The following is a 57,671-nucleotide window of genomic DNA, read 5'->3' as shown; positions in this document are numbered from 1 at the left end:
AAATACAAAGGTGGTTAAAAAGGCGTTGTCGTTAATTAACGGTAGGGCAAGTACAAAGCTATCTGGCGAATAGCCGCTGCCAATTTCAGGATGAATAGCCGCAGTCGCAATAGGTAAAATCATTGCGGCAGTTAATAATAAATACAGCGGAAAAGCCCAGCGAGCGGTAAGTAAGTGGCGTTTGTTTTGGTTGTCGACCACGGTTACATGAAACTGGCGTGGTAAACATATAATAGCCGCCGCAGCCATTAAAGACTGGCCAATAAAGTTAAAGCTAAAAAAGTTAAAGTCGCTCCAATGGGCCCAAATCGACTCGGTTACTTTATTTGAAGTAGGCTCTGGCATATTAAATAAGGTGTAAACAGCAAGGCCTGCTACAGCAATAAGTGCAATAAGTTTAATCATCGATTCAAACGCGACAGCAAGCATTAACCCAGAGCGATACTCTGTTACGTCCACTTTGCGGGTACCAAAAAATATTGCAAATAAGGCCATAATTAATGTGGCAGAAAGCGCGAGCATATCGCCTGATATTTTATTACTGTTTTGCAAAAGTAAAAAGCTGGTACTAAGCGCTTTTAATTGCAGTGCAATATAGGGAATAGTCGCGAGTAAGGCGATTACAGTAACCATAATCGCGGTAGTTTGGCGTTTGCCGTAACGAGCTGAAATAAAGTCAGCAATAGTGGTTATGTTTTGTTTTTTGCTTACCAGTACCAGCTTACGTAAAAACCCTTGGCCGAATAAAAACAGCAGCGCAGGGCCCAATAATATTGGCAAATAACTCCAACTGCTGGTGGCGGCTGTACCCACTGAGCCGTAGTAAGTCCAAGAGGTACAGTAAATCCCAAGTGAGAGTGAATACACAAAAGGGTGATGGCTAATACGCTTTGCCAAAGGGGTTGTTTTATCGCCCCAATTAGCGAGCCAAAACAGCACACCTATATAACTTAAAGCAACAATAATGAGTACGGCAGTCATGTTGTTATTAAACCTTATTATTTTAAATAGTCCCTCAACCCTATGAGGGATTAACACAATACCAGAACTGAGGTTAAGTGTGAGGCTTGAATTTAAAATAAAACTTTCATTTTATTTCTATCTTATTGAATATTAATAACAAAAATAAAATCATCTCAAGCATTAGACTAATGTCGCATTAATAACCAACTTACCAATTTAATAGTAAAGCCAATTCAAAAAATTAAGCTAACCAATTGAAATAAAATGAAAATGTATAAAGTACGTTTGAATGATAAATACAGTTTACGTAAACGTTAACAAGCTGTTACGACTATGGTCTCAATTCAATATGTAACCAGCGTTGCTAAATTGGTAAGCGAAGATAAAAAACCACTCATCGCGATATTGCGGTGCTTAAAGGGGAAAACAAAAATGGCTTTTAAAGATGAAGAACAAGCAAAAGCTTATTGGGCAGAAAACATTTCGCTGTTATTTAAACTATTAGCAGTGTGGTTTATCGTGTCTTTCGGCTTTGGCATATTACTGGTTGATGTACTTAATGAAGTGCGTTTTTTTGGGTTTAAACTTGGCTTCTGGTTCGCCCAGCAAGGCGCGATTTATACCTTTGTTGCTTTGATTTTTGTGTACGTTTTCAAAATGAATACGTTAGATAAAAAATACGGCGTAGACGAATAGGAGCTAAGCAATGGATGTTCAAACACTCACGTTTATAATTGTTGGTTTAAGCTTTGCGCTTTATATCGGCATAGCAATTTGGGCCCGTGCGGGTTCAACTAAAGAGTTTTATGTAGCAGGTGGCGGCGTACCTCCTCTTGCTAATGGTATGGCAACGGCTGCCGATTGGATGAGCGCCGCGTCGTTTATTTCAATGGCGGGTATTATTTCGTTTGCAGGTTACGATGGCAGCGTTTACTTAATGGGGTGGACAGGTGGTTATGTACTATTAGCCATGTGTTTAGCGCCTTACTTACGTAAATTCGGCAAGTTTACTGTTCCTGACTTTATTGGCGACCGTTACTATTCACGCACCGCGCGTTTAGTAGCAATTGTATGTGCCATATTCATTTGTTTTACTTACATTGCAGGGCAAATGCGTGGTGTAGGCGTCGTATTTTCACGCTTTTTAGAAGTAGAAATTGAAACCGGTGTTTACATTGGTATGGTGATTGTATTCTTTTATGCGGTACTTGGCGGCATGAAAGGCATTACCTACACACAAGTAGCGCAGTATTGTGTACTTGTATTTGCCTACCTTGTACCAGCCATTTTTATCTCGATGATGATGACGGGTCACTTCTTCCCACAAACCGGTTTTGGTGCCACATTAATTGGCAGCGATGGCGTGTATGTACTTGATAAACTAGACGGCTTAAGCGCTGAACTTGGTTTTGCGCAATATACCGAAGGCTCTAAGAGCATGATTGACGTGTTCGCTATTACTGGCGCGTTAATGGTAGGTACTGCTGGTTTACCACACGTAATTGTTCGCTTTTTCACTGTACCTCGTGTAAAAGACACGCGTATTTCTGCAGCATGGACACTTGTGTTCATCGCGATTGTTTATACTACAGCCCCTGCGGTTGCAGCCTTTGCTCGCGTAAACATGGTTGATACTATTAATGGTAAAGACGGTAGCGGTACAGCTTACGCAGAAGCACCAGGATGGATTAAAAACTGGGAACGCACAGGTTTAATTACATTTGATGATAAAAACGGCGATGGCAAAATGTTCTACACGGCGGGTAAAATCACCGATCCGAACAGTGCTAACGAAGTAAATGTAGACCGCGACATTATGGTATTAGCAAATCCAGAAATTGCTAATTTACCAGCATGGGTAATCGCACTTGTAGCTGCCGGTGGTATTGCCGCTGCATTGTCTACAACAGCAGGTTTACTATTGGTTATTTCGACCTCCGTTTCGCACGATTTACTCAAGCGAACTCTCAAGCCCGATATTACCGACAAGCAAGAGTTACTTGCAGCGAGGTTGGCAGCCATGGTCGCTATTGTTATCTCCGCGTACTTTGGTATTAACCCGCCTGGATTTGTGGCATCGGTAGTGGCATTTGCATTCGGCTTGGCGGCAGCGAGTTTCTTCCCAGCAATTATTATGGGTATATTCTCTAAAACAATGAACCGAGAGGGCGCAATTGCAGGCATGGTAACGGGTATTGGCTTTACCGCTGCGTATATAATCTTCTTCAAGTTTGTAAGCCCAGAGCTAAACAGTCCTGAACATTGGTTTTTAGGTATTTCGCCTGAAGGTATTGGCTTAATTGGTATGATTATTAACTTTGCAGTTGCTGCAGTTGTTCTTAAATTTACTCAACCAACACCTGTTGAAATTCAAGAAATGGTAGAAGGTATTCGTAACCCTAAAGGGTCTGCAGAAGCGCACGACCACTAGGCTACAATTTATAGATATAGTTTAGAAAACATAAAGCACCAAAAGCCCGACTTTAGTCGGGCTTTTTATTTGTGTAATAAATAAGTACATTAGATTGGTACATCACCATTTAAGAGCGAATACAATGAGTGTAGAACAACAAGAAATAGCCCAATACGTTTGTTTGCAAGCGCCTTTTACACTGCTTGATAGCAGCGCATACGAATACTTTGTAAATCATCTTGATATTATTTACCTCACCCGCGAAAACCAAACTCAGTGGTTACAAAGTGAAAACCCTAAACTGTTTTTAATTCGCTCTGGTTTGTATGACCTAGTTGATGGTAAGGGCGATGTTGTTACACGCTTGGCGCAAGGTGACTACTTTGGTTTTCCGTCGCTGTTAACCGGTGAGGCAATTCAAAATAGGTTGGAAGTACAAAAAGAGGGCATAGTGTATATGCTCTCTCAAACGCACTTTGATTTTTTACGCAGAGAATATAAATCGTTTGAGCAATACTTTGTACGCGCTCATGCTAACCGGTTGTTGTCATCGCATTATAAAAGTAAAAACGATAGTTGGTCTGAACGTAAAATATCAGAGCTGATGACCCGCACCGCCATTACGCTTTCGCCCGATGCAAGTATTAGGCAAAGCGCTAAAAAAATGAAAGAGCATGGTGTGTCGTCAATAATGATAACGCAGCACGCGCACTTAGTAGGGGTGGTAACCGACCGCGATTTACGTAATCGAGTACTTGCCGACGAGGTAGATCCACAAGACGCAGTAAGCAGTATTATGACCGCCAAACCTAAGTTTATATTTGAAAATAACCGGGTGTTTTCGGCGCTGCACTTAATGCTTAAATACAATATTCATCATTTGCCCGTGCTTGACGAAAACCATAACCCTATAGGGATGATAACCAGCACCGATTTACTGCGCCAACAAAAAAGCGACCCCGTACAGCTTATTGGGCGCATATATAAAGCGCATACTGTTACTGATTTAAAACGCTACGCTAAAGAAATTCCCGAACTTTTGCGTGGTTTTTCGTACAACATTGACGACATATCGCTCATTGGTAAATTACTCAGTGGTTTAACCGATGCGCTTACATCGCGCCTTATTCACTTATTTCAAGAAGAGCATGGCGCAGCGCCAACCAGCTTTAGTTTTATTTGCTTTGGCTCGCAAGCACGCGAAGAACAAACCCTGCATTCTGATCAAGATAACGGCTTATTACTCCCTAACGACTTAACCCCCGAACAACACGCTTACTTTAAAAGCATGGGAGAGTTTGTATGTGAAAACTTAGTTGAGTGCGGCATTAGGCGTTGCCCAGGTAATATTATGGCAAGCAGCGATGAGTGCCGAATGAGCGTAAACGACTGGAGCGAGCGCTTTTTTAAATGGATAAAAAGCCCCACACCTGATGCAATGCTTAACTGTAAAATATTTTTTGACCTGCGATTTATTGAAGGTTCAAATGCTTTATATACCGCTTTTTGCGAGCAATTAATTCGTATATCGCGTAACGACTTATTTTATGCCGCAATGGCAACCGACATAAGTAGCAACAGCGTGCCAATTGGTTTATTTAATAAATTTAAAACCGAAAAAACAGATCAAAATAATAAATACATAGATTTAAAAAAACGCGGTGTCGTAATTATAAATGACATAGTGCGGTTATACGCTTTAAAAGCGGGTATTAGGCGCGCCAACACGCAAGAGCGGTTGGACGCACTACTAAAACATAACCTGATCAGCAAAGAAGATATATACAACCTAAAAGACTGCTGGCGGTTCTTAACGCAGCTTCGCTTGAGTACACAAATAAACGAAGAAGGCTTACCGAGTAATTGTATTAATCCTAATAAATTAAACTCACTAGAACGCCATCAACTAAAAGAAGCGTTTTACCTTGTTAAACAAGCGCAGCAAGCCGCCGCGTTTAAGTTTGCTCGCGGCAGTTTATAACGATGGATTACTAACATGGTAAAAAAGCTGCTCACTCGGTATTTAAAGCGCCGTAAATTACTAGGTAAAAATGCCTTACAACAACGTTATTTGGTGATTGATTTAGAGCTCACTGGGCTTGATGCAAAACAGCACGAAATTGTATCGGTAGCGTGGGTGATAATAGATAACCAATGTATAAAAATGAGCGAGTCGCAGCACCTTATAAATAAAGACGTAAAAAGCCTTGAGCAAAGTCCTGTTTTTCATGGAATTAGCGACGATGCTATAACAAAAGGACAGAGCTTGTGCAGTATATTAACGCAATTGAGCTGCCATTTTAGCGACTGTATTTTAGTGTTTCATAATGCCATGCTCGATTGGGGGTTTTTAAAAATAGCGCTTAAAAATGCCAATATAACTATACGCCCTAAACTCATAATCGACACACTCCATATTGAACAAAAGCGCTTACTTCATCATTCAACTGAAATAAAACAAGATGATTTAACCCTAAATGCCTGTCGCACACGTTATGAGTTACCGAGCTATCATTGCCATCATGCCCTTACTGACGCACAAGCGACCGCCGAGTTACTGCTAGCCCAGTGCCATCAAATAAGCCGTGGCAAAGAGTTGCAGTTGAGGTCAATAATTTAACAAAACTACAGCATTTACTAATTACTTTGTTAAGATAAGAATTTTAAAAGGATTTATTATGGTAATTGAAGCCGCCAGTAAGTATTACAACCAGTTAAACAATGACCTTAAAGCAGTTAAAAAATACATTCATAATAATTTTGGTGTGTTTCTTACTATTCTTTACTTACTGGGTAGTTTGTCAGGTGTCGTGTATCTTTACGTTTTACTTAATAACTTCTCGATTGATGTATTCAACTTTATTGAAATAAGTGACTTTTTACTGGCACTGATTTCAAATCCTTTACTTATTACTCTTTATACTACGCTCATCGTTATAACTGCTATTTATTTCAATTGGCGCTCAGGACACACACCAGACCCTAGTAAAAAAAACATTTTAAAAAGACTTTATTATGGCTTTTGTTACCCGTACTATTTATTAAAACCTAGTTATACAGCGGTATTATTTTTAGCACTTATAATACCTACATACCCTACTATATTGGCGCATTTTCATAGTAAAGATATAGTAAACGAAAAAACAATGAGTTATCACTTATCATTAAATTATCCAATTGCTCAGAGTAAAGTAACTCAACTTAAAAATGTTCAAATAGTAGCCTCAACAATTGGGAATTTATTTGTTTATGATAATAAACAAGATAAGTTACTTATTATTTCACAAGAAAATATTTCAGCATTAATACCTAACCTACACCAAGAAAAAACGATTAAGCCAAAGTCAAAAGCTGCATCAAGCACACAGTAATTAAACATTCGCAGAAATACTATTGACTGTTATTTATTAACGCATAACTCAGCATGGCACTTTATTCAGGGCAAATTATGAAACTCATTACCACTATTTTTCTAACCTTATTTCCTCTTATCACTTTTGCCAATTCAAGCTTACCTACAAGCCGTCAAATTTCGGTTCAAGGTACTGCAGAGGTGCTTGCCAATCCTGATATCGCTAAAATACTATTTCAAATTATAAGTATTAAAAACGAACCTTTAGCAGCTAAGAACGATCTTGATAATAAAGTTAATTTACTAATTGACGGACTAAATCAATTTGAAATAACTGCCGATGATGTAGTTGCCTCAAGTGTTAAAGTTGAAAAAACGGGTATGGATTACATTGAAACAGGGCATCAAGCTCCCGCTGAATACGCAGCTATAAGGACCTTTGAAGTAACACTAAAAAACATTGAAAGAGTGAATGACTTAAGTGATTTTTTATTGAATTTAAAAGTAAATGCGATTCAAAATACTGAGTTTTTATCTTCAAAAGCTGAGCTGTTACAGGCACAAGCCACACAACAAGCACTTAATAACGCAAAAGAAAAAGCAAATGTACTTGCTAAGTCCTTTGGTACAAAAGTGGGTGAAGTACGCACTATTAGCTCAACTCAAAAAAGCGTTTACAGTGGCTTTGGTGCAGCGGTTAAAAAAATAGATAGAGTAAATCCAATGAGCGATTCATTTCCTAAAGCTCGCAAAAATTATTTACAACAAACGATAAGCTTTAAATCATCAATAAACGTGGTGTTTGATTTAGAAGTAAATGATTAAGTTAGGGCGTGTTTTTCTTTCGATGTTGAATTTACAGCGGTATGTTTGGTATTAAAGCAAGGCAGAGCCTATGGTGTGTGGTTATTCCACATAAGTAGGCGATAACACAGCATAAATACTAAACATGCGCTGCCCTTTGGGTTCGTCCTAGGGACAATTCACTCTTTGTTGCTCGGTTTTTACTTAGCCCACTAGGTTTCAAACCTCGCGCCGCGATTAAATAGCCCCTAGATAGAACAAATTTAACCCTGAAAGGTCAACACGCCCCAAAATTTTCATTTCAAATACATTTTCATAATGTAAGCTGGCTTTAAGTTTTTGATTAATTTGAAGGTAGCCATATTATGAGCGATGAAAATAACACGTTAAAAGCACAAACTGAGGCAAAAATAGCCGCAGGGCGAAAAGGTAATCCTGATTTTATGAAAGGTGTTGATGAAACGATTGCACAAGCAAAAGAGTTTCAACAAGGTGCTAATGCACTTGATTTAAACCAAAGCGCACCAAGTTTTGAGTTACCAAATCAACATGGTCAATCGGTGCAGTTAACCGAGTTACTTGCTAAAGGGCCTGTGGTTGTTACTTTTTATCGTGGAAGCTGGTGTCCGTACTGCAATTTACAGCTCAAAGCGCTTCAAGCACGTTTACCTGAAATTCACGCATTAGGCGCACAATTGGTGGCTATTAGCCCGCAAGTACCCGATGGCTCACTTAGTGATGATGAAATAAGTAAAATGGATTTTTTAGTGCTGAGTGATCAAAATGCCGATGTAGCAGCAAGCTACGGCGTAGCATGGCAAGTACCCACATTTTTACTAGAGCATATGCGAGTAGACCGAGGCCTAGATTTAGAGTCGGTTAACAATGGCAATAGTAGTGTTTTACCGATCCCTGCCACCTTTGTTTTAGATAAACAAGGTAAAGTGACTTGGCGTTATGTTGATGTTGATTATCGTACTCGTTCTGAGCCAGAAGATATAATTAACGCATTGAAAAATTTAGTATAAAAAACTTAATTTAAAAAGTCAGAACCATCGAAGAGCTTGCAATGCGTAAGCTCTTTAACCTTAATTTAAAGTTTCTAATGCTACCCTCTTATAATAATGCTCAAGGTCGATTACAATACAGCCATCTAAAAGGCGTATTGCCTTTATCTGCACGCTAAAAGAGTGGATTTTATATTTCATGGCAATCAAACTTGCAATTAATGGTTTTGGTCGTATTGGTCGAAATATTGTCCGCGCGTTATACGAGTCTGGTTTGAGCGACGATATAAAAATTGTTGCGATTAACGAACTTGCTGATCCTGAAGCTATTGCTCATTTATTAAAATACGACACATCCCACGGTCGTTTTTCTTTTCCTGTAAAACTTGGTGAAGACACCATTAGTGTTGCAGGCGATACCATTGCACTTTTTTGTGAAGAAAACCCAATTGAATTACCTTGGCAAACGCTCGATGTAGACGTTGTACTTGAATGTACAGGTGTTTATCACTCGCGTGAACATGCGCAGTTACATATTACTGCAGGCGCTAAAAAGGTGTTGTTTTCGCATCCGGCTGATAACGATGTTGATGCTACGATTGTGTATGGCATTAACGACGATGAGCTTAAAAGCGAGCACACAATTGTGTCTAACGGCTCGTGTACAACTAACTGTGTTGTGCCGGTTATTAAAGTATTAGATGATGCATTTGGTATTGAGTCGGGCGCTATTACAACGATTCATGCGTCGATGAACGATCAACAAGTGATTGATGGTTATCATCATGATTTACGCCGTACTCGCGCTGCAAGCCAATCAATTATTCCAGTTGATACAAAGCTCGCCCGTGGTATAGACCGTATTTTACCTAAATTTAAAGGCCGTTTTGAAGCCATAGCCGTACGTGTACCGACTATAAATGTCACGGCAATGGATTTAAGTGTAACGGTTAATACCGATGTAGATTTAAACGCAGTAAATAACGCACTTAAAGCACAAGCAAAAGACCGCTTAGAAGGTATTTTAAGTTATACCGAAGAGCCGCTTGTGTCGGTTGATTTTAATCACGACCCACATTCTTGTATTATTGATGGCACACAAACACGTGTTAGTCACAAACGACTGATAAAGTTATTAGTATGGTGTGATAACGAATGGGGTTTTGCTAATCGTATGCTCGACACAGCGCGTGCTATGATGGCAGTGAATAAGTAATTTATTAATATAATAATTTTAAACGTATTTTTCAGGTTCAGTATCGTTAACTAAGGAGATGTTCATGTCGGTCATAAAAATGGCAGATTTAGATTTAAACGGCAAACGCGTATTAATTCGTGAAGATTTAAATGTACCAGTTAAAGCAGGTAAAGTGACGTCAGATGCGCGTATTCGTGCAGCACTACCTACTATTAAATTAGCGCTTGAGATGGGTGCTAAAGTAATGGTTATGTCACACCTTGGCCGTCCTACGGAAGGGGAATATGATGAAGCGTTTTCGCTAGCACCTGTCGCTGATTACTTAAACGATGCCCTTGAGCAAACTGTACGTTTAGAAAAAGATTATCTAAACGGTGTTGATATTGCTGATAACGAAGTGGTTGTTTTTGAAAATGTGCGCTTTAACAAAGGCGAGAAGAAAAACGACGAAGCGTTATCTAAGCAACTTGCAGCACTGTGTGATGTATATGTAATGGATGCATTTGGTACGGCTCACCGTGCGCAAGCATCTACGCATGGCGTTGGCTTATTTGCTGATGTGGCATGTGCAGGTCCATTGTTATCAGCTGAACTAGAAGCGTTAGGCAAAGCACTTGATAACCCAGCTCGTCCATTAGTGGCGATTGTTGGTGGTTCTAAAGTTTCAACTAAGCTAACCGTTTTAGATTCACTTTCTAAAATTGTTGACCAATTAGTTACCGGTGGCGGTATTGCAAATACCTTTATTGCTGCATCAGGTAGCCCAGTTGGTAAATCGCTTTACGAACCAGATTTAATGGATGAAGCTAACCGCTTATGTGCAGCAGCGATTGCTAATAATGGTGAAATTCCGGTACCGACTGACGTAGTTGTTGGTAATGAGTTTTCTGAATCTGCTGTAGCTACGCTTAAAGATGTAAGCGAAGTAACAAGCGACGATATGATTTTTGATATTGGTCCTGATACAGCGAGCAAGCTTGCAAAAATTATTGCAAATGCGGGCACTGTTGTATGGAATGGCCCTGTTGGCGTGTTCGAGTTTGACCAATTTGGTAATGGCACACGTGCTATTGCACAAGCAATTGCTAACTCAAATGCGTTTTCAATTGCTGGTGGTGGTGATACCTTAGCCGCAATTGATAAATACGGCATTGCCGATAAAGTTTCTTATATTTCTACTGGTGGTGGTGCGTTCTTAGAGTTTTTAGAAGGCAAAAAACTTCCAGCAGTTGAAATGCTAGAGTCGCGCGCTAAGTAATTTTAGTGGCGTAAGGTGAGGGGGTAATAGCTCTCACCGACAATTAATTATTAAATACCTCTCACCCTAATTTAATAGTTAATTTAGACGGAATATTACTGCAAAGCAGTGGTTTTTCGTGGCGTTGTTATAACGCCAAACTAACACATCCGTTCAAACTAGATGGTAGGGAACTACTGTCGATAAATTGGAGAATACCCAATGGCTTTAATCAGTATGCGACAACTTTTAGATCATGCAGCAGAGCATGGTTACGGCGTACCTGCTTTTAACGTTAACAATCAAGAGCAAATGCGCGCAATAATGGAAGCGGCTGACAAAACAAACAGCCCAGTAATCGTTCAGGGATCAGCTGGAGCACGTGCTTATGCTGGTGCTCCATTTATTCGTCATATGATTTTAGCAGCCGTTGAAGAATGGCCACATATTCCCGTTGTTATGCATCAAGATCACGGCACATCGCCAGGTGTATGTCAGCGTTCAATTCAGCTTGGTTTTTCATCAGTAATGATGGATGGCTCGTTAATGAGCGACGGTAAAACTCCTTCAAGCTACGAATACAATGTAGAAGTAACGCGCGAAACTGTTGCTATGGCTCATGCTTGTGGCGTATCGGTTGAAGGCGAGCTAGGTGTTCTTGGTTCACTTGAAACAGGTGAAGCTGGCGAAGAAGATGGTGTTGGCGCAGAAGGGTTACTAACCACTGAGCAAATGCTAACAGACCCTGAAGAAGCGGCTGACTTTGTAAATAAAACACATGTTGATGCACTTGCAATTGCCTGTGGTACTTCGCATGGAGCTTATAAATTTACTCGCCCACCAACAGATGACATTTTAGCGATTGACCGCATTAAAGCGATTCATGCACGTATTCCTAACACGCATTTAGTGATGCATGGTTCATCTTCAGTTCCTCAAGAATGGTTAGAAATTATTAATCAGTATGGTGGCGAAATTCCAGAAACTTATGGTGTGCCAGTTGAACAGATTGTTGAAGGCATTAAGTTTGGTGTTCGTAAGGTAAATATTGATACCGATTTACGTTTAGCATCTACCGGTGCAATTCGCCGTCATATGGCGTTAAACCCATCTAACTTCGATCCACGTAAATACTTAGCTGAAGCGACTAAAGCAATGACAGAGATTTGTGTTGCACGCTATAACTCGTTTGGTACTTCTGGTCAGGCTAGTAAAATTAAGCCAATTTCACTTGATGAAATGCACCTTAAATACTTAAGCGGCGAACTAGACCCTAAAATTAGATAATAGATCAATTTATAATTGATCATTATTAGGGCCTGTTTATCTTTCGAGGTTAAATTTGCAGCAGTATGTTTGGTATTTAGGCAAGGCAGAGCCTATGCAGTGTGGTTATTCCCCATAAATAGGCGATAACGTGGAATAAATGCCAAACATGCGCTGCCCGAAGGGTTCTGCCTAGGGGCAATTTACTCTTTGTTGCTCGGTTTTTACTTAGCCCGCTAGGTTACAAACCTCACGCCGCGATTAAATCGCCCCTAGATTGAACAAATTTTAATCCTGAAAGGTCAACAGGCCCTAAGCCAGTAACTTTGTTGCTGGCTTTTTTAATGTCAGCCCTTTTTATATTGCAGGTTACGGCTTCTATTGATCAGATCGCTGTACTATCAACGCCGTACTTTGGGATCACGCATTTACTAACACAGCCTTTTCGGATCATTACTTTACTAAGCCAAATACACTTTTTCGCTATTTTAGGCTCTGAGATAATTTGATCGTTATTTATTTGTATAAACAATCAACAACTTATGGCTTTGACTAGGTACAACTCTGATCTGAGAGTGGATCGGCTTGGTAAAAATCTGATCCTTTTTTTTGGGCTTAGTAAAATTTAGATCTATTTTTAAACGTATTGATTGTTACACAGGCGGGTTTGTTAATTTTAAAATAGCTTTAAAGTTACTTTTAAACGATCGATCTGTAAAAAAGTCTTGGTTAGTAAAACAATGATCCCAGTTAATTTTGTATTATTTAATGATTCAACTAGCGACAAAAAGCAGATAATTTCAAAAATTAGCTATTTTATAAATTTATCGTAAATCTCTTTTTATTACGTTAAATATTAAAAAGGTTTTAAAAATATGACGTTAATGAGGTTTTTTGTCACTAATTTGTGTTTTTTTTACCATCATTTTAATTTACACGTTACACTTTCATAAAAATGTCATACTTAGTCATAATAATGAAAACTAATTCGATAGCGTAAGAGATAAATTGGAATGTCACGTAAAGTACTAGTCGTAGATGACGAAGCTCCTATCAGGGAGATGTTGGTTTTTGTTTTAGAGCAAAATGGATTTCAAGCAATTGAAGCAGAAGATTACGACTCTGCTATTGCAGCTATGGTTGAACCTTACCCAGATATGGTTTTACTTGATTGGATGTTACCAGGTGGAAGCGGTATTCAAATTGCTAAAAAGTTTAAGCAAAACGAACACACCCGCCAAATCCCAATTATTATGCTTACAGCCCGTGGCGAAGAAGAAGACAAAGTACGCGGTCTTGAAGTAGGTGCTGACGATTACGTAACTAAGCCGTTTTCTCCTAAAGAGCTTATGGCGCGTATTAAAGCGGTTATTCGCCGTGTATCGCCAACCTCATTAGAAGAAGCTATTGAAGTACATGGCCTGCGTTTAGACCCTATTTCGCATCGTGTTACCTCAGAAGGTAACGAGCTTGATATGGGGCCAACCGAATTTAGATTACTGCACTTTTTTATGACTCACCCAGAGCGTGTTTATAGCCGTGAACAACTGCTTGATCATGTATGGGGAACTAATGTTTACGTAGAAGATCGCACGGTTGATGTGCACATTCGTCGTCTGCGTAAAGCAATTGGCCCACTTGGACATGACCGTTTGGTGCAAACTGTACGTGGTGCTGGATATCGTTTTTCAAGTAAGCTGTGATCAGCTTAAAGCTTAGCTAATGTATGAAATACGCATGTATTACTACTCTAAGGTAAAGTGAGTGTATGTATCGAGTTGTTAATAAGCAGGCGTTAGTAAAGCGCCTGTTTATCTATTTTTTACCCTTACTATTAATTGGTGTGCTGGTTGGCGCGCCATTTTTGCTTTTATTTTTAGGATCTTTTTCCCTCCTTATTTGGCACTACCATCAACTTTATCGTTTGAGCGATTGGCTACTTAATCAACGTAGCTTTAATCCACCTGAGGGCGAGGGTGCATGGGAGCAAGTGTTTGAAGGTATTTATCATCTACAGCACCGTAATCGTAAAAAACGTAATGAGCTTGCTGATTTAATTCGTCGCTTTCGCGATGGAGCTGAAGCAGTACCTGATGCGGTAGTGGTACTGCAAAACGATTTAAGTATTGTGTGGTGTAATCAATTAGCCCTTAAAGTGCTTGGTTTGCAGTGGCCAACCGATCATGGTCAGCGTCTTGATAATTTAATTCGCGAACCTAAGTTTGCTAAATACATGCACAAAGGTGAATTTGACGACGCGCTTGAGCTGGATAACGGCCATAGCATTGAGCAAGTACTAGAATTTAGGGTAATGCCTTATGCAAGCACGCAACTTATGGTTGTTGTGCGTGATGTAACGCGATTAAAACAGCTAGAACAGATGCGTAAAGACTTTGTAGCCAATGTGTCACACGAACTACGTACACCGCTTACAGTGGTTACTGGCTATCTTGAGATGATGGATGGCGACATGATGCCGCCGCCAGCAATGTGGAACAAAGCGCAAAATACTATGCTTGAACAATGCAAGCGCATGGATAGCTTAGTCAGCCAATTACTATCGCTTTCGCGTATTGAAGGTGCTCGTCGCCAAGATAACGATAAAGCCATAAACGTACCGCAATTACTTGGTTATATTCACACTGAGGCAAACTCAATTAATCAAGACAAAGGCCATGAGCTTATTTTTAATATTGATAAAACCCTTGATATTAAAGGCTCTGAGGATGAACTGCGTAGTGCGTTTTCTAATTTAGTATTTAACGCCATTCATTACACTAAACCCGGTGGCAAAGTGGAAGTGTGTTGGCAGCGCAAAAACAATAAAGCGTGTTTTAGTGTTACCGATAATGGTGATGGTATTGCGCCAGAGCATATTAACCGTTTAACTGAGCGTTTTTATCGTGTTGATAAAGCCCGCAGCAGAACAACAGGTGGCTCAGGTTTAGGGCTTGCGATTACAAAACATGTACTAACGCGCCACGATAGTAAATTAAATATTAGCAGTGAAGTTAACAAAGGTTCGTGTTTTTCTTTCGAATTTTCAATAGATAAGATAGTTTCGCTAGCTAAGTAATTAGGCTGAAAAGCAAAGTCATAAAAGTGTCATTTAAGAGTAATGTAACTGTCATGTACTCACTTTAGAGTGGGCAGCAGTTAGAAAATGGGACGAACAAACCGGAGAACCCTACATGAAATTTAAAAACTTAGTTGCCGCAATGGGTGTGGCTGTTACAACTTTCGTATCTGCACAAGCAGTTGCTTTAGATCAAGATATTCCTGAGTATCAAAAAATTAGTGGTGTTTCAGGTAACTTCTCATCAGTAGGTTCTGACACTTTAGCCAACATGATGACGTTCTGGGCTGAAGAGTACAAACGTATTTACCCAAATGTAAATATTCAAATTCAAGCGGCAGGTTCTTCTACTGCACCACCGGCACTTACCGAAGGTACAGCTAACCTAGGTCCAATGAGCCGTAAAATGAAATCTAAAGAAATCGAAGCGTTCGAAAAACGTTACGGTTACAAGCCAACAGAAGTTCGCGTAGCTATTGATGCACTTGCTGTATTTGTACATAAAGATAACCCAATTGAAGGTCTTCGTATTGACCAAGTAGATGCTATTTTTTCATCTACTCGTAAATGTGGCGCACCAGAGCAAGTTAATCGTTGGAGCGATGTCGGCCTAACAGGCGATTGGGCTGCTAAAGACGTTCAGCTTTATGGACGTAACTCAGTGTCAGGTACTTATGGCTACTTTAAAAAGAAAGCACTGTGTAAAGGTGATTTCCGTAATAACGTAAATGAGCAACCGGGTTCTGCATCAGTAGTACAGTCAATTTCATCTTCATTAAATGCAATTGGTTACTCTGGTATCGGTTATAAAACATCGGGCGTGCGTACAGTACCGCTTGCTAAAAAAGGCGATAACTTTGTTGATGCAACACTTGATAACGTTGCGCAAGGTAAATACCCGCTATCGCGCTTTTTATATGTTTATGTGAATAAACACCCGAATAAGCCACTATCACCTATGGAAGAACAATTTTTAAGAATGGTACTTTCAAAAGATGGTCAGCAAATTGTAGAAAAAGATGGTTATGTACCACTTTCTGCAAAGCTAGTAAAAACAGAACTTAAAAAGCTTGGTTTGAACTAATACCAATTGCATTAAATTAGTGAGTTATTATAGCGATAAGAAAATAGCGCAATAACAAGGCTAAAATTATGATACATAGTTGTTCTATATAAATAATTTTTAACGTAGTTAGTGAGTTATTTAATACGCTAGAATGGTCATGTTTTTAATAAAATTGGTATGATAAACCATAGGCAATAAAAAACCGCTCACTGAGCGGTTTTTTTGTGCCTAAAACTAAAAATTTTAAGGAATTAAATATTACCTAATTTTTCGGCTTGTACTTTACATTGATTATAGCTCTCAACACATTTTCCAGAGCATACTTGTTGCTTTAAGCCCTCAGCAGTTGTTTGCTGTTCACATGTACTTTCGCATTGGTAATTTTGTTGAGCACACTGATTCATTTCAGGGTTTTCAACTTGGTTTTGGCAACCTACTAATAGTGCAAAAGTAAGGGCGACTACGCTTGTTTTTATTAAAGTGTGCATGCTTCTTATCCTTAAAATGGAGTCGCAATAATATTAAATTTCGACTTGAATATTGTCGATCAATCTAACACCACCAAAATAGGCTGCGGCTAAAATAACAAATTGAGTATCTTCGATTGTAGCAGTTTTTAATGTATCTCGTTGAGCAATCTCAAAATAGTCTGGCTTTAGGCCAGCTTGCTCTAAGCTCTGTTTAGCTAAGCTTTCAAGTTTTACGAAGTCTTTTTCGCCGCTTTTAAGTTGCTCAGCGCATGTATTAAGTGCTTTAAATAATACGGTTGCAGTCGCTTTTTGCTCATCAGATAAGTAACCATTACGTGAGCTCATAGCAAGGCCAGAAACTTCTCGCATTGTAGGTACACCAATAACTTCAACCGGAATTGATAGGTCGCGCGCCATGGTTTTAATTACTTGCAGTTGCTGAAAATCTTTTTCACCAAAGCAGGCGTAATCGGGTTGTACAAGGTTAAATAATTTTGTAACTACCGTGGCAACACCTCTAAAGTGACCAGGGCGTGAGCCACCACAGTAACCTAATGAAATATCAGGCACATCTACAAAGCTCTGTGCGCCAAGTCCATTTGGATAAATTGTCTCTACACTTGGGGTAAATACAATATCAGTGCCTAGTTCTGCAAGGCCTTGTTTATCTTCGTTTAGTGTACGAGGATAGTTATCTAAATCTTCGTTAGCACCAAATTGCATTGGGTTAACAAAAATACTCACAACGACTTTATCGGCTAAGTTTTTTGCTTTTTCTACTAGCGAAAAATGCCCACGGTGCAAGTTGCCCATTGTTGGCACAAGTGCCACGCTAAGACCCGCTTGGCGCCATGCTTTAATTTGACTACGTAACGATCTGATTTCAGTAATTGACTGCATTATTTAAACTCGTGTTCAGCGCTTGGAAACGCGCCATTTTTAACGTCTGTACAATACTTTTGAACGGCTGCAGGCATATTGCCTGTTTCGAGCAAAAAGTTTTTAGAAAATTTAGGAATGTAACCTGCCGAAATACCAACCAGGTCATGCATTACCAGTATTTGGCCGTCAGTTAAGCTGCCTGCACCAATACCAATAGTTGGGATGCTTAGGGCGTCTGTAATGCGTTTTGCCAGTGCACTTGGAATACACTCAAGTACTAATAATTGCGCGCCAGCAGCTTCAAGTGCTTTCGCGTCATCAATCATTTTTTGTGCTTTGTCTTCTTCGCGACCTTGTATTTTAAAGCCACCAAATACATGTACTGACTGTGGTGTAAGGCCTAAATGCCCGCAAACTGGAATACCTTGTTGAGTAAGCGTTTTAATGCTCTCGTAAAGCCATTCTCCGCCTTCAAGCTTAATCATGTTTGCGCCAGCGCGCATAAGCTCAGCTGCATTTTTACAAGTATCACTTACGCTTGAGTAGGTCATAAAAGGTAAGTCAGCAATTACAAATAATTCGCGGCTACCAGCGCGTACACAGCGGGTATGATATGCAATATCTTGATTGGTTACGCCAAGGGTGTCATCGCCGCCTTGTAGTACCATGCCCAAAGAGTCGCCCACTAAAATAACTTCAACGCCGTTATCATGAAATAACTTTGCAAAACTAGCGTCGTAGGCTGTCAATGCAGTAATTTTGTTATTTTCTGCTTTCATTTTATTTAAAGTAGAAACGGTTATTTTAGACATAATATCCTCGCAGGCAAAAGCCTAGGTTAATTACAGAGGTAATTGTTGTAAGTCGTTGAGCGGTAAATTATTTGCAATGGTTTTTAATGCAATGCCGCTAGGTAAAATAAGTTCAGGTGCAAGCTCTAATAGTGGATAAACCACAAACTCGCGATTATTCAAACCATAATGAGGCACAGTTAAGCGCACCGTATTTATAATTTGATCATCAAATAATAGAGTATCTATATCAAGAGTGCGTGGACCCCAACGTTCAGCCTTTCTTACTCGACCATGCTCAAGTTCAATACGTTGCGTTAAATCAAGTAATTGCTCTGGCTCAAGGGTCGTTTTAATGCACGCTACTGCATTGATATAGTCTGGTTGATCTTGTGGGCCCATAGGCTTACTTGCATAGTAATGCGATACGTTTATAAATTCACAATTAGGCAGCTTTTTAAGCGCGATTACCGCGTTATCAAGCTGCTCTTTTGGTGAGTTTAGGTTGGCACCTAAACCCAAATAAACACAGTGCATGTTATTACTCAGCTGGCTTTTTAGTAGGTCGACGGCGCTTTCGCGGCTTAGGACCACCTTGGTGACCTAAGTTTTTAACCATCTCTTTTTGGCCGTTTATATCTTGGCTTAAGTATTGTGTCCACCACTGGGCAAGCTCAGTATGCTGTGTTTCGCCTGCATCCACGCGTAATAATAAAAAGTCGTAGGCGGCTTTAAAGCGAGGTTGCTGCGTTAGTCTGTAAGCACGTTGGCCTGCACGTTTATCCAAACGATGCTGAATATGCCAAATATCGCGAGCACCTAAAGTAAAGCGTTTAGGAACCGCAATGTGTTGTGAGTTATCGCTTAGTACTTTATTCATTGCTTGTGCGAAAGCATCGTATTCTGCAAGTTGTTCTTGGCTTTGAATCTTTTTAGTACGTTCAAGCAGCGGGAACCAAAGTAGTGCGGCAAAAATAAACGCTGGTGTTACTTTTTTATCTGCATTAATACGTTTGTCGGTATTTTGAAACATTTGCTGAATAAGCGTGTGTTCTAAGCCACTTGGATTTTTATCTAAGATTTTATCAAGCTCAGGAAACAGTGAGCGGAATAAGCCGTATTTACGCAGCATTAAAAAGTTAGCTTCGGCCTTGCCGTTTAAAAACAGCTTAAGAATTTCTTCAAATAAACGTGCTGGCGGAATGTTATCAAGCAAACTTGCAAGCTCGCTAATTGGCTTTTCACTTTTAGGCGCAATACTCATATCAAGTTTAGTAGCAAAGCGAACTGCACGTAACATACGAACAGGGTCTTCGCGGTAACGCGTTTCAGGGTCGCCGATTAGCTCAATTTGTTTAGCTTTAATTGCCGCTAAGCCGTTGGCGTAATCGTGAATACTAAAATCTTTGATTGAGTAATAAAGTGCATTGATTGAAAAGTCGCGGCGTTCTGCATCTTCTTCAATACTGCCAAATACGTTGTCACGTAGTAATTGGCCTTCATCGCTTGATTGGCTTATTTGATTTTTGTCTTCTTGGGCTTCGTGGTGGCCACGCATAGTCGCCACTTCAATAATTTCACGGCCAAATACAATATGTGCTAAACGAAAGCGACGACCAATAAGGCGACAGTTTCTAAATAGTTTTTTTACTTGATCTGGCGTGGCATTAGTAACTACGTCAAAATCTTTTGGCTGTTGGCCTAACAATATATCGCGAATACAACCACCAACAAGGTAGGCATCGTAGCCACCGTCTTTTAAGCGGTATAATACTTTGATTGCATTTGGGCTAAATTGTTTGCGAGAAATACCATGCTCACCACGAGTGACAACAATAGGTTCACTGCTTACAGAAGCGCTTTGTGCACTTGTATTCGGGCCGATTATTTGTCGGCAAAATTGAAAAAGCTTGGAAATAATAGTCTGTCTCCTAGAAGGTGTGATTGACTCTGCATCGCAATCAAAAGTTACAGCAAATGGGGCGGTTATAGCCCAGTACAAGCTGTTTGACGTAATTAGCATATATTTAGGCGGCTATCATATACCAGCAGGGTTTAAAAATTAAGTTGATGTGTTGAAATTAAGCCGTTTTTAGCTATTTTATTTACTTAAATGTGTAAATTGGACTTTCTGACTACGTGGATGCTGAGAAATTTGTATTTCGGATACTTGTGGTACCTGTTTTAAGCTAAAGTTTTTAATTCCCCAAGCGATTAATTGTTCAATATTTAAATCGATTAAATCAGCTATAACAGGCAATCCTAAAAATTCAAATGCACTAATTAAAGCAGGCTTTGGATTTTGTTTGCTAATGGCAGGAGCATAATTTTGTTTAGACAATTTGAAACCAGGCTTGGCAACCGCTAAAGGTAAATGAGCAAATTCAGGCACAGGGCTATCGAGTTGTTTAAATAAACTAATTTGCCGTGCGGTTGGCTCAATTAAATCAGCGCCTCTTACAATTCGATTAATCCTTTGATCAATATCATCGACGACCACAACAAGTTGATATGCAAATAAGTCATCGCTGCGTTTAATTAAGTAATCTTCATGGGAAAGGGCACTATTTACTGTTATATCACCTTGAATTAAATCATTAAATTTAGTCGTTGGATGTTGCTGAATTAAGCGAAGCGCACCAGATTGAGTATTATGATTAAGTGCTTGGCAATGCCCCTGATAAATACCGCCAATAGCTTTTATTTGTTTGCGAGTACAGGTGCAACCATAAACAAGTTTTTGTTTTAAAAGTGAGTGGGTAATATCTTGGTATAAAGGTAGACGCTGCGTTTGATATACAACAGGTTCGTCCCAGTGAAGGGCGTAGGCATGTAAGGTATTAAGAATATCGGAGTCGGCGTTTTTAACCACGCGCGTAGTGTCAATGTCTTCAATACGAACTAACCAATCTCCTTGGTTAGCTTTTGCATCTAGATAACTACCCACAGCCGCTACAAGTGAGCCAAAATGTAATGGCCCAGAAGGAGACGGTGCAAAACGACCGCGATATTTACGCATAGGCGCAGTAACGGCTGTAGGAGACATAACTAATTAATAAATATTAATTAGCCGCGTCCAGATTGCTTTTCTTTGATTTCTGCAAGTGTTTTGCAGTCTACGCATAAATCGGCAGTAGGACGTGCTTCTAAGCGACGTATGCCAATTTCGATGCCACAAGACTCACAAAAGCCAAAATCATCTTCTTTAATCAAATTAATTGTTTTTTCAATTTTTTTGATTAATTTACGTTCGCGGTCACGAGTACGAAGTTCTAAAGAGAACTCTTCTTCTTGTGCAGCGCGGTCAACTGGGTCAGGAAAGTTAGCAGCTTCGTCTTGCATGTGTGATTTAGTACGATCAACTTCGTTACGTAAATCATTACGCCAAGTTTCTAAAATCGCTCTAAAATGAGCACGTTGTGCATCATTCATGTACTCTTCGCCTGGTTTTTCTTGGTATGGTTCTAAACCGGCTTGAGCCAATAAACCATGTTTCTTTTGGTCTGGCATAACTCTCTCCTAAATCCTTAATTTAATGCCTCAGCATTAGCCGGCGGTATAAATAACAGAATCTTATATCCTAGGCAAATTTATTTTTAATTAATCGAATTAGCTTCAACCATGCTTACTGAGTAAAAAGTGTATTAATAGTCTATTTACACTTTTAATTAATTCACATATTCGCTTTCTAAAACTTGCCTTGTTATGTGGGCAAAAGCTTTAAAAACAAGTTAATTTTTATAATTCACTTTGTATAACTTTTTTTAATTTGAGTACTTTGCTTATTTTGCAAATTACGCTTAGTTCAATCCCTTGGTTTAATACACTATTGTGCAAATACTATTTTTTTATGAAGTAAAACTTCATTAGCAGAAATTGTGGCCTTGTATGCTAATACTTCAACGCCGGCTATTATTGCTTGGCTTAATAGCGTGGCGTATTTTTTATCAATATGCGCAGCTGCACTTACTGTATTTATTCCTTCATGCAAAACAGCGAACAGTAATACTGCTCGGTGGCCTTGTTCGATCATTTCTATTAGTTCGCGAATATGTTTTTGTCCGCGCAGTGTTTGCGCATCAGGAAAGTAGCCTTGCCCGCTTTGTGGTGCATCTTCGCTTAATAATGTGACTGATTTAACTTCTACGTAGCAATCAGGCTTATTTTCGTCAGTGAGCAAAAAGTCGATTCTGCTGTTTTCGCTGCCGTACTTTACTTCGCTTTGCAATTGACTGTAGTCGAGTAGCTCGCTTATTACATTATTGTTTATTGCTTCTTCTACTACTTTATTAGCCACTGCTGTATTTACACAAATAAGCTGCGATAAGTTATTTTGCGTAAGCTCTAATGAATGCGGGTATTTTCGTTTTGCGTTATCGCTTGTTGAATAAAAAGCAGCAAAACCCGGCTCTGCGCATCCCGTCATTTTACCCGTATTAGCACAGTGGGCGGTAAATTCACTGCCATCACTTAATTGTAAATCAGCTAAAAAGCGTTTGTAGCGTTTTAATAAGGTGGCAGGTTGCAGAGTTGGCGTGTACTTCATGATAACTTCCAAAGCGTAAATACTGCACAGCAGTGTGGTTTATGTTATTTATCTCAAGCTGTTGGGAACTTAAGCGCTCTATAGTAAACTCGGTGGCACATTTAAGTGCAAGGGTATTCTAACATGAGTGAAAAATTTGTTGTTCAACTAAGCGAACAAGCAGCAGCGAGTCATTGGGGCGATAATGCGTCATTGTCTTTTAATGAGCGCGGTGCAACTGTTCATTTGTCTGAGCAAGAAACATTGAAAAATGTTCAAAAAGCTGGTCGTACTATTGCAATCCAAGGTATTAAAAACGTTGAATTAGCAGGTGATGCTTGGTGTACAGAAAGCCAGTGGGCTTTTTATCAAGGCTTTGTAACACCAAAATCGTTAAATGGTGTTGAGTTTGTTGATAACGCACAATCAGATATTAAAGAACTTGCTCACTTAAAAACGTCAGCAATTTGGGCACGTGAAATGGTTAACGGGACTGCCGATGACATTTACCCAGAAAGCCTTGCTGAAAAAGCGGCTGAGTTTATTCAATCATTAGCGCCTGAGCATGTAAGTTACCAAATTATTAAAGGTGATGCGTTACTAGAGCAACAGTGGATTGGTATTCATGCTGTTGGTCGCGGTAGTGTTCGCCCGCCAGTATTGCTTGAGCTTGATTACAACCCAACAGGCGACGAAAATGCACCAGTAAGTGCAGCGCTTGTAGGTAAAGGTATTACGTTTGACTCAGGTGGTTACTCAATTAAATCAAGCGAAGGTATGCTTGGTATGAAGTGCGACATGGGCGGCGCTGCAACAGTAACTGCAGGTTTAGCATTGGCTATTAACCGTGGTATTGAAAAACGTATTAAACTGTTTTTATGTTGTGCTGAGAACTTAATTTCGGGTCATGCATACAAATTAGGTGACATTCTTACTTATAAAAATGGCACGACAGTTGAAATTGTAAACACGGATGCTGAAGGTCGCTTAGTACTTGCAGATGGCCTAATGGCCGCAGGGGAGACTGGCGCTCCACTTATTATTGATGCAGCAACACTAACTGGCGCAGCGCTTGTTGCTGTTGGCCAAGAGTACAATGCATTATTTGCACTTGATAAAGAACTTGTACGTGAAGTTGAGAGTTTTGCATCTCAAGAAATGGAAGCTGCTTGGCCACTTCCTCTTGAAAAATGGCATCAACAAAACTGCCCATCTCCTTATGCTGATACGGCGAATAGCCGTGCACAAAAAGGTGGCGGTTATGGCGGTGCATCGAATGCTGCAGGCTTTTTATCGCGCTTTGTGCCAAACGATGGCAAAGGCTGGGTACACATCGATTTAGCGGCTGCATTTAACATGGGCAGTACAAGTCAATGGGCAGCGGGTGCAACAACTCAAGGTATGCGTACAGTTGCTCGTACTTTACAAGAAAAAGCATAATATTTACTAAATTACGCTTTTTACGCTAAAAATAGGCACCCTTGGGTGCCTATTTTTTAATTTACAGGCAAGCAATTTTATTTCATTTACGGTAAAATCAGTCGCCAATACCTGTTTGAGTTTAATTTTTGCTTAACTCTAAGCTGCGCTCAAATCTTATATCCACCACTGGGGTTTCTAATTATGTCAGATAAGTGCTACATCACAGCTCAACAGCTGCTTGAAGATTCGTTCCGCGTAGCGGCACAAGTATACCAAGATGGCTTTCGTCCTGATTTTATTATTGGTATTTGGCGAGGTGGTGCACCGATCGGTATTGCTGTTCAAGAATATTACGATTACAAAGGCATTGAGACTGACCACATTGCAGTACGTACATCGTCTTATTACGGTATTGGTAAACAGTCGAAAGAAATTAAAGTACACGGCTTACATTACATTGTAGAGAACGCAAATGCAGGTGATTCATTATTAATTGTTGATGATGTATTTGACTCAGGTCGTAGTATTGTTGCATTAAAAGAAAAGCTTTCAGAGCTTATGCGCTTAAACTTGCCACGTGATATTCGTATTGCATGTCCGTACTACAAGCCAAAAAACTCAAAAGTAGACACTGTTCCAGATTATTACATTCATGAATCTGAAGAGTGGTTAGTGTTCCCGCATGAACTATCGGGTTTAACACCGGATGAAATTATTGCTGGTAAATCTGATCTTGCGAAAATTCATGACATTTTGCTAGAGAAGTAATTAGTAATTTGTATAAATAGAAAAAGGCCGTTAAGGCCTTTTTTTATTTTAAAGCTGAGCAAAGCTATCTACATATTCACTTAGCTTTGGAATATCGACGGCTTGTAAGCCATCGTTACTTCTAAGTACTAAGCCTTTTTCTACGAGTTCTGTAACAACGCGTCTGTAAGCTCGCTCAGTGGTAGCAAAGCGTTCTGCTTCGGCATTCACGGTAGGGTAGGCCCTAAGTAGCGTAGGGTTGTTGTTCTCGGCTCTTAGCAAGCAATCTTTAGCTATGTTATAGCTAAGCGGTAGTAATAACTTATCTAGATTGATTTTTTGGTTTTCCTGAAACTTAGCCGCAATGGTTTGTGCGGTGTATAAGCTCAGTTCTGGTTTTTCAAGCAGTAGAGCACGCCAATGTCTTAATTCAATAAGGTTATAGGTTACATCGCTAAAGCACGTAACTGTATAAATACATGGATTATTATTTAGCGCTTCTATTTCACCAATAAGGGTATTGTTACAATCCAATTGACCTAACAGCAGGCGTCGTCCATTACCTACGTCGTAACTAAACGACACAGTGCCACTGCGTACAAGCACAAGCTTGCTTAAAGGCTGATCTTGATGGATCAGGACTTCTTTTTTTGATTGTTGATAGCTACTACCGGCAAAGGTTAAAAGCTGATCAACAAGGTAACTAGAAAAATGGTATTGAAACATCAATGTGCTCTTCGGACATTTGTCCTATTTATTACATCTTAATGACGATAGCATTAAGACACTAAGAATTTACGCTAACTTGCTATTAATATTATTAGCTTTGCTAAGAGTATTATTTTACCTTCATTTCCCGTGTAATGATTTAAGAATTTGCTGGTATTTTCCGGCAAACTTTTTCAGGTTTTTTAAGCAGGTTAGCTTTTTTATTTTGTTGTAACTTTGCAATACTTATAAGTGCCATAAGCTAGCAGTACATGTAATGCTAACCTAAAGGCTAGGAGAGAACAATTGAGTTGGGAATATTTAGGTTATATTGCATCAGCTTTATTGGTTGCATCGTTAACAATGACAGATGTAGTAAAACTACGTTGGTACAATATGTTTGGTTGTATTGTATTTACTGCATACGGTGTTGCCATTGGCGCAGTGCCTGTTATTTTTACCAATGGCTTATTGTCGCTTGTAAATTTATACCACATTATAAAAATATATCGCCAACCTAAAGTTGAAGACGCTAAAAGCTAAAATAAGTTATCTGTACAAAGTAAGTTAATGGTTTTAATTAAAATCAAAAACTTCAGTTTTTGTGCAGTCCAGCTTGAAGCGTATATAGATAACTTCACACCACTTTATATAACTTACCTTGATGATCCTTTGAACCATTCTGTAACCTCCTATTTGAAAGGTGATTACCATAGGTTTTAATACGTCGAACGTTAGCTAATACCAACCTGCATAAATCTTTGATCAATTTAACGAATTAAATTTCACTATAACGTCGTTAAAAATTTTTTATTTAGAACAACTAGATACAAAAATTTTTGCCTAGTTCTAGCGTAATTTTCTCAACGTTAAATAGACCCCGTATATAAGCAGATTGGTATAAACTCTGTTCGCGGTTAATAAATATATAAATAAGTGCTTCAAAAAATTCCATAAAAAAATCCGATAGCAGTAAACTGCTATCGGATTTTTATCTGTTATAACAACCTGCTTATGTATGGGGCTATTTAACTCGTTAAATTGTTAAATATTTACGCAGGTTGGTACTATGGTATTTAGGTATTTACGCTTTTTCTAAATCTTCAACGTCACCTAAGCCAGCAGTTAGTTCTTCAAGTAATTGCTTTATTTCTTCAGAAGCTAAAATAAAGTCAGCATCAAGTTTTAAAGCCATATCTTCTTTAGGAATATCTGCGTTTTCTTCTTTTAGAGTTTCAGAGTAGCTTAAACGTTTGATAGAGCCATCGTTTTGCAGCATAAACTTAAGACGCTCTTGCCAATCAAGTGCAAGTTTAGTTACGCGTTTACCACTTTCTAAATGCGATTTAACTTCATCACACGATAGATCATGACCTTTAAGCTTTACTTGTGCGCCGCTGTCGTCTGCTTCTTCAAGTTCAGCGTCTGAGCCAATAGCAAAACCTTCTGGTGTACTAAAGTTAGTTAACCAATCAGTTAAAAATACATCTAGGTCGTAGTTAGCAAACGCAGGTACAACCGGAAGCGTTCCTAACGATTTACGAAGTAGTGCTAGTAGCTCTTCTGCTTTATTAAAGCTGCCACTATTTACAACAACCCAACCGTTTTCTTGGTCAATAAAGGCAAATTGTAAGCTCGACTTTTTAAATGCTTGAGGTAGAAGAGTATGAAGAATGTTTTCTTTTAATTCGTCTTTTTCTTTCTTTTTAACTGGGCGGTTTTCTTCAGCTTCTATCAGATCAACTTTCTCAGCAACTAGTTCATTAATAACAGAAGCAGGGAGTACTTTTTCTTCGCGTTTAGCGCAAACTAGAATACTTTTTTGAGAAAAATGCGATAGCGTATCGCCATGTTTTCCAAACGCTTTTGTCCAACCAAATGTTGCAAGCTCTTGACCAGTACATGGGCGAAATAAATCTTGCTCTAATGCTTTATCAAAGTCTTCTTGAGTATATGAAACGTCTTGCTTAAAGCGGTAACAAATAAGGTTACTAAACCACATAGGGGAATTGATCCATTTGAAAAATTTGTACAATCATAGCAATAAAAACAGCATCTCGAAATGACTGATTTGTTACTAGGGCGTGTTGAACTTTATGGATTGAAATTTGTTCAATCTAGGGGCGATTAAATCGCGGCGCGAGATTTGTAACCTAGTGGGCTAAGTAAAAACCGAGCAACAAAAAGTTAATCGTCCCTAGAAAGAACCCAGAGGGCAGCGCATGTTTGGTATTTATGCTGCGTTGTCGCCTATTTATGGGGAATAACCACACTACATAGGCTCTGCCTTGCCTAAAAACCAAACATGTTGCTGCAAATTCAACCACCAAAGATCAACACGCCCTAATAATTTAATGCATATACTTTTATTTATTCATATTTATCAAAAATAGGCAGTGGCTTAGCCATGTTCTTCGGAAATTGAATATAGTAACGCAGACCTTTGCCCGGTTCACTCGTTGCATCAATAGAGCCACTAAGGGTTTGCTTGACCAAATTAAGCATTATATGGGTGCCTAATCCGCTACCGCCTTCATCGCGTTTGGTAGTAAAAAATGGGTCAAATAATTTTTTTAATTGCTCGTTAGTAACACCGTTACCGTCATCTTTGTAATCAATAGTTAAGTTGGTGTCATCAGCGCTTATTTTAATATCCATTACACCGTTGCTTTTACCTTCAAAGCCATGAATAAGTGAGTTCATAATTAGGTTAGTAAAAATTTGGCTTATAGCCCCAGCAGGTAGATTTAAAACTAAATCATCAGGACATTCTAATTTTATAGTATGGGATGTCTTTTTTAGTTTTGGGTGCAGTGAGCGTATTACTTCGTTAGTGTAATCTTTAAAGTTAATGGTTCTTACTGCTTCACTGGCTTGATCGACCGCTATTTGTTTAAAGCTAGCTATAAGCTCCGAAGCTCTATCTAAGTTAGTGGTTAGTAAGCTTGTGCTTTGTTTTGCTTCGTTAATGAATTCTTCTAGTGCTTTTGGCGAAAGTGTTTTTTCGGTATAAGCATTTTCGAGTTTATTTAAGCGTTCTTGTAAAAATGATATTGCCGTTACACCTATCCCAATAGGGGTGTTTATATCGTGTGTAATACCTGCTACAAGTCCGCCTAGCGCAGCCATTTTTTCTGTGCCTAGTAAACGTTCCTGTGCAAGGCTTAACTCTTCTATATAGCGCTGAGATTCAGTTTGCTTTGTAATTAACTCTAGCTCTGTGCTGCGGCGTAAGTCTACTTCTTCGGTGAGGACAATTTTTTGCTTTTCGAGTTCGTATTTTTGCTGCTGTAAATCCATCATTGCTTGGCTTAAGTTGGATGTTTTACGGGCTACGTCTTGTTCAAGTTGTATGTTGTGTTGATCAAGCTTTTCGTTACTTATAATGAGTTCTTTTTGGGTGTGTTCAAGCTCTTTTCTATACTGAACCACTTTATCTATTAGTTTGTTAAATGACTGCTCCATCACTTTTAGTTCATTATGTTCTTCTGTTTCTATTTCTATATGTTGACCTTCTAGCTCGTCTAGTTCTAAATTTTCTAGTTGCTCAGTGAGTTCTGCTAAAGGGTCTGTAAGAAGTTTTCTAAATGCCATTAAAAATAAGATGATCAAAAAGGTGGTTTTAATCATCGCATTACCAATCAAAAAGTAGATTGATACCATAATGCGGCTAAAAACAACTTCTCGACTTGAGAATAAGGTAACGTCACCAACTTGAGTAGCACGACCTGAAAATTCAAAAATAAGTGGAAAGGTATAACCAAATAAACCCGATTTTGCGTCTTCTAAAATAACCTCTTCTTGTACTAACTGTTGGTTATATAGCTTGTGTATATCAAGAGAGCGCCCTAGCTGTGAAATAATTTCGCCGCTGTCGTCTCGAACAATAATCCCTTCAATCATGGGAATGGCGAGTAAACCTTCTGCTGTTGTAATTGTTTGCTTGGTATTAAGCTCCCAAATTGCACGTGTTAAGCTGCGACTAAAGGTTTTTTGTAAGGTACTAAGTTCATCGCGAATATAGTCTTTAGTATTGACGTATTCAGCAAGCACTTGTCCACAGGTCACTACAAAGGTAAGCAAAAAATAGACGGATAAAACGCTAGTCAGTAGCTTCTTAGAAAGACTTTTTTGTAACATGAGTGACTTGTTCATCCTTTATTATTTTTGTAACGTTACGATAGTAATTTAAAAGTTAGTCAATAAACCTCTAAAAATAAATAAAAAAGTTAAAATTTAGTAAGATAAATCACAAAAAGTGAGCGTGTAGTATCAAAGTATTTAAACCAAGGTATAAATTAATAAATTCGTTATCTGTTATGTATTGTAGGCTTAATTAGTATTTGCTTTGGTTAATTATATCTTAAACGGATTTATTCTATATTTATCATTGTATTAAATTATTAATGCGCTGAGTGCTTGGAGGCGTGTTAAAGTGTCTAAAATGCAATGGAAGGCATTAGTTTAATAACCTTTTAATAACTTTGATGGTTGTGTAGTAGTAAACATGATGAAATTTTCGATATTAGTCTGTGACGATTCTGCAGTTGCCCGTAAACAAGTCGTGCGGTGTTTAAGTGAATGTATAGACGCTCAAATACAACAAGCTACAAATGGAGCGCACGCTCTAGAACTTTTACGAGCACAAAGCTTTGATTTATTGTGCTTAGATCTCACCATGCCTGAAGTTGATGGTATACAAGTACTCGAGACTATAAAAATAGAAAAAATAGAGTGCTTTGTTTTAGTTATTTCTGCCGATATACAAGAGAAAATGAAGCAACGAGTCGCACAACTTGGCGCAATAGACTTTATCGATAAACCTATCAATAAATCTAACTTAAACGAAATATTGCATAAATTTGGCATTCATTAGGTTTTTTCATGTTAAAAAAGGCTGTTTTATCTTTTAATTTAGGGTTGACAGCATAGCCTTTGTTAAGGCAGTCTTAACATATGAAAACAATTAATCGCGTACTGACCATTATTATTACAACCATCATTCTTACTGGATAGTGGCATAGGTCGGTGCAACAAATTTAAAGGCCTGTGTTCACTTAGAACACAGGCCTTTTTTCGTTTTATGGGATGAGGAACATAAACAATGCGAGTTTTAAAATTTGGTGGGTCTTCGCTTGCCGACTATGCATGCTTACAACAGGTAGCTCAGCTAGTTAAAGCACAATTAAAAGATGAAATGCTTTTGGTACTTTCTGCTCCAGGTGGAATGACCGATTCGCTAGTTGCACTTGCAAGTGCTGCAGAACAAGGCTCTGACTTTTCGCAGCAATGGCAAGCATTAGTTAGCCGCTGTGAAGGTTTGAAAGCTGACGTTGAAAAAAGTGGTGTAGTAGTTACAAGTTGGCCAAACTTAAGGGAACTTAAAAATAAACTAGATGGCGTATCACTTATACAATGTTGCCCTGATCAAGTTCGCGCATTTGTAATTAGCTTTGGAGAGCGCGTTAGTGTTTCTTTAATGCAGGCTTTATTGAATTCGCACGATGCAAGATACTTAGAAGCAACAAGCTGTATCGCTTCAACTGGCGGTTATATCGACGCCGAGGCTGATTTAGTAACAAGTAAAGCGCGCTTTCAAGCTGTGCTTAAAGAAAGTCCTGCAACTATCTATATCATGCCTGGTTTTACAGCGAGTAATGACAAAGGTGAGCTTACAACGCTTGGCCGTAATGGCTCAGATTACTCAGCAGCCATTGCTGCGGCTTGTTTAGAAGCTGAGATTTGCCAAATTTGGACTGACGTTGATGGTGTATACAGTGCTGATCCTCGTTATATTAAAAAAGCGACTAAAGTAGATTTTTTATCTTATAAAGAAGCGATGGAGCTTTCTTATTTTGGTGCAAAAGTACTTCACCCTAAAACAATTTTACCGTGTGCTAAAGCAGGCGTGCCGTGCGAAATTAAAAATACGCATAACCCAGACGCACAAGGCTCATTAATTGGTAACGATTATTCATCAGATGAGCCAGTAAAAGCGCTTTCGAGCCTACAAGACCTTGCAATGCTAACTGTCTCAGGGCCAGGCATGAAAGGCAAAGTAGGTATGGCGTCTAAGGTATTTAACGCGCTTGCTCACGATAACGTATCAATTGTATTGATCACGCAGTCATCATGCGAATTCAGCATTAGCTTTTGTGTACACGAAACAGACCTAGCACTTGCACTTGATGCGCTACAAACTGCATTTGAACTTGAATTACAAGCAGGGCTTATTGAGCCTGTACAAGTGCAGCGCAATTTAGCCATTGTTACTTTAGTGGGCGATAACATGCGCGCGCACCGTGGCTTAGCGGCTAAGTTTTTTGCATCGCTTGCACAAGCGCAAGTAAATATAGTGGCAATTGCACAGGATTCTACAGAAAGTGCTATTTCAGCAGTAATTGATGGCGAACTTTGTAACGACGCCGTAAAAATATGCCATGAAAACTTTTTCACGCATGTGCCGTCAATTGATGTGTTTTTACTAGGTTGTGGCTTAGTAGGGCAAGAGCTTATTAATCAGCTTGAACGTCAACAAGCGTGGCTTGAAAAGCGTAATATTAAACTCAACTTGTATGGTGTTGCTAACTCTCGTCAATTACACCTTGATAGTGAAGGTATAGCTTTTGGTGATTGGCAGCAAAAATTGGCCTCATCCGAGCAGGCGTTTGATTTAAAACTAGTAGAGCAGTTTGTTAAGCAAAATCATTTAGTAAACCCTGTGCTTGTTGATTGTACGTCGTCGGATGCACTTGCTGCGCAGTATGTAGACTTTTTAAATGCAGGTTTTCATGTGGTTGCTGCCAATAAAAAAGCAACAACAAGCTCATACACGTATTACCAAGATTTAATTGCAGCAACACAAAAAAATAATCGTAAATTTTTATACGAAACAAACGTTGGTGCAGGCTTACCAGTAATCGACAACTTACAGTCATTATTTGGTGCCGGTGATGAGTTATTAGAGTTTAGCGGTATTTTATCAGGTTCACTTTCGTATATGTTTGGCGCACTTCAAGATGGTTTATCACTTTCTGAGGCAACAATTAAAGCCAAAGAAAGTGGCTTTACTGAGCCAGATCCTCGTGATGATTTATCGGGTACCGATGTAGCACGTAAGTTATTGATCATCGCTCGCGAAGCCGGTATGAAATTAGAGCTAAGCGATATTGAAGTTGAGTCAGTATTACCACAAGGTTTTGCACAAGGTGATAGTGTTGATGAGTTTATGGCAAAACTACCAAGCCTAGATGCTGATTTTAACGAGCGTATCAAAAGCGCTGCGAGCGAGGGTAGGGTACTTCGCTATGTAGGCACAATTAAAGAAGGCCACTGTAAAGTAGGTGTTGAAGCAGTAGATGCAAAGCATGCGCTTAGTGTCATTCGCGATGGCGAAAACGCACTGGCTATTTTAAGCCAATACTACCAGCCACGTCCGTTTGTAATTCGTGGTTATGGCGCTGGTTCTGAAGTAACAGCCGCGGGTGTATTTGCTGATATTTTAAAAACGCTATCGCGCTAGGAGTTCGTTATGATTGAAGTATATGCTCCGGCGTCTATTGGTAATTTTGCAGTGGGTTTTGACGCCCTTGGCGCAGCGCTTGCGCCAATTGATGGCCGTTTGTTCGGTGATGTAGCCGTTGTAAGCGCAGCACCAAGCGATGAGTTTATTTGCACAGGCGAGTACGCTCACAAGTTACCCAGTGATGCTAATGAAAATTTAGCGTACCAGTGCTTAGTGCATTTTAGAGCGCATGTTGCGCCTAATATGCCAAGCGTAAAGCTCGAGCTTAAAAAGAACTTACCAATTGGCTCAGGGCTTGGCTCTAGTGCGTGTTCGGTAGTGGCTACCTTTGCTGCTCTTGATAAGTTTGCACAGACTCATTTAAGCCAGGTTGAGCTAATTGAGCTTATGGCTGACTTTGAAGCTGTGGTAAGCGGCGGTCGTCATTACGACAACATTACGCCATGTTATTTAGGTGGTTTGCAGCTAACAGGTGATTTAATTCCTGATAAATCGATTGCACTGCCGGTTGATGAAAACTGGTATTACGTTGCTGCATTTCCTGGTTTTTCGCTAAATACCGCAAAAGCGCGTTCTGTTTTACCAAAAGAGTTGAGCATGCATGCAAGTGTTGAGTTTGCTCAGCGTTTGTCGGCATTTAGTAGCTTACTGTTAACTAGCCGTTTTGACGATGCGCTAAGCATAATGAAAGATGAAATAGCAGAACCTTACCGCGCACCGCTTATAAAAGGTTTTAGTGAAGCCAAAGCAAGCTTGCCAGCACTGGGCGCTGAAATAGTCAGTATTTCGGGCGCAGGACCAACCTTATTTAGTGTGTGTAAAACACTTGAAGCTGCACAGCAATGCGCGCAGTGGTTAGAAACCAATTACATTAACGAGCAAGGCTTTTGCCACATTTGTAAATTAGATAACGACGGCACGCGTCAATTAACAGTTTTATAGGATAGTTAGTCATGCAATTACATAATTTAAAAGATAGCTCACAAAAAGTGTCGTTCGTTGAAGCCGTAAAAACAGGTTTGGGTCGTAACCAAGGTGTATTTTTCCCAGAATCACTGGCCCCACTGTCCGATGTTGATGCATTGCTTGATATGGACTTTGTTACGCGCAGCGGCAAAATATTATCGCACCTAATTGGTGATGAGCTACCAAGCGATACTGTGGCACAAATGGTTAAAAATGCATTTAACTTTCCAGTTAAGCTGGTGGAAGTTGAAGAGAACACATACTGTTTAGAACTGTTTCATGGTCCTACACTTGCGTTTAAAGACTTTGGTGGTCGCTTTATGGCAGAGTGTTTAACGCAGTTTAACAAAGACGAGAAAGTAACTATTTTAACAGCAACATCTGGCGATACCGGTGCAGCCGTAGCACATGCTTTTTATAATAAACCAAATATCGACGTAGTAATTTTATACCCTAAAGGCAAAATTTCACTTGCTCAGCAAAAGCTATTTACTACGCTAGGTAACAATATTCATTGTTATGCAGTTGAGGGCAGCTTTGATGATTGCCAAGAGCTAGTTAAAAATGCCTTTTTAGATGAAGAAGTTAAATCAACACTTGGGCTTAACTCAGCTAATTCAATTAATATTAGCCGTTTAGTTGCTCAGGTTTGTTACTACTTTGAAGCGATTGCACTGCTACCAAAAGAAAAACGGGCAACAGCACATATATCAGTACCTAGTGGTAACTTTGGTAATGTGTGCGCCGCAATGATTGGTGCGGTTATTGGTTTACCTGTAGGTAAATTAAGCGCAACAACAAATCAAAATGATACTGTGCCGCGCTTTATGCTTGATAAAAACTGGACGCCAAACGCAACGCTTGAGTCGCTTTCAAATGCGATGGATGTAAGTAAGCCAAACAATTGGCCGCGTGTACAAACAATGTTAGATAATAACTGGTTTAGCTACGATAATTTTTATTCAACAAGCGTAAACGAGCAAGACACGCAAGCCGTGATGAAAAAAATTCAACAAACGGGCTATGTTGCAGAGCCTCATACTGCTATTGCTTACCAAGGTCTTGTTGAAAATCGTGCGCCGGGTACTGCGGGTATCTTTTTAGCGACAGCTCATCCTGCTAAGTTTAAAGAAAGCGTAGAGGGTATTCTAAATATTGAATTAGGTATGCCAAAACCACTTGCTGATGCACTAGCAAAACCATGCCTAGCAAGCGATATGAACGCCGATTACGACGCGTTACGTACCGAAATGCTCGCTAAATTAGGCTAAGTTAAATTAAAAGGAAAAGCGGCTTGAGCCGCTTTTTTTATAACTTTATACGGATGAATACACTTAGTTATATTTACTAATTAAATGTAGTAAATATAATTCATTTAAAATTATTATGGCTTTATAAAAAAATATCATCTTAAAAGAGCTGTGAAATAGTTTCAATCCCTGTTTAAATATCCTCAACTTAAGAGCGTAGGCAAAGAGTCGTTTAAAGCGTACAATAAAGCCTCTAAAAAACACCATACACGTTGCCCTAGGAGACCCCAATGTTAGAACGTAGCATGAATATTTCGGATTTTGATCCAGAGTTATTTGACGCGATAACCAAAGAAACTGCTCGCCAAGAAGAGCATATCGAGCTAATCGCTTCAGAAAACTACTGTAGCCCACGCGTACTAGAAGCGCAGGGTTCACAGCTTACAAACAAATACGCAGAAGGTTACCCAGGCAAACGTTATTATGGCGGTTGTGAGCATGTAGATGTTGTTGAGCAATTAGCAATTGACCGTGCTAACGAATTATTTGGTTCTGACTACGCAAACGTACAGCCACATGCTGGTTCGCAAGCTAATGCAGCTGTTTTTCTAGCATTATTAGACGCTGGCGATACTGTACTAGGTATGAGCTTAGCTCATGGTGGTCACTTAACTCACGGTTCTCACGTAAGCTTCTCTGGTAAGCTTTACAATGCAATCCAATACGGACTAGATGAAGCAACTGGCGAAATTGATTACGCACAAGTTGAAGCACTAGCACTTGAGCACAAACCAAAAATGATTATTGGTGGTTTTTCAGCGTACTCAGGTATTGTTGATTGGGCTAAATTCCGTGAAATTGCTGACAAAATCGATGCTTATCTGTTTGTTGACATGGCTCACGTTGCGGGTTTAATTGCGGCAGGCGTTTACCCAAGCCCTGTTCCTCATGCACACGTTGTAACTACAACTACGCATAAAACACTTGCAGGCCCTCGTGGTGGTTTGATTATTTCTGCATGTGGCGACGAAGCAATCTACAAAAAGCTTAACAGCGCTGTTTTCCCTGGTGGCCAAGGCGGTCCTTTATGTCATGTTATTGCAGCAAAAGCAGTGGCATTTAAAGAAGCACTTCAACCAGAGTTTAAAGTATACCAAACACAAGTTGTTAAAAACGCAAAAGCAATGGTTGCTGTAATGCAAGAGCGCGGCTACAAAATCGTTTCTGACAAAACTGAAAACCACTTATTTTTACTTGATTTAATCGATAAAGATATCACTGGTAAAGATGCAGACGCAGCCCTAGGCAACGCTAACATCACAGTTAATAAAAACTCAGTACCGAACGATCCACGCTCACCATTTGTAACATCTGGTTTGCGTATTGGTTCTCCTGCAATTACTCGCCGTGGTTTTACTGAAGTAGAATCAAAAGAGCTTGCTGGCTGGATTTGTGACGTACTAGATAACATCACTGATGAATCTGTACAGGCGCAAGTTAAAGAAAAAGTAAAAGCAATTTGTGCAAAATTACCTGTTTACGCTTAATTGCATAAGCGGCAGTAATTTAGAGCACATAAGCTAGGGGCCTGTTTATCTTTCGAGGTTTAATTTGCAGTAGTATGTTTGGCTTTTAAGCAAGGCAGAGTCTATGTAGTGTGGTTACTCCACACAAATAGGCGATAACGCAGCATAAATGCCAAACATGCACTGCCCTCGGGTTCGTTCTAGGGGCGATTTACTCTTTGTTGCTCGATTTTTACTTAGCCCACTAGGTTACAAATCTCGAGCCGCGATTAAATCACCCCTAGATAGAACAAATTTAATCCTGAAAGGTCAACAGGCCCTATTTTTTTGCTAAGATAAAAGACCGCTATTTAGCGGTCTTTTTTGTTTTAAAACGGAAGTACCGAGCTATGCATTGTCCATTTTGTACCGCAAAAGATACTAAAGTTATTGATTCACGCCTTGTTGGCGGAGGCCATCAAGTTCGCCGGCGTCGTGAGTGTAACGACTGCCACGAGCGCTTTACTACATTTGAAGGCGCTGAACTGGTTATGCCTCGTGTTATTAAACAAGACGGCAGCCGCGAACCATTTAACGAAGATAAATTATTAAATGGCTTAAATCGCGCACTCGAAAAACGCCCAGTGAGCACCGAGCAAGTAGACGAAGTAGTGAATATAATAAAATCGCAACTACGCGCAACGGGTGAGCGAGAAATTTCAAGCCATTTGGTGGGTGAATACATTATGGAAGCCCTCAAAAAGCTCGATAAAGTAGCGTACGTAAGATTTGCCTCTGTTTATCGCTCGTTTGAAGATATACGCGAATTTGGCGAAGAAATTGCCCGCTTAGGGGAGTAATAAATGCAAAGCCAAACTACTTTTACCGAACATGATGAAATGTATATGGCACGCGCCATAGAACTTGCCAAAAAAGGCCGGTTTACTACCACGCCTAACCCTAATGTTGGCTGTGTATTAGTTAAAAATAATCAAATAATTGGTGAGGGTTTTCATCAATTAGCTGGTCAAGGTCATGCTGAAGTAAATGCACTGGCAATAGCTGGCAATAATGCACAAGGTGCAACGGCTTATGTAACGCTTGAACCGTGTAGTCATTATGGGCGTACACCACCGTGTGCTGAAGGTTTAAAAAAGGCGGGTGTTGTAAAAGTAATTGCCGCTATGGTTGATACAAACCCACAAGTTGCAGGCAAAGGCCTTAAAATACTGAGCGATGCCGGTATTGAAGTTGCTTATGGATTACTTGAATCACAAGCTCGCGCACTTAACGTTGGCTTTTTTAAGCGAATGGAACAAGGCTTACCTTATGTGACCTGTAAAATGGCAGCAAGCATAGATGGTAAAACAGCGCTTAAAAATGGGCAAAGTAAGTGGATCACAAGTCCCGCTGCTCGCCAAGACGTACAATTATACCGAGCGCTAAGCTGCGCTATTTTAACCGGTGCCGATACCGTGTTAGTAGACGATGCTAAACTTAATGTGCGACTAAGCGAGTTGCCTTGCACGCTACCTACCGATTTACCGCTTCGCCAGCCCGTGCGTGTTATAATTGACTCACAGAATCGTTTAACGCCCAACCTTGCTTTATTTAAAATCCAAAGTGATGTAATAATATTTACGACTAAGGTTGATAAATCACTGCAATGGCCGCATTTTGTAAAGCATATTGAAGTAAGTGAAAGTAACGGCAAAGTTGATTTACAGGCTGTTTTAGAAAAGCTTGGGCAACTGCAGTTTAATAATGTTTGGCTTGAGAGCGGAGCAACACTTGCTGGTAAAATGACAGAACTTGATTTAGTTGACGAGTTTGTTTTTTATTTGGCGCCTAAATTAATGGGCCATGATGCAAAAAGTTTAGTTAATTTTCCTGAATTGACGAGTATGCAAAACACCGTTGATTTAACATTTAATGAATGTGCGCGCATTGGTGACGATTTACGTATCACCGCGTTAAAAACTCATTAAAATCACTTAATAAAAAGAGTAGCGCTATGTTTACTGGGATAATAGAAGCCACAGGCAAAATTGCTTTATTACAAAAAAAACAAGGCGACTTAGCCATTCGTATCCAAAGTGCTGATCTTGATATGAAAGACGTAAAGCTAGGCGACAGCATTGCAACCAATGGCGTTTGCTTAACCGTAGTTGATAAACATATTGACGGTTTTAGTGCTGATTTATCTAACGAGACGATTGGTTTAACCGGTTTTGCTCACTATGCTTTAGGGCAAACGGTGAATCTTGAAAAAGCCATGCAACCTGTTTCGCGTTTAGGCGGTCATTTAGTATCTGGCCATGTTGATGGCATAGCAACTATTACAAGCATTACAGCAAACGCTCGAGCAACAGAATATTGGCTTACAACCGAAGAAAATTTAATGAAATACATCCCGTACAAAGGTTCGGTATGTATTGATGGTATAAGCCTGACAGTAAACGCTGTAGAAGGTAATAAATTCAAATTAACAATTGTCCCACATACGAGTGAGCAAACCACAATTGCTCACTTTAAAGTAGGCACTCAAGTTAATTTAGAAGTCGATCAAATTGCACGTTATTTAGAGCGCCTTATAAAAGGTGCAGAGCAACCAACGGGCTCTGATATTTCGATGAGCTTACTCGCTAAAGCGGGTTTTATTAAATAACGAAACAGATAACTTATACGAGCAAATTTATGAATTTACACAGCGCACAAGAAATCATAGACGACATTAAAGCCGGTAAAATGGTTATTTTAATGGATGATGAAGATAGAGAAAATGAAGGTGATTTAATTATCGCCGCAGAGCATATTAGCGCAGAGGCTATTAATTTTATGGCCACTCATGGCCGTGGCTTAATTTGTTTAACTATGACGCAAGAGCGTTGTGAGCAACTTGATTTACCTTTAATGGTTAAAAATAATGGTGCTGCATTTTCGACTAACTTTACAATGTCGATAGAAGCATCAAAGGGTGTTACTACAGGTATTTCAGCAGCAGATAGAGCGCGTACAGTGCAAGCGGCTATAGCTAAAGGCGCAGTACCAAGTGATATTGTTCAGCCTGGTCATATTTTTCCAATTATGGCACAACCTGGCGGCGTATTAACTCGCGCAGGACATACTGAGGCTGGCTGTGATTTAGCGCGTTTAGCTGGGCTTGAAGCATCATCTGTTATTGTTGAAATACTTAATGCCGATGGCACCATGGCGCGTCGCCCTGATTTAGAAGTTTTTGCGAAAGAGCATGATATTAAAATTGGTACTATTGCTGATTTAATCGAATACCGTAACTTAAATGAAACAACAATTGAGCAAGTTGCAAAATGTAAGTTACCAACTATTCACGGTGAATTTGATTTAGTTACTTACAAAGACACAATTGACGGCCAATTACATTACGTATTGCTTAAAGGCGATATAAAAGAGCAAGAACCGACAAATGTACGTGTACATTTGCAAAGTACCTTTAACGATATCCTACTTTCAGATAGAAGTGCTGACCGTAGTTGGGGCCTTTCAGAAGCAATGGCTTATATCGCTAAAAATGAAGGTGCTTTAGTTATTTTAGGTAAGCAAGAAAGCACTGAAGAATTAGAGGCAACTGTAAAAGCATTCGCAGCAGCTGATGCTGGCGAAAGCGTTACGCCTCGTAAATTCAAAGGTACATCTCGTACTGTTGGCGTAGGCTCGCAAATACTTGCAGATCTTGGAATTAAACAAATGCGATTAATGAGTCGCCCTAAAAAGTACCATGCACTTTCGGGCTTTCATTTAGAAGTTGTTGATTATGTTGAGCCACAATAAGCATCACGCTTAAACTAGGCTATTATTTTATTTTTATGGTATGATGCGCAGCAATTTTTGCGCAATCGCAACCGCTTGAACTTATTTTTAGGGTTATCAAATGAAAATTATTGAAGGTAGTAAGTACGCTCCTGGCAAAAAGTTTGCCATTGTCATTTCTCGTTTTAATGACTTTATCGGTAGCAGCCTCCTTGCAGGTGCTGTTGATGAGCTAAAACGCACTGGTGGTGTATCTGATGACGACATTACCGTTATTTATGTACCAGGCGCGGTAGAATTACCTTTAGCGGCTAAACGCGTTGCGGCAAAAAAAGAGTATGATGCAATCATCGCATTAGGCGTAGTGATCAGAGGTGGTACACCACACTTTGACCTAGTTGCTGGCGAATCAAACAAAGGTCTTGCGCAAGTATCACTTGAGTATGATATCCCGGTTGCATTTGGCGTATTAACCACAGAAAGCATTGAACAAGCAATTGAGCGTGCTGGCACCAAAATGGGCAATAAAGGCGGCGAAGCTGCTTTAGGCGCGCTTGAAATGGTTAATGTGTTAGATAAAATTTAAGTTTAAGGAATTTTTGTGAAACCAGCAGCAAGACGTAAAGCACGTATCTTAGCACTCCAAGCCGTTTATTCTTGGCAAATAAGTGGCAATTTAATTGCCGATATCGAACAACAAATGTTGATCGAAACAGACGTTACTAAAATTGATGTTGAATACTTTAAAGATTTAGCGACGGGTGTTGCTGTAAATTATAAGCAACTAGACGAAGCTGTATCACCACATTTAACACGTCCGTTTAATGACTTAGATATGGTTGAGCGCGCAATTTTACGTTTAAGCAGCTATGAGCTTAAGTTCCGTGAAGATGTACCTTATAAAGTTGCTATCAACGAAGGTATTGAGCTGGCCAAAATATTTGGCGCTGAAGACAGCCATAAATTTGTAAACGGTGTACTTGATAAAGCTGTTAAGCATTTACGCAAGTAAGTAAACCGTTAAAGAGGGGAGCCGGCATAGGCCGGCTTTTTTGTGTATGAAGGAATTTGAATTAATTAACCGCTACTTTAAAGGTCGCGGGATCACCCGTCGTGATGTAAACCTAGGTATAGGGGATGATTGCGCTTTAGTAACCGTTCCACAAAACTGCCAACTTGCCGTTACAACAGATACTCTTGTTGCTGGCGTACACTTTTTTGATGATATTTCCCCTCGTGCATTAGGTCACAGAGCGCTTGCTGTTAATTTAAGTGATTTAGCGGCAATGGGCGCTGAGCCAACATGGGTTTCAGTTGCGTTAACCTTGCCAAGTATTGACCCACAGTGGATTGAAGAGTTTACTGAAGGCATGCATGAAATTGCAGAATACTTTAATGTGCAAATTATAGGTGGCGATACCACGCAAGGCCCATTAACTATCACTATTTGTGCAAAAGGGACTGTACCAGAAGGTACTGCACTTCGCCGTAGTGGTGCGAAAGTGGGTGATTGGATTTATGTTACAGGTCCGCTAGGTGACGCTGGACTTGCAATTGAGTCTCGCAAACAAGGTATAAGTATTGAGCCAGAACATTTAAAGTACTTAAATAAGCGCTTTGACTTTCCAACACCGCGTGTTGCTGCAGGACAGGTATTGCGAGGTCTTGCATCATCGGCTATTGATGTATCGGACGGTTTAATCGCTGATTTGAGTCATATACTTGATATGTCGCAAGTAAATGCAGTTGTGAATATTGAAAGTATTCCGACTTCAGATGCAATGCAAGCAAGCCTTGATTTTAATCAGCAGCTGCCATTTATTCTAAGTTACGGTGATGATTACGAATTAATTTTTACTGTACCTGATAGCAATAAAAGTATGCTAGATATAAAACTGCGTCAATATGGTGTAGATGCAACATGCATAGGCCAAATTAAAAGTGGCGATGGTCAAATTGAACTTTTACACAACGGTGAAAAGTTTGATTTTAAGCAGCAAGGTTTTGAGCATTTTGCAAAGGAGCTGGTTTGAACAAAAACCGAAAGTTTAATTTAAAGCGCCCACATCAGTTTTTTGGTTTGGGTTTTGGTACTGGGTTAGCCCCTAAAGCACCTGGTACATTTGGCACTTTTGCTGCACTGCCATTCATTTTTATGACTATGTATTATCCGCTATGGTTGCAAATTGTGTTTGCCGTAGTGATCAGTATATTTGGTATATGGGCCTGCGGTAAAACGGCTGATGATTTAGGCGTGCACGACCATCCTGCTATTGTATGGGATGAAGTGGCAGGTTATTACATTACAATGATTGGTGCAGCACTTAGCTGGCAAACATTACTCGTTGGTTTTTTGTTATTTCGCTTTTTTGATATAGCAAAACCTGGCCCAATCCGTATGCTAGACAAACGAGTACATGGTGGTTTAGGTATTATGGCCGATGATATACTTGCGGGCGTTTTTTCGCTTATATGCTTACAGGCGCTAATAAAAGTGGGTTTACTACCCTTTTAATTTTTTATATTTGATTTGTTTAACTAGGTGGCAGCAATATGATGCGATTTTTACTGGTTTGTGTACTGATGTTGTGCGCGACACCAAGTTGGGCTTCAATTAGTGATTACGTAGTTAAGCAATGGAATATAAAAGATGGTCTACCTTCGCAATCACTTAAAAGCGTAGTACAAGACCAGCAAGGCTATATGTGGCTTGGTACTCAGTTTGGCTTAAGCCGTTTTGATGGCACAACATTTACAAACTACAACACGCAAAATAGCCCGTTCTTGCCTAGTAATGGTATTAATAAACTTTTAGTCGATTCTAGTGGCTTATTATGGGTAGGTACTAAAAGTGGCTTGGTAGTTATTAATCCAGCCACATTTGCAGCACAAGAGTTTAATATTAAAGGTCCAGTAAGAGATATTCTTGAGGACTCTAAAGGCAGCATATGGATTGCGGCTAATGGTTTATACTATGTAGATAGAGGGCAAGTTGATTTACGCACTCAAGTAAATGGTCCCCTACCTATTGTTAATGCTACCGTAATTACCCAAATTGTTGGCTCTGTTAGCCAAATGGCACTCTCTCCTGAAGGTATTTGGCTGGTTAATGATCGTCATTTATTACGCCTTACTAAAAACTCATCAGATTTCTCTAAACTACGTTTAGAGCTTACCGCTAAAATATCGTTACCAGAGCGCTTAGCGCAAACCATAGTGCACGATTTATCATTCTTAAACGGTAATTTGTATATAGCCTCTGAGCTAGGTGCATACTTTTTAGATTTAGATGACGAACTAAGACCTTTTCCTTTACCTAATGCAAATAACTCAGCCGTTTATAAGTTTATGAGTGATACCGATGGTGGCTTATGGGTTTCGACTTATGGACGTTTATTATTTAGAGATAAAACCGGTGAGTGGCAATGGGTAGAACCAAGCCAACTTGATCAAAGCATATGGTTTGCTGATATTTTTAGAGATGATAAAAATAACGTTTGGTTAGCAAGTTTTAGTGAAGGCTTATGGCTTGCCCATGAAGGGCGAGTAGAAAGGCATTCAGCTGTTTCAGATATGACCGAGTCTGTTATGGCTATTAGCCAAGCTCCAGATGGAAAACTGTGGGTTGCTAACAAAAGCGGCATTGGTTATTTCGATTTAGATAAAAGTTTTATTAATTTAGTTCCAAGTAGTAAATATGGATACGCGTCAGTACACGATCTACAATTCGATGGTGAACGATTATATATAGCCACGGGGCGCGGCTTATTTGTTTTTGAAAACAAGACACTCTATACCGTCCCTGGTCGAGCGCTTCGCGATAACCCGGTATTTGCAATAAGTCGCTCTAGTAAAGGCGGTTTTTGGATTGGTACCGGACGCGGTTTATATCGATTAAATTATGCTGGTTTAACGCCTTTTGCATATAACGCTTTTTTAGGTAGTAAGTTTATTACCTACGTATTGGATAAAACAAACTTTGGTGTGATTGGTACTAGTAAAGGCGCATATTACTTTACAGACCGTGGCATTGAAAAAATTGGTGACCAAACAACACTTGAAAGTGCATACGTAACTAGCGTGCTACATATAGATGGCGTGGGTATTTTAATCGGCTCTCTTAACGATGGGCTTTTTTACAGAAGTACGCAAGGGCAGTGGCGTCAACTCGATGCCGCTAATGGTTTACCGTATGGGTCTATATTTAGCCTAGAATATGATGAAAAGTTAAAACATGTTTGGGTAAGCACCATGAAAGGTGTTTACAGAATGCCTGTAGAGCAATTTAAAACAGAGATAAAAAGCTTAAAAGTTGAAGAAGTGATTTCATCTTTTGACCGTCAACTCGATGGTAAAGCGAATCAATGTTGTAGTGGGCTTGGGCATGATGCGGTAGCAGACACCGGCAATTCTATTTGGTACCCAAGCTTACAAGGTGTTGTTGAAATACCTAAAAATGTAGAGCTATTTGGTGTGCTTGCATTAAAGCCAACAATAGAAACAATAACAACACCACTTCGTCATTTAACCACCGCTGCGCTTGGTAAAAAACCATCATTAGAAACAGACGAGCGTGATATAACGCTAACTTACACAGCTATTGATTACTATGCACCAAACAGTATTGAATTTAGATATAAACTAAGTGGCTTAGATAGTGACTGGCGCTATGCTAATACGCGACGTGAAGCTATTTATACTAACTTGCCTCCAGGCTCGTTTTTGTTTCAGTTAGAAGCGAAGCGCCAAGGTGAAGACTGGACTAAAGCGCAAGAAGTAGAATACGGCTTTGTAGTGCCTGAGCGCTTTGACGAAACTATTTACTTTAGGCTTTTAATTACCAGTGGTTTTATTTTGCTTTTCTACCTTATTTTTTGGGTATTTAGAGCGCAAGAGCGTAGAAAACAAGAAGCATTAGAGGGCTTGATCACCGAGCGTACCTTAGAGCTTCGTCAAGCTAATGATAAATTAGGCCAAGTGAATTCACAGCTTAAATTAGTTAGTCACTCAGATGAGCTAACAGGGCTGCGTAGTCGTCGCTTTTTGTTTGATCAACTCCCTAAAGATATTGAACACTTTCAACGTAATTCACAATCGCTGCAGGCACAAGGCAAGTCACTGGTGCTGGTAATTATTAACTTTGATAACTTCAGCCGTATCAATGATGCCTATGGCCCAATTGCAGGTGATAGCTGCTTACAGCAAATGGCTGCATTATTAAATTCGCGTACGCAGGGTTCTGACTATGTGGCACGTTGGAGTGGTGATGAGTTTTTACTATTATTACGTGATTTTAAATGCAATAAAATAGACAGCTATGCTTCAGATCTTTGTAAAGTAATAGCGGCTAATTCATTCCAATTACCAAATGGCAAAACAACTAATATCACGGCATCAATTGGTTGGTCATTTTATCCATTACCACTTTTGGGTGGGCAGGTAATTAGCTGGGAAACATCTATTAATTTAGCTGATATTTCATTGCACCAAGTTAAAAAGCGCGGTGGTGATGGTGTTGCAAATATTACGTTTGATGATCAGCTTGATGCATTTGAGTTTGAACAAAATTCTAACGTTGATCAACAATTAGGTATTTTACAAAGCAATGGCCTAGCTGATATTAAAGTGTGGATGCGCTGATCAGCAATATTTGATATTAAAAAAGGAGCCTAGGCTCCTTTTTTAATATGCTCAACTTTAGATGTATAGGAAGTTAATTAATAAACGCTTTAATAGCGGTTAATATTCCTTGCTCGCCTAATCCCATTTCATCGTGCATTTCATCTTGGGTGCCGTGTTTAATAAACTCATCAGGAATACCTAAGTTAAGGATATTAATATCAGCTTTTTGCGTTGCTAAGAATTCGTTAACTGCAGAGCCGGCACCGCCAGCAATCGCATTATCTTCAAGCGTAACAATTACATCGTGGCTAGTTGCAAGCTCATTTAAAAGTGCGGTATCAAGTGGTTTAATAAAACGCATATTAACAAGCGTTGCATCTAATTCATCTGCAGCAAGCTGTGCATTTTCAAGTAATGTACCGAACGATAAAATGGCAATTTTACTGCCTTTCTTAATTGTATCTGCCTTACCTATTTCAAGCAGTTGCATAGTGCTTTCAATGTCTGCAGTACCTGCACTACCTCGAGGATAACGAACTGCAACAGGGCAGTTTGCTTTATAACCGGTGTATAGCATTTGGCGGCATTCGTTGGTATCGCTTGGTGCCATAATTACCATATTTGGAATGCAGCGCATAAAGCTTAAATCGTACGCACCTTGGTGAGTTTCACCATCGGCTCCAACAATACCAGCGCGGTCAATGGCAAATAATACAGGTAAGTTTTGCAGTGCAACATCATGTATTAATTGGTCATACGCACGTTGTAAAAAGCTTGAGTAAATAGCAACAACAGGTTTTAAACCTTCACAGGCAAAGCCAGCGGCTAAAGTAACGGCATGCTGCTCAGCAATAGCTACATCAAAGTATTGATCTGGATGCTCTTTAGAAAAACGTACCATGCCTGAACCTTCGCGCATTGCAGGCGTGATAGCCATTAACTTACTGTCTTGTTCGGCCATATCACATAACCAATCGCCGAATACTTTTGAAAAAGTAGCAGCACTAGGTTTAGATTTAGGTAGGCTAGTTGTGCTCGGATCGAATTTTGGTACACCATGATAGCCAATAGGATCGGCTTCAGCTGGTTTGTAGCCCTTACCTTTTTGGGTTTTTATATGTAAAAGCTGTGGGCCTTTTAAATTACGCATATTACGTAATGTATCTACAAGCATGTTTACATCGTGACCATCAATGGGACCAATGTAATTTAGGCCTAATTCTTCAAAGAAGGTACCCGGGATCATCATGCCTTTAATGTGCTCTTCCATTTTACTGGCAAGTTGCTTTACCGGAGGCACTCCTGAGAGTAACTTTTTACTACCTTCACGAATGTTAGTATAAAAGCTACCTGATAAAATTCGAGCAAAGTGATTTGTTAATGCGCCAACATTTTCAGAAATCGACATTTCGTTATCATTTAAAATAATAAGCATGTCTGATTTTACATCACCTAAATGATTCATCGCTTCAAATGCCATGCCTGCGGTTATAGCTCCGTCACCAATAATGGCTACAGACTTTCGACCTTTACCTTCTTTTTGTGCGGCAATAGACATACCTAAGGCAGCTGAAATAGAGGTGCTTGAATGGCCTACGCTAAACGTATCGTATTGACTTTCATCGCGAAAAGGAAAAGGGTGCAAACCGTCTTTTTGGCGAATGGTGTGCATTTGCTCGCGACGACCAGTAAGAATTTTATGCGGATAAGCTTGATGACCCACATCCCAAACTAGGCGATCGTCTGGAGTGTTATAAACATAATGCAGGGCAACGGTTAGTTCAACCGTCCCTAAACCAGACGCTAGATGACCGCTACTTTGCGATACTGAGTTGAGTAAATAATCGCGCAGCTCATTGCTAAATGCAGGGAGTTTGTCTTGCGCTAAGTCACGCAATTGGGCTGGCTCGTCAACCAAATTAAGTAATGGATACTTGCTACTATCAAGTGTCATGGTTTTATATATATCCTTCGCTAACATTAATTAATTCAAAGCTTTTACGAATAATTAATGTTGAGTAATAATGTCAGTGCTAATTGCAATACGTATGAGCAAAAATTAGTGGTCACGCTCAATTAGATAATTTGCTAGCGACGCAAGAAGTGTTGTGTCAGCATCTATATTTGCTAACGCTTCATGGGCTTGTTGTATTAAATTCTGCGCCTTTTCTTTAGCGCCTAGCATACCTAATAACGCCGGATATGTCGCTTTATTCGCGGCAATATCGGAGCCTTGTGGCTTTCCTAAAATAACTGTATCGCCTTCAACATCTAAAATGTCGTCGTGTACTTGAAATGCTAGCCCTATAGCATACCCAAAAACACTTAAATTTTCTAAGGTTTGTTGATCAGCCTTTTCACTGCACAGTGCACCAAGTGTAATTGCGCAATTAATTAGAGCTCCGGTTTTTAGCTTATGTATTCGCTCAAGCTCTTGTACGGTAATTACTTTATCAGTTGCTGCTATATCAAGGCCTTGTCCGCCAACCATACCCTGAAGGCCTGATGCGTGGGCAAGTGTAGCAATCATTTTTACTTGTGTTTGTGATGAGCATTCAAATTTGTGATTCGCAATAAGCTCAAAAGCAAGAGTTTGAAGAGCATCACCGGCTAAAATTGCATTTGCCTCGCCAAACTCTATATGACAAGTAGGGCGTCCGCGGCGTAAGTCGTCATCGTCCATTGCTGGTAAGTCATCATGGACTAACGAATAGCTATGAATACACTCAATTGCAGCAGCAAGTACGTTTAAGTCTTGATGGTTTGCGCCGAGCATTTTACCTGTGGCATAAACTAAAAATGGACGTAATCTTTTACCGCCATTAAATAATCCATACTGGGTGGCGTTCTTTACCGTTTCTTCTGTATCGAGAGGCTGGTTAAAATGCTGTTGTAAGGTCGCTACTACATCTTTTTGAGCACGTTCAATATGATTTTTTATGCTCACAGCTATTCCATATCATTATCAAAGTTTGTAAGTACTGACTTTTCGCCATTCCCCATCAAAATTGATACTTTTTGTTCTGCTTGCTGTAATTTCCCTGATGAAGCACTTGCTAATGCAATTCCACGCTCAAATTGCTTTAACGATTGCTCAAGCGATAAGTCACCTTGTTCCATGTCACTAACGATTGTAGATAATTCTTCTAGTGCTTGTTCGAAACTTAAGTTTTCAGGTTTTTTAGTCGCCATCTTTATTTCAGCTTACATAATAAATTTAGGGGTCAATTTTAGGGGGAATGCTAAACTAGGTCAAAGGATGATATTGGTTTTTTACCTTTATAACGTTAAATTATATTTCAAGTGCATTAATAAAGCCTTAATAGCGGTCTGTTGGTTTAATAAATCAATTGATAATTAGGTAGCCCTTATAACTTGATCTAAGATAGTGCTAAAGGCTGCTTTTTATGTTTATTTATAAAAATGGCTTAAGCAATTCAATATGTTGCCGATAAGCAGTTAATAATAAAAGTTTATGATAAGGCCATTAAGCATGAAACTTCTGGAGGAAATGTGGATTTAGCAACCATAATCGGGATCCTAGGCGCAATTGGCTTAATTGTCATGTCTATGTTTATGAGTAGTAGCGGTGAAATGGCTATGTTTTACAATACCCCGTCTGTGGTTATTGTATTTGGTGGTTCACTCTTTATTGTTTTATCAAACTTCACTATGTCGCAATTTTTGGGGATAGGTAAAGTTGTTGCCAAAGCGTTTATGTTTAAAATCGAAACGCCAGAAATACTTATCGAAAAAGCAGTAGAACTTGCTGATTCAGCTCGTAAAGGCGGTTTTTTAGCACTCGAAGAAGCTGAAATTCCAAACCCCTTTATGCGCAAAGGCGTCGATATGCTCGTTGATGGCCATGATGCAGATGTAGTTCGCGCTACACTTCAAAAAGATATTTCTCTAACTACGACTCGCCATGAATTGGGCGCGGGTTTATTTAAGTCGTTAGCTGATATAGGGCCTGCAATGGGTATGATTGGTACTCTAATTGGTTTGGTTGCAATGTTGTCTAACATGGATGACCCAAAGGCAATTGGTCCTGCAATGGCAGTAGCACTATTAACAACTTTATATGGCGCGTTTTTAGCCAATGTTGTGGCAATTCCTATTCAGGTAAAACTTGAACTGCGTAAAGACGAGGAAGCGATGAATCAGCGTTTAATTTTGGATGCTATTTTAGGTATACAAGATGGTCAAAATCCAAAAGTAATCGAAGGTATTTTGAAAAATTACTTAGCTGAATCTAAACGCAAAGTAGATACCGAGGAGTAACTATGTCTGATCAAGAGTGCAAATGTCCACCACCAGGTCTACCTGCATGGATGGGAACGTTTGCCGATTTAATGTCACTGTTAATGTGCTTTTTTGTACTCTTGCTCGCGTTTTCAGAAATGGATGTACTTAAGTTTAAACAAATTGCGGGCTCTATGAAGTTTGCTTTTGGTGTGCAGAATAAAATTGAAGTAAAAGACATCCCTAAAGGGACCTCTGTTATTGCCATGGAGTTTACCCCAGGTAAACCAGAGCCAACCCCAATAGAAACCATTCAGCAGCAAACAGTCGAAATGACTCAACAAATGTTAGAGTTTCAGGCTGGCGATGAAAGCTCAGCAGGCGGCAGGCAAGAACAGCGCGGGGATAAACGCGGTGGCGAATCTCGTAGTACCTCACAAGAAGAATCTTCTGAGCAAGCAACTTCAGCAGCCGATCAGGAGCAAACTAACGAGCTTGTTAAAAAGATAGCGCAGCAGCTTGAAAAGCAAATAATCGATGGCGCAATTGAGCTTGAGTCTTTAGGGCAGCAAATAATTATTCGCATTAGAGAGAATGGTTCATTTCCTTCAGGTAGTGCATTTTTACAACCTAAGTTTAAACCTATAATTCAAGATATCGGTGTGCTGTTAAAAGATGTACCCGGTGAAATAACAGTATCTGGCCATACTGATGATTTTCAGGTGTCGAATGAGTTATATATTAATAATTGGGACCTATCATCAAAGCGTGCTGTAGCCGTTGCAAGTGAACTGCAAAAAGTCCAAGGATTTGATAAAACCCGAATGATGGTGGTTGGTCGAGCTGAAACACGACCACTTGTACCGAATGACACCGATGAAGATCGCCGCAGGAATCGCCGAGTAGAAATATCTATATTACAAGGTAAAGCAAAAGAGTCAGCTCCTATAGATGTAAGATAACTTTTATTGGCAAACACACTTATTTATCATAAAGTATGCTTTCTTTAACAAATGTAACGGAATAGTTTATGAAAAAGGTCGATAAGTTTAGTCATATGCCAGGAAATGGCGGTGGTAATGACGATGATGAAAAAAAACTTGATTAACTCTAATGCCTGAATGGTTTTTAAAGACTATATTGATATTAGATACTAGTTGGGTGTTTATTTTAAGCCCTGCTATTTTCATCTTTTATTTTAGAAAAGATTATTTGGCCCTGCGTTTCGCTTTAATTACAGCCGCTTTTTTTTTATATGGAACCATTATTCATCCTTACTTGAAAGAGTTTGATAATGGGATTTATGTTTATCGATACCTTGTTTGGGCCTTTAATGATATTGCTTGGATGGCACTCATCGCATATCTGGGGTTAAAAGATAAGGTTTATTTATGGCAATGCGTATTAGGTCAATTGGTTGTTATTATGGCACCAATTTTACAGCTATTTAGATTAGTCGACCGCCATTTATGGGATCTTTCTTATAGTACATACATTTATAAAACCTTATTGCCATTTATTAATATAGGCACCGTTATTGTTTGTTATCTTCCGCTTATTTATATTTTAACAAAAGACAAAAAAAGCCCAGCTAGCGAATAGTTACAAAAAGTTCCCTCCTTTAAAATAGCTGTGCTAGACTACTGTTTATATAAACAGTGATGAGCAGGCTATGAAACTCTACATTGCAGAAAAACCTTCACTTGGACGTGCTATTGCTGATGCGTTACCAAAACCACATAAAAAATATGATGGTTATATAGAAGTCGCTAATGGCGATTGTGTATCGTGGTGTATTGGACATTTGCTAGAACAAGCAGAGCCCGATGATTACGATGAGCGCTTTAAAAAGTGGCAGTTTGAACACTTACCTATCATACCTGAACAGTGGAAGTTAAAAGCCAAAACCAAAACACGTAAACAGCTCACTGTTTTAAAAAAATTAATTAAACAAGCCTCGCAACTTATTCACGCTGGCGATCCAGACCGTGAAGGCCAGCTACTAGTCGATCAAGTAATTGAAGAAGCTAAAATAAGTCAGGCTAAAAAGCAGAGTACGCAACGTTTACTCATTAGTGATTTAAACTTATCGGCGGTAAAAAAATCACTGGGTACTATGCGTTCTAATCGAGATTTTATTCCGTTAAGTGTATCTGCTTTAGCGCGCTCTCGTGCTGATTGGCTATTTGGTATGAATTTAACACGTGCATACACACTAGCTGGGCAAAAAGCAGGGTTTGGTAATGTGCTTTCGGTAGGGCGAGTACAAACCCCTATTTTAGGTCTTGTTGTTAATAGAGATAACGAAATAGCACACTTTGTATCTAAGCCTTTTTACGATGTACTGGCGCATTTACTTACTCCAGATAACCAGCCATTCATAGCTAAGTGGGTTCCTAGTAAAGCATGTGAGCCACATCAAGATGAAGAAGGGCGAATACTTAACAAAGCACTCGCACAAAATGTTGCTTCACGCATTACAAAGCAAAGTGCTGAGCTTACTTCACTTGACCAAAAACAAAAAAAACAAAGTGCTCCATTACCTTATAATTTATCTGCACTACAAATCGATGCGGCTAAAGCATTTGGTATGCCAGCTCAAAAAGTGTTGGATATTTGCCAAATACTTTACGAACGTCATAAATTAATTACTTACCCACGCTCGGATAATCGTTATTTACCTAAAGATCACCATCAAGATGCATCAGCTATTTTTAAAGCTATAAGTGCTAATGGTGGGCAAAGCAGTGAATTAGTAAACGGGGCTGATGTAAAAAAGCGTAGTAAATGTTTTAACGATTCAAAAGTGGCTGCGCATCATGCCATTGTGCCTACGGCTAAGCAGTTAAAGTCAGCGAGTTTGAGCGGTGACGAAGCGAAGGTATATCAATTAATAAGCCGCCATTACCTAATTCAGTTTTATCCCGACTATATATATAACGAAACTAAAGCAGAGATAACAATCGCTGGCGGATTATTTAAAGCAAATGCAAAACAAGATGTAAGCCTGGGCTTTAAGGTATTAATGGGTAAGTCTGAATTAAAAGATGAAGCTACGTTACCTCCTTTAACAAAAGGTATGTCTCTTTTTTGTGAGCAAGGCGAAGTGGTCGAAAAGCATACATCACCTCCTGCTTATTTTACCGACGCTACATTATTGGCTGCGATGACGGGCATTAGCCGTTATGTTAAAGATCCACAAATTAAAAAAGTATTAAAAGACACTGATGGTTTAGGGACTGAGGCAACACGTGCGGGAATAATCGAGTTGCTATTCAAGCGGCGCTTTTTAAAACGTGAAGGTAAGTCAATTAGAGCGACCGAAACGGGACTTGCCCTTATTAGCGTATTACCACAAGGTTTAGCGAGTCCTGATTTAACCGCAAAGTGGGAATCGAGCTTAGGTGATATCGCGCAGCAAGTAATGAGTTATCAGGAATTTTTACAGCCTTTACTTGCTGAGCTAAATGGGTTTGTACAATTAGCAGCAAACTGCGATAGCAATGCATTTGCAAGGTTACCAAAAAGCTCACCTAAAAAACGCTTTGCTAAACGAGGTGGAAAAGCGACCCTTAAAAAGTCGAGTTATAAAAAAAGCTCTGTTGCTAGTTAGCTACAGAGCCATTTTATTAAACGATATTACTTAACCTGAACTCTGCTTGAGATAGATTTATTATCCAGAATTCAGGTTACTTATTAAATAAAGCAACAGCAGCGTTACTCATTGCTTTTATTCCGGTAGGGATAGCAACTTTATAATCTGGTGCAAATTTACTAGAGTGTAGGGAAGGGAGTACTTCACCTGTTTTTATCGAATCTGCATATTGTGCTTGGTTTACACCTCCTAGCCAAAATAAGGTAATCGGGATATTTTCATCGGTGCGTCCGTATAGGCCAAAGTCTTCACCCGCCATTACAGCTTGTGTTTCAAGCACATTAGTATCACCAATTGCGCTGGCAATAGAGTTTCTAACAATGTCTGTTTGTGCAGGGTTATTATAAGTAGATGGAATAGATTCATCTTCATGTACATATACTACAGGGTAGTTTGATTCATTTAGGCCAGCACTTTGTGCAATACCTGCCGTGATTCGTTTTATTGCTGCTATTTGAGCACTTCTAACATTTGGGTTATAGCTTCTGAGAGTGAGTTGTAGTTTTACTTCATCCGAAATCACATTATGTTTTGAGCCACCATGAATAGACCCAACCGTAATAACCGAAGGCTCTAGCGGTGAAAGTTCTCGGCTTGTGATTGTTTGCAGAGCAAGTACTGTGCGTGCAGCTATAATCACAGGGTCTATAGTTGTATGCGGATAAGCACCATGACCACCTTTACCTTTTATTGTAATATCGACAGAATCTACACTTGCCATAGTGTATTCATTTTTCATTGATACCTTACCAGCGGGGACGCTAGCACTTACATGCAAAGCAATTATATGATCAGGTTTTTCATATTTACTAAATAGTCCTTCGCCTAACATGGCTTTAGCACCCCCACCAACTTCTTCGGCAGGCTGTGCAACCATCATCAAAGTGCCTTTCCATTGATCTTTGTGTACTATTAATTGCTCAGCAGTACCAATAAAAGAGCTCATGTGAATATCGTGGCCACAACCGTGCATTACACCTACTTTCGCACCATGCTCGTCTATTACTTTAACTTTTGAGGCATAGGACTTTCCTGTCTGCTCTATAATAGGTAAGCCATCGGTGTCAGTACGGATCATCACGGTTGGACCGTTTCCGTTTTTGTAAATGCCGACAACACCAAAGCCACCTACATTACTTGTTACTTTAAAACCCAGCTGAGTTAATTTATCCGCTATTTTATTACCCGTTTCTTGTTCGTGATAAGAAAGTTCTGGCGATTGGTGTAAATCAAGGTAAAACTTTTCTATAGCTTGCATGGTTTTGCTTAAATTCAAATCGAGTCCATTTGCTTGTACTAATGGGCTTGCTAATAAAAGTATTGCACTTAGATAAGTTAATTTCATGTTTTCCCTCATTGTTGAATATGTATACCGGATGATTTAGGTATATGACTTGTAATTATTATGTTCACCACCATATAAAAACCTAAATAGATGAATATGGCAATCAATTCAATGAGCAACATAGTTAGTATTAATGCGCAAAACCTTCAACAAGTACTCGGTGAAACATCACAGCAAAAATTGGTGTTGCTTAACTTTTTCTCTCCTCAAAGTCCTGACTGCATCGGACAGGCTGCAATTTTAGATAAAATAGCGGCTGAATATGCAAGCTATATAGTAGTAGCAAACCTAGATTGCGATGCAGAGCAAGCACTCGCTTCTCAACTTGCGCAGCAAGTTGGTCTTCAAACTCTGCCTACGCTTGTATTATTAAAAGACTCTGCACCAGTAGATTTACTTGCAGGTGTTCAAAGTGAGGCACAAATACGCGAAGCCCTAGCAAAGCATTTACCTGCGCAACAAGACTTACTGTTAGAGCAAGCAAAACAAGCGTTATTAAAGTCAGATTTAAATGCTGCTTTCAATTATGCAAAGCAAGCTTATGAAATAGACAGCGGTAATGCACGCATCAAATTAGTGCTTGCAGACATATGTATTCAAATTCACAAGGTAGATGAAGCCCAAGCGCTTATAAATACAATAGACGTACAAGAGCAAGATGCTTACTTTAATAATATAAAAGCAAAATGCGAAGCTGCGCTTGAAGCAAAAGACTCACCAGAGATTAAAGAAAAGCAACAACAAGTAGAAAAGTACCCAAATGACCTAGAATTAAAAGAAGAGCTCAGTATTTTACTTAATGAAGCGGGCAGAAAAGAAGAAGCATTGGATATACTATTTACAGTGCTGCAAAAAGATCTGAATTTCAATGAAGCGAAACCAAGCTTTTTAGCCATTATTGCCTCTTTACCTGATGGCGACGCACTCGCAGCAAAGTATCGTCGCAAGTTATATAGTATTTTATACTAGGGTCTGTTGCTCTTTGCGGATTAAAATTTGTTCAAACTAGGGGGTGTTTAATCGCGGCGCGAGATTTGTAACCTAGTGGGCTCGGTAACTGCTCCTGCGTTACCCTACTGGCTTACATCCATGTAAGAATAAGTAAAAACCGAGTAACAAAGAGTAAATAGCCCCTAGGAAGAACCCTTTGGGCAGCGCCTGTTTGGCATTAATGCTACGTTATCGCCTATTTATGGGGAGTAACCACACTACATAGGCTCTGCCTTGCCTGAATACCAAACAGGCTGCTGCAAATTTAACCTTGAAAGATAAACAGACCCTAGATTCTAATAACTATTACTTTTGAGAAGCACCTAAATAAGGTGCTTTTTGCATTTTTAAGGTTTTAATTAAAAGCTATAGAATGGTTTAGCTATGTAAAAACAAGAGTTATCAACAGGTTTTTGTGGGTAACTTGTGCTTATCATGTGTGCTTGCTTGGGGCTTAATTTTAATTACTATTTTATGCAAATAACGCTTGCGTAAAATCCGCCGCTCCCTATAATGCGACCCCACTGAGACGGGAAACGCCAACGCATAGCGAGGAGCGAACTACTCAGAGAGTTAAATAAAACTTCGGTTTTAAATTATCTAAAAAGAAAGTTTAAAACTAAGTGTTGACTCGAAAAATAAAGGGTGTATTATTCGCATCCCTTGAGACGCTAAAACGACTCAAAACGTTCTTTAACAATATAAAGCAATCATCTGTGTGGGCACTCGTACAAATTGAGTTCTAACAGCCAACCTACTTAGGTAGCGAGGCAAACAAATTAGAGTCTCAATTGAAAACTGAGTGACCAACAGAATAGTTATTTCGGTAATTATTCGGCACAGTCAATTCAATAT

Annotated in this window: 51 protein-coding genes (1 of these 51 running past the window's edge); 35 read left to right on the top strand and 16 right to left on the bottom strand. The window is 39.5% G+C overall.

The window, feature by feature from the left end; translation table 11 throughout:
• Positions 1–981, bottom strand: the beginning of a protein-coding gene (locus tag I6E82_RS12290; protein WP_197118015.1) for a PAS domain-containing hybrid sensor histidine kinase/response regulator. Its footprint begins 2,460 nt before the window's first position; the window shows 981 of its 3,441 coding nt (coding positions 1–981); it begins with the start codon at positions 979–981; its stop codon lies off the left edge, out of view.
• Between the two features lie 414 nt (positions 982–1,395).
• Between I6E82_RS12290 and I6E82_RS12285 the strand changes: the two genes are divergently transcribed.
• The 13 genes from I6E82_RS12285 to I6E82_RS12225 all read left to right on the top strand — a co-directional run bounded on the left by I6E82_RS12285 (position 1,396) and on the right by I6E82_RS12225 (position 16,400).
• A complete protein-coding gene (locus I6E82_RS12285) occupies positions 1,396–1,659 on the top strand; it encodes a DUF4212 domain-containing protein (protein WP_007377498.1) in 264 nt (87 codons plus the stop codon).
• Positions 1,660–1,669: 10 nt separating this feature from the next.
• Positions 1,670–3,394 (top strand): sodium:solute symporter family protein, encoded by a 1,725-nt coding sequence (locus I6E82_RS12280; protein WP_197118014.1) that lies wholly within the window; start codon positions 1,670–1,672, stop codon positions 3,392–3,394.
• A gap of 124 nt (positions 3,395–3,518) precedes the next feature.
• Positions 3,519–5,357 (top strand): DUF294 nucleotidyltransferase-like domain-containing protein, encoded by a 1,839-nt coding sequence (locus tag I6E82_RS12275; protein ID WP_197118013.1) that lies wholly within the window; start codon positions 3,519–3,521, stop codon positions 5,355–5,357.
• Between the two features lie 15 nt (positions 5,358–5,372).
• A complete protein-coding gene (locus I6E82_RS12270; RefSeq protein WP_197118012.1) occupies positions 5,373–5,996 on the top strand; it encodes a 3'-5' exonuclease in 624 nt (207 codons plus the stop codon).
• Between the two features lie 58 nt (positions 5,997–6,054).
• Positions 6,055–6,747 carry a hypothetical protein gene (locus tag I6E82_RS12265; RefSeq protein ID WP_197118011.1) on the top strand — a complete coding sequence of 231 codons (693 nt, stop codon included), beginning with the start codon at positions 6,055–6,057 and terminating at the stop codon, positions 6,745–6,747.
• A 77-nt stretch (positions 6,748–6,824) separates the two neighbouring features.
• Complete coding sequence (locus I6E82_RS12260) at positions 6,825–7,553, top strand: SIMPL domain-containing protein (protein ID WP_197118010.1); 729 nt, start codon at positions 6,825–6,827, stop codon at positions 7,551–7,553.
• A 344-nt stretch (positions 7,554–7,897) separates the two neighbouring features.
• A complete protein-coding gene (locus tag I6E82_RS12255) occupies positions 7,898–8,560 on the top strand; it encodes a peroxiredoxin-like family protein (protein ID WP_197118009.1) in 663 nt (220 codons plus the stop codon).
• A gap of 178 nt (positions 8,561–8,738) precedes the next feature.
• The gene (epd, locus tag I6E82_RS12250) at positions 8,739–9,755 is read left to right on the top strand and encodes an erythrose-4-phosphate dehydrogenase (RefSeq protein WP_002961528.1); all 1,017 of its coding nucleotides are present in this window, start codon (positions 8,739–8,741) and stop codon (positions 9,753–9,755) included.
• A gap of 64 nt (positions 9,756–9,819) precedes the next feature.
• Entirely contained in the window at positions 9,820–10,995 is a 1,176-nt protein-coding gene (locus I6E82_RS12245) for a phosphoglycerate kinase (protein ID WP_007587175.1), read from the top strand.
• A 201-nt stretch (positions 10,996–11,196) separates the two neighbouring features.
• Positions 11,197–12,261, top strand: coding sequence for a class II fructose-bisphosphate aldolase (fba, locus tag I6E82_RS12240; protein WP_007587174.1), 1,065 nt, complete (start codon positions 11,197–11,199; stop codon positions 12,259–12,261).
• A 992-nt stretch (positions 12,262–13,253) separates the two neighbouring features.
• Positions 13,254–13,943 carry a phosphate regulon transcriptional regulator PhoB gene (gene phoB, locus I6E82_RS12235; protein WP_006791869.1) on the top strand — a complete coding sequence of 230 codons (690 nt, stop codon included), beginning with the start codon at positions 13,254–13,256 and terminating at the stop codon, positions 13,941–13,943.
• Between the two features lie 65 nt (positions 13,944–14,008).
• Positions 14,009–15,316, top strand: coding sequence for a phosphate regulon sensor histidine kinase PhoR (gene phoR / locus I6E82_RS12230; protein WP_007587170.1), 1,308 nt, complete (start codon positions 14,009–14,011; stop codon positions 15,314–15,316).
• 115 nt (positions 15,317–15,431) lie between these two features.
• Positions 15,432–16,400, top strand: coding sequence for a PstS family phosphate ABC transporter substrate-binding protein (locus I6E82_RS12225; RefSeq protein ID WP_010554592.1), 969 nt, complete (start codon positions 15,432–15,434; stop codon positions 16,398–16,400).
• 233 nt (positions 16,401–16,633) lie between these two features.
• Here the strand turns inward: I6E82_RS12225 and I6E82_RS12220 are convergent, their stop codons facing one another.
• From I6E82_RS12220 to sfsA, 8 genes are all read right to left on the bottom strand, one after another.
• On the bottom strand, positions 16,634–16,870 hold the full coding sequence (locus I6E82_RS12220; RefSeq protein ID WP_165722050.1) for a hypothetical protein: 237 nt from the start codon (positions 16,868–16,870) through the stop codon (positions 16,634–16,636).
• A gap of 33 nt (positions 16,871–16,903) precedes the next feature.
• A complete protein-coding gene (gene panC / locus I6E82_RS12215) occupies positions 16,904–17,752 on the bottom strand; it encodes a pantoate--beta-alanine ligase (protein WP_007587167.1) in 849 nt (282 codons plus the stop codon).
• Positions 17,752–18,546: a 3-methyl-2-oxobutanoate hydroxymethyltransferase gene (gene panB / locus I6E82_RS12210; protein WP_007587166.1), complete on the bottom strand. Its 795-nt coding sequence runs from the start codon at positions 18,544–18,546 to the stop codon at positions 17,752–17,754. The genes panC and panB overlap by 1 nt, the downstream gene beginning before the upstream one ends.
• A gap of 30 nt (positions 18,547–18,576) precedes the next feature.
• The gene (gene folK, locus I6E82_RS12205; protein WP_007587165.1) at positions 18,577–19,062 is read right to left on the bottom strand and encodes a 2-amino-4-hydroxy-6-hydroxymethyldihydropteridine diphosphokinase; all 486 of its coding nucleotides are present in this window, start codon (positions 19,060–19,062) and stop codon (positions 18,577–18,579) included.
• A 4-nt stretch (positions 19,063–19,066) separates the two neighbouring features.
• On the bottom strand, positions 19,067–20,548 hold the full coding sequence (pcnB, locus tag I6E82_RS12200; RefSeq protein ID WP_206007896.1) for a polynucleotide adenylyltransferase PcnB: 1,482 nt from the start codon (positions 20,546–20,548) through the stop codon (positions 19,067–19,069).
• A gap of 78 nt (positions 20,549–20,626) precedes the next feature.
• Complete coding sequence (gene gluQRS, locus I6E82_RS12195) at positions 20,627–21,571, bottom strand: tRNA glutamyl-Q(34) synthetase GluQRS (protein WP_197118008.1); 945 nt, start codon at positions 21,569–21,571, stop codon at positions 20,627–20,629.
• Positions 21,572–21,591: 20 nt separating this feature from the next.
• Positions 21,592–22,035, bottom strand: a complete 444-nt coding sequence (dksA, locus tag I6E82_RS12190; RefSeq protein ID WP_002962671.1) for an RNA polymerase-binding protein DksA — start codon at positions 22,033–22,035, stop codon at positions 21,592–21,594.
• 316 nt (positions 22,036–22,351) lie between these two features.
• A complete protein-coding gene (gene sfsA / locus I6E82_RS12185; RefSeq protein ID WP_007587160.1) occupies positions 22,352–23,071 on the bottom strand; it encodes a DNA/RNA nuclease SfsA in 720 nt (239 codons plus the stop codon).
• 123 nt (positions 23,072–23,194) lie between these two features.
• Here sfsA and pepB point away from each other — a divergent pair, with 123 nt between their 5' ends.
• Positions 23,195–24,490: an aminopeptidase PepB gene (gene pepB, locus I6E82_RS12180; protein WP_024589754.1), complete on the top strand. Its 1,296-nt coding sequence runs from the start codon at positions 23,195–23,197 to the stop codon at positions 24,488–24,490.
• A 183-nt stretch (positions 24,491–24,673) separates the two neighbouring features.
• Positions 24,674–25,240 carry a phosphoribosyltransferase gene (locus I6E82_RS12175; RefSeq protein WP_007377478.1) on the top strand — a complete coding sequence of 189 codons (567 nt, stop codon included), beginning with the start codon at positions 24,674–24,676 and terminating at the stop codon, positions 25,238–25,240.
• A gap of 48 nt (positions 25,241–25,288) precedes the next feature.
• On the opposite strand, the gene I6E82_RS12170 is transcribed toward I6E82_RS12175, so the two are convergent.
• On the bottom strand, positions 25,289–25,945 hold the full coding sequence (locus I6E82_RS12170) for a Crp/Fnr family transcriptional regulator (protein WP_002962665.1): 657 nt from the start codon (positions 25,943–25,945) through the stop codon (positions 25,289–25,291).
• 288 nt (positions 25,946–26,233) lie between these two features.
• On the opposite strand from I6E82_RS12170, the gene I6E82_RS12165 reads away from it, so the two are divergent.
• On the top strand, positions 26,234–26,470 hold the full coding sequence (locus I6E82_RS12165) for a YgjV family protein (RefSeq protein WP_002962663.1): 237 nt from the start codon (positions 26,234–26,236) through the stop codon (positions 26,468–26,470).
• 541 nt (positions 26,471–27,011) lie between these two features.
• On the opposite strand, the gene rdgC is transcribed toward I6E82_RS12165, so the two are convergent.
• The gene (gene rdgC, locus I6E82_RS12160; RefSeq protein ID WP_007587156.1) at positions 27,012–27,929 is read right to left on the bottom strand and encodes a recombination-associated protein RdgC; all 918 of its coding nucleotides are present in this window, start codon (positions 27,927–27,929) and stop codon (positions 27,012–27,014) included.
• A 368-nt stretch (positions 27,930–28,297) separates the two neighbouring features.
• Positions 28,298–30,067 carry a sensor histidine kinase gene (locus I6E82_RS12155; protein WP_024593692.1) on the bottom strand — a complete coding sequence of 590 codons (1,770 nt, stop codon included), beginning with the start codon at positions 30,065–30,067 and terminating at the stop codon, positions 28,298–28,300.
• Positions 30,068–30,434: 367 nt separating this feature from the next.
• Between I6E82_RS12155 and I6E82_RS12150 the strand changes: the two genes are divergently transcribed.
• From I6E82_RS12150 to I6E82_RS12085, 14 genes are all read left to right on the top strand, one after another.
• Positions 30,435–30,803, top strand: a complete 369-nt coding sequence (locus I6E82_RS12150; protein ID WP_197118007.1) for a response regulator — start codon at positions 30,435–30,437, stop codon at positions 30,801–30,803.
• Between the two features lie 228 nt (positions 30,804–31,031).
• Positions 31,032–33,449 (top strand): bifunctional aspartate kinase/homoserine dehydrogenase I, encoded by a 2,418-nt coding sequence (gene thrA / locus I6E82_RS12145; RefSeq protein WP_197112500.1) that lies wholly within the window; start codon positions 31,032–31,034, stop codon positions 33,447–33,449.
• Positions 33,450–33,458: 9 nt separating this feature from the next.
• A complete protein-coding gene (gene thrB / locus I6E82_RS12140; RefSeq protein ID WP_197112498.1) occupies positions 33,459–34,394 on the top strand; it encodes a homoserine kinase in 936 nt (311 codons plus the stop codon).
• A gap of 11 nt (positions 34,395–34,405) precedes the next feature.
• Entirely contained in the window at positions 34,406–35,689 is a 1,284-nt protein-coding gene (gene thrC / locus I6E82_RS12135) for a threonine synthase (protein ID WP_197112496.1), read from the top strand.
• 269 nt (positions 35,690–35,958) lie between these two features.
• Entirely contained in the window at positions 35,959–37,215 is a 1,257-nt protein-coding gene (gene glyA, locus I6E82_RS12130; RefSeq protein WP_197112494.1) for a serine hydroxymethyltransferase, read from the top strand.
• Between the two features lie 368 nt (positions 37,216–37,583).
• Positions 37,584–38,033, top strand: coding sequence for a transcriptional regulator NrdR (nrdR, locus tag I6E82_RS12125; RefSeq protein ID WP_024589761.1), 450 nt, complete (start codon positions 37,584–37,586; stop codon positions 38,031–38,033).
• A 3-nt stretch (positions 38,034–38,036) separates the two neighbouring features.
• Positions 38,037–39,161 carry a bifunctional diaminohydroxyphosphoribosylaminopyrimidine deaminase/5-amino-6-(5-phosphoribosylamino)uracil reductase RibD gene (gene ribD / locus I6E82_RS12120; RefSeq protein WP_197118006.1) on the top strand — a complete coding sequence of 375 codons (1,125 nt, stop codon included), beginning with the start codon at positions 38,037–38,039 and terminating at the stop codon, positions 39,159–39,161.
• Positions 39,162–39,187: 26 nt separating this feature from the next.
• Positions 39,188–39,841: a riboflavin synthase gene (locus I6E82_RS12115; RefSeq protein ID WP_033032244.1), complete on the top strand. Its 654-nt coding sequence runs from the start codon at positions 39,188–39,190 to the stop codon at positions 39,839–39,841.
• Positions 39,842–39,870: 29 nt separating this feature from the next.
• Positions 39,871–40,983 carry a bifunctional 3,4-dihydroxy-2-butanone-4-phosphate synthase/GTP cyclohydrolase II gene (ribBA, locus tag I6E82_RS12110; RefSeq protein WP_121954529.1) on the top strand — a complete coding sequence of 371 codons (1,113 nt, stop codon included), beginning with the start codon at positions 39,871–39,873 and terminating at the stop codon, positions 40,981–40,983.
• A 100-nt stretch (positions 40,984–41,083) separates the two neighbouring features.
• A complete protein-coding gene (ribH, locus tag I6E82_RS12105) occupies positions 41,084–41,548 on the top strand; it encodes a 6,7-dimethyl-8-ribityllumazine synthase (protein ID WP_007587130.1) in 465 nt (154 codons plus the stop codon).
• A gap of 15 nt (positions 41,549–41,563) precedes the next feature.
• Positions 41,564–41,974, top strand: coding sequence for a transcription antitermination factor NusB (gene nusB, locus I6E82_RS12100; protein WP_007587129.1), 411 nt, complete (start codon positions 41,564–41,566; stop codon positions 41,972–41,974).
• Positions 41,975–42,020: 46 nt separating this feature from the next.
• Positions 42,021–42,995 (top strand): thiamine-phosphate kinase, encoded by a 975-nt coding sequence (gene thiL, locus I6E82_RS12095; RefSeq protein ID WP_007587128.1) that lies wholly within the window; start codon positions 42,021–42,023, stop codon positions 42,993–42,995.
• On the top strand, positions 42,992–43,477 hold the full coding sequence (locus tag I6E82_RS12090) for a phosphatidylglycerophosphatase A family protein (protein ID WP_007587120.1): 486 nt from the start codon (positions 42,992–42,994) through the stop codon (positions 43,475–43,477). The genes thiL and I6E82_RS12090 overlap by 4 nt, the downstream gene beginning before the upstream one ends.
• A 38-nt stretch (positions 43,478–43,515) precedes the next feature.
• Entirely contained in the window at positions 43,516–46,602 is a 3,087-nt protein-coding gene (locus tag I6E82_RS12085; RefSeq protein ID WP_007587118.1) for a ligand-binding sensor domain-containing diguanylate cyclase, read from the top strand.
• A gap of 73 nt (positions 46,603–46,675) precedes the next feature.
• On the opposite strand, the gene dxs is transcribed toward I6E82_RS12085, so the two are convergent.
• The 3 genes from dxs to I6E82_RS12070 all read right to left on the bottom strand — a co-directional run bounded on the left by dxs (position 46,676) and on the right by I6E82_RS12070 (position 49,776).
• Positions 46,676–48,538 carry a 1-deoxy-D-xylulose-5-phosphate synthase gene (dxs, locus tag I6E82_RS12080; protein WP_007587116.1) on the bottom strand — a complete coding sequence of 621 codons (1,863 nt, stop codon included), beginning with the start codon at positions 48,536–48,538 and terminating at the stop codon, positions 46,676–46,678.
• Positions 48,539–48,643: 105 nt separating this feature from the next.
• Positions 48,644–49,531 carry a (2E,6E)-farnesyl diphosphate synthase gene (ispA, locus tag I6E82_RS12075; RefSeq protein ID WP_007587115.1) on the bottom strand — a complete coding sequence of 296 codons (888 nt, stop codon included), beginning with the start codon at positions 49,529–49,531 and terminating at the stop codon, positions 48,644–48,646.
• Positions 49,532–49,533: 2 nt separating this feature from the next.
• Positions 49,534–49,776 (bottom strand): exodeoxyribonuclease VII small subunit, encoded by a 243-nt coding sequence (locus tag I6E82_RS12070; protein WP_002961738.1) that lies wholly within the window; start codon positions 49,774–49,776, stop codon positions 49,534–49,536.
• Between the two features lie 321 nt (positions 49,777–50,097).
• Between I6E82_RS12070 and pomA the strand changes: the two genes are divergently transcribed.
• From pomA to I6E82_RS12050, 4 genes are all read left to right on the top strand, one after another.
• Entirely contained in the window at positions 50,098–50,865 is a 768-nt protein-coding gene (pomA, locus tag I6E82_RS12065) for a flagellar motor protein PomA (RefSeq protein ID WP_007587114.1), read from the top strand.
• Positions 50,866–50,867: 2 nt separating this feature from the next.
• Positions 50,868–51,788, top strand: a complete 921-nt coding sequence (locus I6E82_RS12060; protein WP_007587113.1) for a flagellar motor protein MotB — start codon at positions 50,868–50,870, stop codon at positions 51,786–51,788.
• A gap of 151 nt (positions 51,789–51,939) precedes the next feature.
• Positions 51,940–52,428: a hypothetical protein gene (locus tag I6E82_RS12055; RefSeq protein WP_197118005.1), complete on the top strand. Its 489-nt coding sequence runs from the start codon at positions 51,940–51,942 to the stop codon at positions 52,426–52,428.
• 70 nt (positions 52,429–52,498) lie between these two features.
• Positions 52,499–54,439, top strand: coding sequence for a DNA topoisomerase III (locus tag I6E82_RS12050; RefSeq protein ID WP_197118004.1), 1,941 nt, complete (start codon positions 52,499–52,501; stop codon positions 54,437–54,439).
• Positions 54,440–54,515: 76 nt separating this feature from the next.
• On the opposite strand, the gene I6E82_RS12045 is transcribed toward I6E82_RS12050, so the two are convergent.
• A complete protein-coding gene (locus I6E82_RS12045; protein ID WP_197118003.1) occupies positions 54,516–55,826 on the bottom strand; it encodes a M20 metallopeptidase family protein in 1,311 nt (436 codons plus the stop codon).
• Positions 55,827–55,937: 111 nt separating this feature from the next.
• On the opposite strand from I6E82_RS12045, the gene I6E82_RS12040 reads away from it, so the two are divergent.
• A complete protein-coding gene (locus I6E82_RS12040) occupies positions 55,938–56,795 on the top strand; it encodes a tetratricopeptide repeat protein (RefSeq protein ID WP_010554572.1) in 858 nt (285 codons plus the stop codon).
• The last annotated feature ends 876 nt before the right edge of the window (positions 56,796–57,671 follow it).

The organism is Pseudoalteromonas sp. NZS11 (assembly GCF_015864765.1).
Taxonomy (GTDB): Bacteria; Pseudomonadota; Gammaproteobacteria; order Enterobacterales; family Alteromonadaceae; genus Pseudoalteromonas; species Pseudoalteromonas arctica.
Note: the sequence above shows the minus strand (reverse complement) of the source record. Positions and strands in the feature narration are given on the sequence as shown.

Coding starts and splice junctions, on each gene's coding strand:
- I6E82_RS12285 (WP_007377498.1), top strand. CDS start 1,396: ATGGCTTTTAAAGATGAAGAACAAGCAAAAGCTTATTGGGCAGAAAAC.
- I6E82_RS12280 (WP_197118014.1), top strand. CDS start 1,670: ATGGATGTTCAAACACTCACGTTTATAATTGTTGGTTTAAGCTTTGCG.
- I6E82_RS12275 (WP_197118013.1), top strand. CDS start 3,519: ATGAGTGTAGAACAACAAGAAATAGCCCAATACGTTTGTTTGCAAGCG.
- I6E82_RS12270 (WP_197118012.1), top strand. CDS start 5,373: ATGGTAAAAAAGCTGCTCACTCGGTATTTAAAGCGCCGTAAATTACTA.
- I6E82_RS12265 (WP_197118011.1), top strand. CDS start 6,055: ATGGTAATTGAAGCCGCCAGTAAGTATTACAACCAGTTAAACAATGAC.
- I6E82_RS12260 (WP_197118010.1), top strand. CDS start 6,825: ATGAAACTCATTACCACTATTTTTCTAACCTTATTTCCTCTTATCACT.
- I6E82_RS12255 (WP_197118009.1), top strand. CDS start 7,898: ATGAGCGATGAAAATAACACGTTAAAAGCACAAACTGAGGCAAAAATA.
- epd (WP_002961528.1), top strand. CDS start 8,739: ATGGCAATCAAACTTGCAATTAATGGTTTTGGTCGTATTGGTCGAAAT.
- I6E82_RS12245 (WP_007587175.1), top strand. CDS start 9,820: ATGTCGGTCATAAAAATGGCAGATTTAGATTTAAACGGCAAACGCGTA.
- fba (WP_007587174.1), top strand. CDS start 11,197: ATGGCTTTAATCAGTATGCGACAACTTTTAGATCATGCAGCAGAGCAT.
- phoB (WP_006791869.1), top strand. CDS start 13,254: ATGTCACGTAAAGTACTAGTCGTAGATGACGAAGCTCCTATCAGGGAG.
- phoR (WP_007587170.1), top strand. CDS start 14,009: ATGTATCGAGTTGTTAATAAGCAGGCGTTAGTAAAGCGCCTGTTTATC.
- I6E82_RS12225 (WP_010554592.1), top strand. CDS start 15,432: ATGAAATTTAAAAACTTAGTTGCCGCAATGGGTGTGGCTGTTACAACT.
- I6E82_RS12220 (WP_165722050.1), bottom strand. CDS start 16,870: ATGCACACTTTAATAAAAACAAGCGTAGTCGCCCTTACTTTTGCACTA.
- panC (WP_007587167.1), bottom strand. CDS start 17,752: ATGCAGTCAATTACTGAAATCAGATCGTTACGTAGTCAAATTAAAGCA.
- panB (WP_007587166.1), bottom strand. CDS start 18,546: ATGTCTAAAATAACCGTTTCTACTTTAAATAAAATGAAAGCAGAAAAT.
- folK (WP_007587165.1), bottom strand. CDS start 19,062: ATGCACTGTGTTTATTTGGGTTTAGGTGCCAACCTAAACTCACCAAAA.
- pcnB (WP_206007896.1), bottom strand. CDS start 20,548: ATGCTAATTACGTCAAACAGCTTGTACTGGGCTATAACCGCCCCATTT.
- gluQRS (WP_197118008.1), bottom strand. CDS start 21,571: ATGTCTCCTACAGCCGTTACTGCGCCTATGCGTAAATATCGCGGTCGT.
- dksA (WP_002962671.1), bottom strand. CDS start 22,035: ATGCCAGACCAAAAGAAACATGGTTTATTGGCTCAAGCCGGTTTAGAA.
- sfsA (WP_007587160.1), bottom strand. CDS start 23,071: ATGAAGTACACGCCAACTCTGCAACCTGCCACCTTATTAAAACGCTAC.
- pepB (WP_024589754.1), top strand. CDS start 23,195: ATGAGTGAAAAATTTGTTGTTCAACTAAGCGAACAAGCAGCAGCGAGT.
- I6E82_RS12175 (WP_007377478.1), top strand. CDS start 24,674: ATGTCAGATAAGTGCTACATCACAGCTCAACAGCTGCTTGAAGATTCG.
- I6E82_RS12170 (WP_002962665.1), bottom strand. CDS start 25,945: ATGTTTCAATACCATTTTTCTAGTTACCTTGTTGATCAGCTTTTAACC.
- rdgC (WP_007587156.1), bottom strand. CDS start 27,929: ATGTGGTTTAGTAACCTTATTTGTTACCGCTTTAAGCAAGACGTTTCA.
- I6E82_RS12155 (WP_024593692.1), bottom strand. CDS start 30,067: ATGTTACAAAAAAGTCTTTCTAAGAAGCTACTGACTAGCGTTTTATCC.
- I6E82_RS12150 (WP_197118007.1), top strand. CDS start 30,435: ATGATGAAATTTTCGATATTAGTCTGTGACGATTCTGCAGTTGCCCGT.
- thrA (WP_197112500.1), top strand. CDS start 31,032: ATGCGAGTTTTAAAATTTGGTGGGTCTTCGCTTGCCGACTATGCATGC.
- thrB (WP_197112498.1), top strand. CDS start 33,459: ATGATTGAAGTATATGCTCCGGCGTCTATTGGTAATTTTGCAGTGGGT.
- thrC (WP_197112496.1), top strand. CDS start 34,406: ATGCAATTACATAATTTAAAAGATAGCTCACAAAAAGTGTCGTTCGTT.
- glyA (WP_197112494.1), top strand. CDS start 35,959: ATGTTAGAACGTAGCATGAATATTTCGGATTTTGATCCAGAGTTATTT.
- nrdR (WP_024589761.1), top strand. CDS start 37,584: ATGCATTGTCCATTTTGTACCGCAAAAGATACTAAAGTTATTGATTCA.
- ribD (WP_197118006.1), top strand. CDS start 38,037: ATGCAAAGCCAAACTACTTTTACCGAACATGATGAAATGTATATGGCA.
- I6E82_RS12115 (WP_033032244.1), top strand. CDS start 39,188: ATGTTTACTGGGATAATAGAAGCCACAGGCAAAATTGCTTTATTACAA.
- ribBA (WP_121954529.1), top strand. CDS start 39,871: ATGAATTTACACAGCGCACAAGAAATCATAGACGACATTAAAGCCGGT.
- ribH (WP_007587130.1), top strand. CDS start 41,084: ATGAAAATTATTGAAGGTAGTAAGTACGCTCCTGGCAAAAAGTTTGCC.
- thiL (WP_007587128.1), top strand. CDS start 42,021: ATGAAGGAATTTGAATTAATTAACCGCTACTTTAAAGGTCGCGGGATC.
- I6E82_RS12085 (WP_007587118.1), top strand. CDS start 43,516: ATGATGCGATTTTTACTGGTTTGTGTACTGATGTTGTGCGCGACACCA.
- dxs (WP_007587116.1), bottom strand. CDS start 48,538: ATGACACTTGATAGTAGCAAGTATCCATTACTTAATTTGGTTGACGAG.
- I6E82_RS12070 (WP_002961738.1), bottom strand. CDS start 49,776: ATGGCGACTAAAAAACCTGAAAACTTAAGTTTCGAACAAGCACTAGAA.
- I6E82_RS12060 (WP_007587113.1), top strand. CDS start 50,868: ATGTCTGATCAAGAGTGCAAATGTCCACCACCAGGTCTACCTGCATGG.
- I6E82_RS12055 (WP_197118005.1), top strand. CDS start 51,940: ATGCCTGAATGGTTTTTAAAGACTATATTGATATTAGATACTAGTTGG.
- I6E82_RS12050 (WP_197118004.1), top strand. CDS start 52,499: ATGAAACTCTACATTGCAGAAAAACCTTCACTTGGACGTGCTATTGCT.
- I6E82_RS12045 (WP_197118003.1), bottom strand. CDS start 55,826: ATGAAATTAACTTATCTAAGTGCAATACTTTTATTAGCAAGCCCATTA.
- I6E82_RS12040 (WP_010554572.1), top strand. CDS start 55,938: ATGAGCAACATAGTTAGTATTAATGCGCAAAACCTTCAACAAGTACTC.